At 69.4% G+C, this 40,726-nt stretch carries 38 protein-coding genes; 20 read left to right on the top strand and 18 right to left on the bottom strand.

The genetic code is table 11. The annotated features are described in order from the left end of the window. Positions 1-145 precede the first annotated feature (145 nt). Positions 146-385: a hypothetical protein gene (locus tag ACFVS6_RS20010; RefSeq protein WP_389705439.1), complete on the bottom strand. Its 240-nt coding sequence runs from the start codon at positions 383-385 to the stop codon at positions 146-148. Positions 386-395: 10 nt separating this feature from the next. Beyond that, a complete protein-coding gene (locus tag ACFVS6_RS20005; protein WP_389705437.1) occupies positions 396-1,253 on the bottom strand; it encodes a hypothetical protein in 858 nt (285 codons plus the stop codon). A 153-nt stretch (positions 1,254-1,406) separates the two neighbouring features. Between ACFVS6_RS20005 and ACFVS6_RS20000 the strand changes: the two genes are divergently transcribed. Next, positions 1,407-1,589, top strand: a complete 183-nt coding sequence (locus ACFVS6_RS20000) for a hypothetical protein (protein ID WP_389705435.1) — start codon at positions 1,407-1,409, stop codon at positions 1,587-1,589. Between the two features lie 352 nt (positions 1,590-1,941). On the opposite strand, the gene ACFVS6_RS19995 is transcribed toward ACFVS6_RS20000, so the two are convergent. The 10 genes from ACFVS6_RS19995 to ACFVS6_RS19950 all read right to left on the bottom strand — a co-directional run bounded on the left by ACFVS6_RS19995 (position 1,942) and on the right by ACFVS6_RS19950 (position 13,406). Then, positions 1,942-2,589, bottom strand: coding sequence for a hypothetical protein (locus tag ACFVS6_RS19995; RefSeq protein WP_389705433.1), 648 nt, complete (start codon positions 2,587-2,589; stop codon positions 1,942-1,944). Next, positions 2,586-3,797, bottom strand: coding sequence for a hypothetical protein (locus ACFVS6_RS19990; RefSeq protein ID WP_389705432.1), 1,212 nt, complete (start codon positions 3,795-3,797; stop codon positions 2,586-2,588). Before ACFVS6_RS19990 ends, ACFVS6_RS19995 begins: the two co-directional genes overlap by 4 nt. Then, positions 3,794-4,417: a hypothetical protein gene (locus ACFVS6_RS19985; protein ID WP_389705430.1), complete on the bottom strand. Its 624-nt coding sequence runs from the start codon at positions 4,415-4,417 to the stop codon at positions 3,794-3,796. Before ACFVS6_RS19985 ends, ACFVS6_RS19990 begins: the two co-directional genes overlap by 4 nt. A 29-nt stretch (positions 4,418-4,446) precedes the next feature. Beyond that, entirely contained in the window at positions 4,447-5,082 is a 636-nt protein-coding gene (locus ACFVS6_RS19980; protein WP_389705429.1) for a hypothetical protein, read from the bottom strand. 12 nt (positions 5,083-5,094) lie between these two features. After that, on the bottom strand, positions 5,095-7,392 hold the full coding sequence (locus tag ACFVS6_RS19975; RefSeq protein ID WP_389705427.1) for a hypothetical protein: 2,298 nt from the start codon (positions 7,390-7,392) through the stop codon (positions 5,095-5,097). Positions 7,393-7,506: 114 nt separating this feature from the next. Beyond that, positions 7,507-7,680 carry a hypothetical protein gene (locus ACFVS6_RS19970; RefSeq protein ID WP_389705426.1) on the bottom strand — a complete coding sequence of 58 codons (174 nt, stop codon included), beginning with the start codon at positions 7,678-7,680 and terminating at the stop codon, positions 7,507-7,509. After that, positions 7,677-10,670, bottom strand: a complete 2,994-nt coding sequence (locus tag ACFVS6_RS19965) for an ATP-binding protein (RefSeq protein WP_389705425.1) — start codon at positions 10,668-10,670, stop codon at positions 7,677-7,679. The genes ACFVS6_RS19970 and ACFVS6_RS19965 overlap by 4 nt, the downstream gene beginning before the upstream one ends. Before the next feature lie 7 nt (positions 10,671-10,677). Beyond that, complete coding sequence (locus tag ACFVS6_RS19960) at positions 10,678-11,262, bottom strand: hypothetical protein (protein ID WP_389705423.1); 585 nt, start codon at positions 11,260-11,262, stop codon at positions 10,678-10,680. 81 nt (positions 11,263-11,343) lie between these two features. Then, entirely contained in the window at positions 11,344-11,610 is a 267-nt protein-coding gene (locus ACFVS6_RS19955; protein WP_319194863.1) for a hypothetical protein, read from the bottom strand. Between the two features lie 47 nt (positions 11,611-11,657). Beyond that, positions 11,658-13,406, bottom strand: a complete 1,749-nt coding sequence (locus tag ACFVS6_RS19950; protein ID WP_389705421.1) for a conjugal transfer protein — start codon at positions 13,404-13,406, stop codon at positions 11,658-11,660. 285 nt (positions 13,407-13,691) lie between these two features. Here ACFVS6_RS19950 and ACFVS6_RS19945 point away from each other — a divergent pair, with 285 nt between their 5' ends. From ACFVS6_RS19945 to ACFVS6_RS19905, 9 genes are all read left to right on the top strand, one after another. Further along, on the top strand, positions 13,692-14,129 hold the full coding sequence (locus ACFVS6_RS19945; RefSeq protein WP_389705419.1) for a hypothetical protein: 438 nt from the start codon (positions 13,692-13,694) through the stop codon (positions 14,127-14,129). 51 nt (positions 14,130-14,180) lie between these two features. After that, entirely contained in the window at positions 14,181-14,804 is a 624-nt protein-coding gene (locus tag ACFVS6_RS19940; RefSeq protein WP_389705418.1) for a hypothetical protein, read from the top strand. A gap of 142 nt (positions 14,805-14,946) precedes the next feature. Next, entirely contained in the window at positions 14,947-15,615 is a 669-nt protein-coding gene (locus tag ACFVS6_RS19935; protein WP_389705417.1) for a hypothetical protein, read from the top strand. Positions 15,616-15,773: 158 nt separating this feature from the next. Beyond that, positions 15,774-16,394, top strand: a complete 621-nt coding sequence (locus ACFVS6_RS19930) for a hypothetical protein (RefSeq protein ID WP_389705415.1) — start codon at positions 15,774-15,776, stop codon at positions 16,392-16,394. A gap of 344 nt (positions 16,395-16,738) precedes the next feature. Further along, complete coding sequence (locus ACFVS6_RS19925) at positions 16,739-17,140, top strand: DUF4913 domain-containing protein (RefSeq protein WP_389705413.1); 402 nt, start codon at positions 16,739-16,741, stop codon at positions 17,138-17,140. 192 nt (positions 17,141-17,332) lie between these two features. Continuing rightward, positions 17,333-18,028: a hypothetical protein gene (locus tag ACFVS6_RS19920; RefSeq protein WP_389705411.1), complete on the top strand. Its 696-nt coding sequence runs from the start codon at positions 17,333-17,335 to the stop codon at positions 18,026-18,028. Between the two features lie 6 nt (positions 18,029-18,034). Next, on the top strand, positions 18,035-20,173 hold the full coding sequence (locus tag ACFVS6_RS19915; RefSeq protein ID WP_389705409.1) for a peptidoglycan DD-metalloendopeptidase family protein: 2,139 nt from the start codon (positions 18,035-18,037) through the stop codon (positions 20,171-20,173). Between the two features lie 15 nt (positions 20,174-20,188). Continuing rightward, the gene (locus ACFVS6_RS19910) at positions 20,189-21,592 is read left to right on the top strand and encodes a PQQ-binding-like beta-propeller repeat protein (RefSeq protein ID WP_389705408.1); all 1,404 of its coding nucleotides are present in this window, start codon (positions 20,189-20,191) and stop codon (positions 21,590-21,592) included. Between the two features lie 2 nt (positions 21,593-21,594). Then, positions 21,595-23,331 (top strand): type IV secretory system conjugative DNA transfer family protein, encoded by a 1,737-nt coding sequence (locus ACFVS6_RS19905; RefSeq protein WP_389705406.1) that lies wholly within the window; start codon positions 21,595-21,597, stop codon positions 23,329-23,331. A 91-nt stretch (positions 23,332-23,422) separates the two neighbouring features. Here ACFVS6_RS19905 and ACFVS6_RS19900 read toward each other — a convergent pair whose 3' ends face one another. After that, on the bottom strand, positions 23,423-23,827 hold the full coding sequence (locus ACFVS6_RS19900; RefSeq protein ID WP_389700807.1) for a transglycosylase SLT domain-containing protein: 405 nt from the start codon (positions 23,825-23,827) through the stop codon (positions 23,423-23,425). 486 nt (positions 23,828-24,313) lie between these two features. Here ACFVS6_RS19900 and ACFVS6_RS19895 point away from each other — a divergent pair, with 486 nt between their 5' ends. Beyond that, positions 24,314-24,670 (top strand): hypothetical protein, encoded by a 357-nt coding sequence (locus ACFVS6_RS19895; RefSeq protein WP_389705404.1) that lies wholly within the window; start codon positions 24,314-24,316, stop codon positions 24,668-24,670. A 200-nt stretch (positions 24,671-24,870) separates the two neighbouring features. Further along, positions 24,871-25,704, top strand: a complete 834-nt coding sequence (locus tag ACFVS6_RS19890) for an SDR family oxidoreductase (RefSeq protein ID WP_389705403.1) — start codon at positions 24,871-24,873, stop codon at positions 25,702-25,704. An 85-nt stretch (positions 25,705-25,789) separates the two neighbouring features. On the opposite strand, the gene ACFVS6_RS19885 is transcribed toward ACFVS6_RS19890, so the two are convergent. Next, positions 25,790-26,305, bottom strand: coding sequence for a hypothetical protein (locus ACFVS6_RS19885; RefSeq protein ID WP_389705401.1), 516 nt, complete (start codon positions 26,303-26,305; stop codon positions 25,790-25,792). 253 nt (positions 26,306-26,558) lie between these two features. Continuing rightward, positions 26,559-27,113, bottom strand: coding sequence for a hypothetical protein (locus tag ACFVS6_RS19880; RefSeq protein ID WP_389705399.1), 555 nt, complete (start codon positions 27,111-27,113; stop codon positions 26,559-26,561). A 61-nt stretch (positions 27,114-27,174) separates the two neighbouring features. On the opposite strand from ACFVS6_RS19880, the gene ACFVS6_RS19875 reads away from it, so the two are divergent. Then, on the top strand, positions 27,175-29,967 hold the full coding sequence (locus ACFVS6_RS19875) for a hypothetical protein (protein WP_389705397.1): 2,793 nt from the start codon (positions 27,175-27,177) through the stop codon (positions 29,965-29,967). Between the two features lie 28 nt (positions 29,968-29,995). Here ACFVS6_RS19875 and ACFVS6_RS19870 read toward each other — a convergent pair whose 3' ends face one another. After that, positions 29,996-30,970 (bottom strand): LuxR C-terminal-related transcriptional regulator, encoded by a 975-nt coding sequence (locus ACFVS6_RS19870; RefSeq protein WP_389705396.1) that lies wholly within the window; start codon positions 30,968-30,970, stop codon positions 29,996-29,998. Between the two features lie 249 nt (positions 30,971-31,219). Here ACFVS6_RS19870 and ACFVS6_RS19865 point away from each other — a divergent pair, with 249 nt between their 5' ends. The 6 genes from ACFVS6_RS19865 to ACFVS6_RS19840 all read left to right on the top strand — a co-directional run bounded on the left by ACFVS6_RS19865 (position 31,220) and on the right by ACFVS6_RS19840 (position 36,129). Beyond that, on the top strand, positions 31,220-31,444 hold the full coding sequence (locus ACFVS6_RS19865) for a hypothetical protein (protein ID WP_389705395.1): 225 nt from the start codon (positions 31,220-31,222) through the stop codon (positions 31,442-31,444). Positions 31,445-31,511: 67 nt separating this feature from the next. Next, positions 31,512-31,859 carry a hypothetical protein gene (locus ACFVS6_RS19860; RefSeq protein ID WP_389705393.1) on the top strand — a complete coding sequence of 116 codons (348 nt, stop codon included), beginning with the start codon at positions 31,512-31,514 and terminating at the stop codon, positions 31,857-31,859. Between the two features lie 92 nt (positions 31,860-31,951). Then, positions 31,952-33,241 (top strand): hypothetical protein, encoded by a 1,290-nt coding sequence (locus ACFVS6_RS19855; protein WP_389705392.1) that lies wholly within the window; start codon positions 31,952-31,954, stop codon positions 33,239-33,241. 36 nt (positions 33,242-33,277) lie between these two features. Beyond that, on the top strand, positions 33,278-33,556 hold the full coding sequence (locus ACFVS6_RS19850; protein ID WP_389705391.1) for a hypothetical protein: 279 nt from the start codon (positions 33,278-33,280) through the stop codon (positions 33,554-33,556). Between the two features lie 99 nt (positions 33,557-33,655). Next, positions 33,656-34,801, top strand: coding sequence for a hypothetical protein (locus ACFVS6_RS19845; RefSeq protein WP_389705390.1), 1,146 nt, complete (start codon positions 33,656-33,658; stop codon positions 34,799-34,801). Beyond that, entirely contained in the window at positions 34,798-36,129 is a 1,332-nt protein-coding gene (locus ACFVS6_RS19840; protein WP_389705388.1) for an MFS transporter, read from the top strand. Before ACFVS6_RS19845 ends, ACFVS6_RS19840 begins: the two co-directional genes overlap by 4 nt. 118 nt (positions 36,130-36,247) lie before the next feature. Here the strand turns inward: ACFVS6_RS19840 and ACFVS6_RS19835 are convergent, their stop codons facing one another. Beyond that, a complete protein-coding gene (locus tag ACFVS6_RS19835) occupies positions 36,248-36,697 on the bottom strand; it encodes a spore-associated protein (protein WP_389705386.1) in 450 nt (149 codons plus the stop codon). 616 nt (positions 36,698-37,313) lie between these two features. On the opposite strand from ACFVS6_RS19835, the gene ACFVS6_RS19830 reads away from it, so the two are divergent. Next, a complete protein-coding gene (locus tag ACFVS6_RS19830; RefSeq protein WP_389705384.1) occupies positions 37,314-38,459 on the top strand; it encodes an SMI1/KNR4 family protein in 1,146 nt (381 codons plus the stop codon). A gap of 30 nt (positions 38,460-38,489) precedes the next feature. Here ACFVS6_RS19830 and ACFVS6_RS19825 read toward each other — a convergent pair whose 3' ends face one another. Next, the gene (locus tag ACFVS6_RS19825; RefSeq protein ID WP_389705382.1) at positions 38,490-39,110 is read right to left on the bottom strand and encodes a transposase family protein; all 621 of its coding nucleotides are present in this window, start codon (positions 39,108-39,110) and stop codon (positions 38,490-38,492) included. Between the last annotated feature and the right edge of the window lie 1,616 nt (positions 39,111-40,726).

Raw genomic sequence — 40,726 nt, 5'->3', positions numbered from 1 at the left:
CACCTGCCTACCGCGGCAATGTTCATGGACCACCTTACAAATACCCCCGGGTCCGGTGCGGGGTGGAGTCGCCCCCGCCCCGGCGCCCCCCCAAGCGGAGACGACCCGATGTGCGCCGGGTCCGGCGAATCGGTGAACGCGGTGCTCAGTCCAACGACTCGGTGCTCCCGTCCGGGTTGATCAGCAGCCGGATCGAACCGCCGTAACGGTCGTCGGCGATGGTCGCCGTCGTCGGAGCGCCCATGTCCTGGGCGCGCTGCTGGAGGATCGAGATGACGACGTCCTCGATCTCCACGAACGGCGGAGCCGTCACGGGGACGCCGTCGATCAGACCCGCGTTCTGCGAGAAGACGCGGACTTCGGTGGCCGGGTGGGTCGGGTGCATGGCACGGCCCTCAGGAGCTTGCGGCGATGGCGCCGGTGGACGGGGATGCTACGGAGTAAGTGCCGCGGGACAGGCGGAGCAGACGGCCGGACTTGGCCATCGCTGACAGGGCGTTGCTGACCGACTTCGCCGGATCCTGGTAGGTCCCCGGGGGCAGCGCCGCGAGGACGTCCCGACCGGAGAACGGCCCCGGGAAGGAGGCGACCGCCTGCTCCACGGCCTGCCGCAGACTCGGTGCGCTCCACGGGGCGGGCGCGAGCGCGCCGGCCGCGGCGGTGTCGGGCACGGACCGCAGGGGCGAGGCGCGCCGAACGGCGTCAGCCGGTCCGGTCGGAGACTGCGCCCGTGGTGGTGCGACGGCGGTGTATTCCTCTATGCGGACATCGAGTTCGCACAGCGCAACATACATGGCAGTCAGCTCACGCCCGTTCGGGAGTGAACTGTCCGGGTCGCCGCCGTCCGGGGCGTCGCTCAGCATCGCGGTGAGCACCTTGATGCGGCGAATCGATTCGGCAAGCCGGTGCAGCAGTGGCTCGAATATGTCCTGCCGCAGCGCGGCCAGCGGATCGCTGGTCGCGAGCTCGACACCGACCGACCCGGTGAGTCCACGGACCGGCGGGCGGTCCGAGAACGCGTCCCCCGCAGCCGTCCGCCAGGCCTCGACAGAGCGATGTGCCAGGCGCAGCCCGTCGAGGAGCTGGGGTGTGAGTCCACCGGCGGGTGCCCGGAGCAGCATCGCTGCGATCTGCCGGGTGGTGTCGAGGGTGGGCAGCGTCGCGTGGACCAGGGGGCCGAGCACGGCCTCCTGGATGGCGCGGGCCGGATCGTCGAGCGAGAAGGTGATCCGTTGGCTCGTCGGTGCCGCCATCGATACCTCGCGTGTGTGGGCTTCCTGTTGACCGGCCTGTGGGGGGATGCCCGCCAAGACTCGGTGTTCCCCTTGCGCCCCGGGGCCTTGCGCCGCCCACGCTCCGGTGCCGGCCGACGCCGGAGCAACCGTCCGGCTCGTCCGGCCGGCCCTGTGTTCCTGGAGCGCGTCGAACGCGTCGACCACGACGTGGACGTCCGACGAGGGGTCCTCGTACTCCTGAGCGCCCGTCAGTCGCCCCTGTGCGTCACCGAGTCCGATCCGGCGGCGAATCCACCGCCGGTCCTGTCGGGTGGTGGCCGCGGCATAGCCGCCGGGATCGGACTGGGCGACTGAATCCCACAGGCATTGAGCCCAGAGCGGGCAGGACGAGCAGAGCTGCCGGGCGGCGTGTGTGAGGGCCTGGCGCCTGCGCGTCTGGAGCGGAACTCCCGTCTTGTCCGCAGGCGGGTCCGTTAGTAGGGGCTGGCCGAAAATGTCCGGTCGCCGCTGGCAGGGTAGAGGTGTGGAAGCAGTGGCTGCCTGAACGGATGCCGACGGCATTCCGCGTATGGTCATGACCATGAAAATATCCCCCGAAGCGATCAAGCACACGGGGACTCTAGAACAGGCGTGTTGGCAACGGCAAAGTTGTCTCGGCCGCAGGCGCGTGCCGGTTGATCGCGGGCTGTGACGGTTCATCAGTCAACTAACGCCGTGTGTCGGCGGCCGACACAGCGCGTCGCGGAAATCGGCTCTTCAGCTTCGCGCCGCGCCGCCGCAGCGCGGCCGCGCCGCCCCCACGGAACGTCAGGACCAGGACCACCCCGACGAAGCCGAGCGGAACGGCGACTGCCGGGAGAACGGTTCCCACACCGGAAACCACGAGGAGGACCGCGTCGGCCAACACCACGGTCACGCCGCGGCGCCCCGGATGCTCCTTGACCATCCACGCCCCGAGCAGGGCCATGGCGGCGAGCGCCCAGTAGCCGAACACGGCCTGTCCACCGAGCATTCCACTGCTGGACCGGGTGGCGATCTCGACCGTGGCCGCGAAGAACCCGGCCACCGCGGCGGTGACGATCGTCGAGGCGAGCCCGAGCAGCAACTGTCCCCGGCGGCGCAGCAACCACAACAACCCGGCGAGCACCAGGAGGGCGCTCACCACGATGAACGACGCCATGTTGGCCGAGGCGAGGATGAAGATCGTATAGGCGGCGGCCAGTCCGAAGACGATCCGACGCAGCAGCCGTACGGCCCAGGCGTCGTCCCGCTCCTGGCGGACGAGGCGACGGACGGCGCCGACGACGGCCGCGACCGTGGTGGCGGAGTCGGTGCGCGAGGGGCGGGGGGTCATGACGGACCGTCCATTCCGGTTCCGGTGGGGCTGGATACGAGGACCGGCGCCAAGGCTGCCCCGGAAACGCCGGCCGGCCCGGCGGTCGGCCCCGGGGTCGAGGGCTGGGCGGCGGTGGGCGTGTGATCGAAGCCCACCTGCCAGAGCGGCTTGCGGACGCTCCTCTGCGGGACTTCGACCACCGGCTCCTTGACGGCCGCGGTCGCTTCGGCCGGGGGTGCTTCGACTACGGGTCCATCAGCCGCAGGGGCCTCGACGACCGGCGCTTCGACCTCGTGCGCCTCGACCGAGGGTGCTTCGACTCCCGGCCCCGTGACAGCGGGCGCTTCCACCCCGGACGCCGCCGCTGCCTCCTGGGCCGGGGCAGCGAGGGCCAGCAGACCGTCGATCTTCGCCTTGCGGACCTCCGGCTCATCGGCCGGGTAGGTGTGAGGGTCGATGTACCGGGGGAGGGCCGGATTGTCGAACTGCGCAACGGTACGGACCGCGTTCGTACCGGCCTCGCTCCGTGTGACCTCCGGCCACGTCACGGGCGCCTCGTACACGAACCGGATGTTGTCCGGACCGACCTTGTCGTTCGCGCAGAGGGCACCCAGTTCGCTCTGGTGGAGGACCGACCGGGTGTTCGCGGTGTCCGCGAAGACGAAGACCTCGCCCGCGGCGACCTCGGCGTAGGTGGCGGAGATCTTGTGCCAGCACTCATTGGCGTAGTTCGGGCCGAATCCCGCCTTCGCACCACCGAGCGCCTCGATGACCTGTTCCTCCCAAAGGAACATGTTGTCGAGTTCGCGCCCCCCTCGGCTCGTCTCCAGGGTCTGTGCGGAACCAGGCTCGCGCTCGTTCTGCTGGTGGGCCCATTCCTCCGCGATGAACCGCTGATCGAGGAACGGAACCCCGTCGTTGTTCAGCGGTGCCTCAGGATGTGGGATTCCGAACGACCAGAAGGCGCTGATCGGGTGGGCACCCGGTGGCGGTTTCAGCTTCGACTGGTCCCTGATCAGTCGGTCGATGTAGAGCCTCTCCTTCGACCGAGCGGGCACGGCGCCATCGGCGGCCCGGTCTTCCAGCCCCGCCTCGATGGCGGCGTCAGTGATGCGCTGGGTGACGGATTCCGGGTCGGCCCGTGCTTCCTCGACCGCCGCGGCACGGGCGTGCGCCCGGCGCAGGGCTCCCAGCTCTATCGCCTTCGGTATCGGTTCCGAGGTCATGGGCGCTCGAATGTCATCGGGCGCGGGTAGACCTTCAGGCTCATGTTCACCACTCCAGTGCGTGATCCATCAGCGGTGCCCATGGCGGGCGCGACGTACAGGCTGGTGAGCGCTCCTCCCGGGGCTGCCGGTTCCCAGTAGGCGATGCGGTACGGACGCTTCTGCCGGAGCCGGGTCTCCAACTTGGGGACCGCGTGGGGGCCGAGTTCAGTGGGGAAGGCGGACGAATCCCACGCGCCTTCCCATGCCGGTTCGCCGAGTGCCGAGCACACGGCGGTGACGTAGAGCGGCCAGACCCGTGCGGCCTCGGCCAGTACTTGGGGGTTGCCTTCCGGGGATTGCGCCGCACACCCCCACACCCAGTGCGAGAGACTCTGCACGGGTGCCCAGCTTCCGCCCAGGGCGTTCAGCGTCAGGACGCCGCCCGTGTCGGAGACCACGTTCAGGACGTACTCGAACTGCGTCGGCGTCCAGCCGAACTGCGCGCACCACATGTCCAGGCCCTGGCCCGGGAGGGGCGGGCCGTTCCACACGGTCTCCCAGTCCACGCCGGCCAGACCGCGCAGCTCGGTGATGAGCTCCTGTGGGGTGCGGTCCACCGGCGGTTCGAACGTGTCCATGGTGGTGTCTCTTCCTCGCGTCTCGTACGTCACAGCAGCCAGCCCGGCCCGGTCGGCGCTTCGGGGTCCGCCGGGCCGTGGCAGGTCAGGGAGATCGTCCCACTTCCCGATCCCCAACCCCGCGTGGTACCCGGCCCGCAGTGCAGGTCCAGCACGAACACGGGCGCGAGCGGGTTGGCGTAGCTCCACCGGGCCAGCCGGTACGGAGCCTGCTGCTCCCGGCGCTCCTCGGCGTCGCCCCACCGCCCGGGAGCGGGCGGCGCCGGGAAGTCGGGGCTGTCCCAGGCCCCCTGCCAGCCGGGCGGGCCCAACAGGGAACCGATGTGGGCGAGGTACGCCTCCCAGCGGTCGAGGGCGACGGCCGTGACCTCCGTGTTGTCGGACGTACCGTCGGCCCTGACCCTCCAGGCGGTGTACGAGGCGCGGCTGACCGGCCGGCCCGGGGCGGATGAGGAGGCCAGGTGCAGCCGGCCGCCCTCACCCGTACGGACCCACAGCCCCGCCTCCGCCCAGAGCGGCTGCCACCCGAAGGCCGCGCACCACTCGGCCAGCTCCCGCTCACCCTTCGGGTACCCGGGCCAAACCGCCCGCCAGTCCACGCGCAACAGCGCGGCCAGTTCGACGGCGAGCTCCTGCGGGGAGCGGTCCGTGATGACACTTGCCATGGTCAGGGCTTCCTAGCGGGGCATCCGGTCGCCGTTGCGCGGCGGCGGAGGCTGGTGGGGCGGGGTGGGCGGCTGCGGAGTGCGCGGCTCGGGGCTTCGCGGCGGGGCCCCGTCGTCCCCGCTGACGCGCCCGGATGTACGGGGCGCCGGCTGAGGTGCGGGCGCCGGAGCCGGCGCCTGCGCCGGGTGCGGTGCGGGCGAGGGCGCCGCCTGGGGTGCGGGTCGGGGCGTCTGCGCTGCCGGTGCGGGAGGTGTTCCCTGCTGCGGCACGGCGCCGCCGCCTGCGCTGACCCGGCCGCTACGGCGCGGGGACGTCGTGGCCGCGGGAGCCTCCTGGGGCGGGGTCTGTCCCTCCTGTTCCTCCTGCCCGGCCGGCTGCTGCGCCGGCGCGGAGGTCCGGTTGCGTCCCTCCTGCATGTCCTTGTACTGCTGCTGCTGGAGCTCGCCGCTCATCCGTTCGCTCTGGCGTCGCTTTCGCTTCGTGTTGCTCGGTGCGATCCAGCCGCCCTCCTGGAGCTTGCCCCCGGTGAAGACCTTGTCGGCGGTGCGGCCGACGTTCCCCCCGATGCGACCGGCGGCGCGGCCCGCGACCCTGACCGTGCCGGCGGCGGCATTGCCCGCGAGGCGCTGGCTCTGCGCACCCAACTTGCCGCTGACCGAGTTCGCCATGTCGCCCACGCCGAGACCGTCCTCCGCGCCCGCGATCTTCGGGCTGTAGGCCCCTGACAGGAGCTTCTTCAGCATCATCACGACGGCGATCGTGACCAGCAGCAGCATCAACAACTGCATGCCGAGCGAGATCTTGGACGGCAGGATCATTTGGTACAGCACGAGCAGCACCGTGAGGATGACACCAAAACCGGCGCGCAGTACGAAACTATGTATGAACGTCTCCAGCCAGCCCTTGAGCAATTTCTGCTGGGACGGATGGATGCCCAGCGTTGCGATCAGCGGCAGCATGATGATCATGATCAGGGTTACGGCGTGCCACAACAACGTCAGGGCGCTGAGGGCGATCACCATGACGGCGACGATCAGCGCGGCGATCAGCGAGTAGAAGGCGATCCCGATGCGGTCACCGGCGTTCCTTCCTGCCCACTCGTCGAAAGCGACCGGGTAGATCTCCTGGTCCGGCTTTCCGTTGTTGGTGTCGAATCCGCCCGCGATGTCGTAGCGGACCGGAATCCAGTTGTTCTTGTACTTGTCGAGATCCTTGCCGAGTTCCATGTTGGTCCTGGCCTGGGAAACCAGCTGGCGAATTCGGAGATCCTCGCAGCGCGCGCTCCCCTGCTTACCCCAGTCGCATTTTTTATCCGTGCTCGTCGGCTTGCATCTGCCGTCCTCCAGGATGCTGCCCCCGCCCTTGCGGAAGATGCAATTCGTGCCGACACTGCCGAACTGTCCCAAGGCCCACGGCCGGAACACCAGCGTGTCGTAAATGGCGCAGCTGTTGACCCGAACACCAAAGTTCTCGGCGCTCGCGGGCAGGTCGCAGGGCGGCGTCATCTCGCCGGCGACCTGTGTGAGGACCGCGCTGCTGAGTGCGCTGTTCGCCTGTGCGATGCCGGAATCCGCCGTGTCGATGAAGTTGTTGTAGTTCTTGCCGGTCAGCATGACGATCACGGCAACGGTGGAGAGCGCGGCCCAGCCGACGCCCGCCCATGCCTCTCGCATCTCGTTCTTTCGCCACTTGCCGAACACCCAGATGCCCGTCAACGTGATCATGAGGGGGACAGCGGGCTTGAAGAGCTCGTCCCTGAGCTTGTCCACGGCGGTGTCGCGTCCCGTGTACAGGCCCGAGAACGGGCTGGGGTTGGACGCGTACTCCTTGATGGAGATGGCCACGCGCGTCAGCATCTTGGTGCCGTCGAGCACCAGATCCGCGATGCCGTTGTTGACGAAGTCAATGATGGAGCATTGGTCGGCGCCGGTACCGTTGCTGATTCCCCAGCTGTTCTTGTCGGGCTGGGAGGCGTCCCCCCGACCGCGCATGGTGATGGACCAGTTCATGCCGCGCATGCCGGTGAGTTCGTACATCGTGTACGCCTCGGGCTCGCCCGCCAGCTTGGTGGGGTGGTCGACGAAGCCCGTCGTGTCGTTGACCTTCCCGCGGTCCGACTTCTCCCACTGTTTGACAGCGGGCCAGACCGACTCGATGAAGCCAGGGTTGTCCATCTGATAGTCGTCATCACCGGTGAAGGCACAAGCGAAGTCGAGTGCGCCGGCCGGCTTGGGCACGGCCATCGTCAGCGAAACGAGCGCGAACAGCACGAACGCGCAGACCCGCACCGCACGCCCGACCGCCTTCACCCGTTCACGGGGTGAGGGACGGGCGGAGAGATCTCCAGGTGACGTGGCACTACGGCGCACGGACATCAGGTTCCTTCCGGAGTACCGCATCGGACGAATGGGGGACAGGGCGGATCACGCGGGGAGGAAGTCCGTCAGGAGACAGCCTTCGACGGCGCCCATGCCCTGGGCGCACCCAGTCGGGATCTTGCTGTCGAACTTGGGATCGCAGGGTGCGAGGAGCACACCCGCGGTGGGCAGTGCGCGCGGGGCACGGCGTCGCAAGGGGTTCGGGTGTCGCTCGCTCATGCCCCTTCCCTCTCCCCGGTCTCCGCCGCCGCCTCCGCCGCCCGTCCGGCCTCCTGCATGAAGGTCCAGTCCCACACGCTGAGCGGCGGGTCGATGCCCTGCCGGGCCGGGCGCGTCGTGCCGTTGGTGTCCGTGGCCGCGAGGATCTCCTTGAAGACCAGGTCCACCGCGACCGTGCCCACCCGCTTGTCGACGTCGCGCTGCAGACAGACACCGGTACGGAGCTCCTGCAGGGCCCCGATCACCTTCGCGTCGTTCTCGGGCCGGCCGAGCAGCGGGGCCACCAGCGCGGCCTCCTGCGCCGACTTCTGCTTGAACGCGAAGACCGTGTGGATCTGGTTGGCACCACCGCTGCGGGCCTCGGAGTCCTCGATCTGTACGAGGTCGATGGCCTGCTGGGTGATCAGCACGGTGACGGCCAGGTACGAACGTCCCTGCTTCAGGGCGCGCCGCATCAGATCGCGCCCGCTCTCGGTCGCGGTGACCACGTACGCCTCGTCGACGAAGAGCGCCTTCGGACGCAGCCCGATCTCGCCCGTCACCGGGTTCTTCTCGTAGCCGACGTCGAGCATCTGGCTGCCCAGCTCGACGACGGCCATCAGCGCGGTCGCCGCGAGACGCTCCGCAGGGTTCCAGTTCCGCGGGTCCGAGGACGACGGCGACTGGAAACCGCGCAGGGTGATCACGGTGCGGCGCTTGCGCATCGCGGACAGGGGCTGCGGACGCTCGGCGAAGGCGAGGCGCGCGTACGGCAGGGTGCGCAGCTCGGTGAGGAGCATCTGGGCGAGCTTGAGTTCCTTGACGGCCTCGCGGTCCCCGGTGGACACCGCCTCGTCGTACGCCTTGACGACCTCGTCGACGACCTGCCAAAGCGTCGGCCGCGGCACCTTCTCCTCGGCCTCACGCGCGGTCAGACCCTGCTCGGTGGCCTGTCGGATCGCCGAGTTGTACCAACCGACGACCGTGGCCATGCCCTCGATGACGGGCAGCCGGACACGCTGGTAGTCCTCGTCGCCGAGGAACCCGCGGAGCATCGACTCGGCGAGGAGACGGCCCGACGGGACGTCGCGCGCCACCACCCACGGGTCCAGCACACCGGCCTGCCCCTTCAACAGGTCGACGACCTCGGTCTCCGCCCAGAACTCCGGATTGACCGGACGGAAACGGCTCTGCCCCGTACCGAGGAGACCGGAGTCCGCGTCGTGGGCGAAGTCCGGGTCGTTCACCTGCGACCCGAACGCCAGGTAGTAGCAGAGCTGCGCGAAGTCGGTCTTCGGGTCGATGACCAGGCAGCGCACGCCCGACTCCGACTCCTCGTAGAACTTCTGCAGCGCGAGCGAGGACTTGCCACCGCCGGACGCGCCGACGATGGCCAGGCCACCGCCGTCGTTGCGGGCCGGCCCGACGTGCAGGGAGTAGTGGACGGGCATCTTCCCCGCCCAGCCCACCAGGTTGCCCACCCAACCGAGCTGCTTGCCCGACCGGTGCTCGGGGTTGTCACCGAGCTCCGTCCCGGCCGTGGGCAGCCCGGCACCGAGCTGCTCGACCTCCTGCAGGCGCAGGTACGGCGCCACGGGCAGCTTGGGCGCGTCGCCCGGCAGCTGCGACTGCAGGAGCCGCCACTGCTGGCGCGTCGGCCGCAGCAGCGTGACCTTCAGGTCCTGCTTGAACTGCATCTCCAGGATGCGGCGCCGCCGCTCCAGCTCGGACAGGTCGGACGCCGAGATGGTGAAGCGGATCTGCGCCTCCATGCCCGGCATCTTGTGCTCGTCGATGTCGTCGAGGAGGTGCTGGGCGCGCGTGACCTGGTTGGCGAGCTGGGTGCCGGGCGACCTGCCGGAGTTCGCCATGTCGTTCATCTCGTCGACGAGGTTGCCGCTGATCTTCTTCGCCCGGTCCTTGAACTTCAGGTACGGGATCAGGGTGAACCGCATGTCGATCTCGACCGGGAAGTCCACGTGCTGCGACGCGTAGCGCGCCCAAGCCGTGGACTGCCGGAAACGGGTCTCCGTCGGCCAACTGGCGGCCACCAGGGTCGTCGTGTAGCTGGTGTGCTGCTCGCCGGTGACCTCGTCGTACTGGTTCAGCACGATGTGCGTCTTGTGGTTCTCGCCGGAGAAGTCGACGACGAGGTCGAACTGGTCCGGCCCCCAGGAACGGGAGCCGAGCACCGGCTCCGGCGGTACGGCCAGGTCGCCGTGGAGCGGCTTGCGGATCAGCCAGACCAGTTCCTCACGGCTCAGAGGTACGCCGTTCAGACCCTCAAGGCTCTCGTGGACCTCCCGCGCGACCTGGGACCACTGGGCCAGCAGCGCGGGCGACAGGTACTCGTCGTGGACGCCGGTCGCGACCGCGGCCGCCTTGTCCGCGGTCCCGCGCATGGCCGCCGTCAGGCTCGGGTCCTCGACCGGGTCGTCGCCGCCGGGCAGGACCCCGGTGCTGTTCGAACCGCGCTTCAGCGAACCCAGCTTCACCAGCAGGATGTTGCGTTCGCGGGTGGCGCCGATGCGCTCCTGGTAGTCCGCCTTGCGGAGGTTGTACGCCTTGTAGTTCTCCGTGGGGTCCCACGCCAGGGTGTTGAGCTGATCGGCCCATTCGACGGCGGTGATCGGCCGGTACACCTTGCGGTAGTGGCACTCGACGTTGCGGTCACCACGGGCCAGGTTGAGCAGCCCGCGGGCGGGGCCCTCGGCCATCGCCTGGAGCTCGGTGGCGTTGAGGTACTCGTCGATGGCGGTGGGCAGCACGAGACCGGTCCACACCGACTCGCCGTGCACGAAGATCATGTCGTCGGCGAACCGGTAGGGCAGCCGCATGTCCTCGCGGCGCGGGGAGCGGCCCGCCGGATCGCGTGAGGAACCACCCTGTTGCTGTCGCTGAGTACCGCCGGAACCCTGTCCGGCCTTGGCCTTCTTGGCACCGGCGGAGGCGATGATCATGGCGATCACGAAGAAGGCGACCGCCCCGCCCAAAAGGATCATCAAGATCATGAAGGAGTCATCCTGCGGTCTCGGAGTGTGCGTGCGCGGAGTGCGCGGAGTGCGTGTTCTGAGGGTGGACGGCAGCCCGGCCCGCCCGCAGGGCGTTCTCGTCCGGCGTTGCCGCGAACGAGGAGCCGTGCCTGGCAGCCGTCGCGAGAGCCTCCGCGTACTGCCGTTGCCAGCGCTGCGAACCCGGCTGCCACAGGACGACCTGCCAGTGCAGGACCTCCGGCTCCCGGTCGGCGGACAGTCCCTGCAGACGCTTCGGCTGGAGCCAGAAATCGGCCCAGACCACCAACTGCTGGCTGAGGGTCAGGGCGGACGGCAACGGCCGACCCCAGATGAAGTAGATGCCGACCGGAGGCCCGATGTAGAGCACCGACGTCACGATCGAGAGGCCGAGGAACGGCAGGAAGGCGGAGAGCGAGAGCAGTGCCACCAGCCAGATGACACCGAACCCGAGAGCCGCGCCCAGTGCCGGCAGCAGTAGGCCGGGCAGCGGGATGTTGCCCCAGTTCCAGATGCGCTTTGGCCTGTTGAGCAGGTCCGTGTGGTCGTAGGCGACCATCGGCTCGGGTGCGCTCGGTGTGTCCTGTGCCATCAGCCAGTCCCCCTTCGTGACGTGATCGCGGGCCGCGAGGTGCGGGTGCGGACCGGACGGAGGATCCGACCGGTCCCCGGATCAGCCCTTGCCGCCGGCGTTGCCGATCTGGCCGCCGAGCTGGATCAGCAGACCGGCGATACCGGTCGCACCACCGATGATCAGAGCGGCCAGCGCGATCATGCCGAAGCCCTGGAAGGCCTCGCGCATGCCGTCACCACGCTTCATCGAAAGCAGCATCCGAATGCCGAGGATGAGCAGGGCGCAGATCGCCACGGTGGTGCCGATGCCCACCAGGATCGACTGGACCTCTTTGAACATGCCGTCGAGGGTTGCAGCCAGGATCATGACCTGGTCCTTCCGTTGTGGTGTGAGAAACGCATGGGTGATCGAGGTCAGGGAGTTTTGGTCGCGCCGGAGGCGCCACCAGGGGTCGGGCTGTTCTGCCCGGCGGGCGTGCTCTGGCCGGGTGCGGGCGTGCTCTGGCCGGGGGCCGGAGCGCTCGGCGCGGGAGCGGGACCGCTCTCCTCGGGTGCCGGGCTCGCCGACGGGGTCGCCCCGGCGTCCGCGGCTCCGCCCGTAGGGTCGAGCGCCCCGCCGCGGATGTCCTTGATGAACCAGCCCTGGGCGGTGTTCACCACCGTCACCCGGTAGGACCGCTTCACCGTGGGAGCGGGGGTCCCCTTGGCCGGGGCGGCACCGGCGCCCCAGGTGACCGTCACCCGGGCCGACACCGTCTGGCCCGTCCCATAGCTGATGGTCGCGCCGGGCTCGCTGTCGGCCGGAGCGAGTGCCACGACCTCCGCGATCTCCGGCGTCGCCAACGCGCCGGCCAGGCCCGTCGTCGCCGCCGGCGTCGCGTCCGTGGTGGTGAAGCGGGTCAGGCCGGTCGTGTCCGAAGAGGCCCACGCCTTGAAGTACCCGGGCAGGACCTGCGTCTTCAGCTGGTTCGAGAGCGCTTGGTCGACGACCTCTTCGTCCCTCTTGACCGGCGGTACCTCGCCGCGCGTGGGCAGCGGCATCTCGCCGATGTCACCCGCGATGCGCAGTCCCGACGCGGTGGCCAGGTCCTTCACGTACACCGGCACCGACACGGTGGTGGTGCGCCCGGTCGACAGCTTCACCTGGACACCCAGGTAGCGGCCGTTCTGCCCGTACTCGGGAAGCTCCTCCAGGGTTCCGTCCCACTGGGCTTCCCGGACCTCCTGGCTGCCCGCGCCGCTGAGGCCGCAGTCCCGGTCCACACCCGCCGAGGCGTAGCGCGTCAGAGCAGCGCGGCGCTTGTCGGAGTCCTGCGGGGAGTACGTCATGCAGAGCGTCACGTACTCCTCCGCGAACGTCGCCGCGGCCTGGACCGGGAACTCGGTCAGCCGGTACTTCCGCAGATCGCCCTCGTCCAGCGAACCGTTCTGCACCGCGACGGACGACTTGCCGATGACCAGCCCGGCGACCCCGCACGAACCAAGGGCGAAGACACACGTGGTGATCAGGAGCGTCGCGCGGACCGCCACGTGCGTACGCCGCCCCTGAGTGGGCAACCGCCCGCCAGGACGCGGTACGTCGAACGAGGCGCCGGCGGCAGCCGCCGACTTGGGCCGTACGGCCGTGGTGGGCGTAGCGGCTACGGGCGTACCCGCCGAGGGAGTGGCGGCCGAGGGAGTGGCGGCCGAGGGTGCGGCGGCCGAGGGTGCGGCCGCGTCGGCCACCGGCACGGAGGCTTTGCCGGTCCGACCCTGCTTGCGAGCCTCGCGCTCGGCCTTCTTGTTCTCGTACGCCGCCTTGCGCTCGGCCCGCTTCGCTTCCTGGGCGGCCTTGGCCTTCTCCCGCTTGTCCTTCTTCGCATCACCGGACGACTGCGTCGCGCGCGGCGGCAGGATCGGCACGGAGGCCTCGCCCGGCGGCACGTTGGCCGGCCGTGCGGTGCGTACCCACGCGGCGGCCACCTGGGCGCGCGCCGCGTCCGAGAACGGTTGCGACGCAACGGCTGCAGCGTCGGGCTCGCCGTGCGGCCCGGTCGCCGGCTGCTGGGGCCGTGCTGACGGCACCTGCCGGGCGTCGGCGTGACCAGCCTGACCGAACTGCGGCTGCTGCCCGGAAGTCTGGCCTCCGTCGACCCCGCCAGCAGAGCTGTTGTGGTCCGTCATCGAGTCCGTTTCTCCCACACGTGTGATCCCCCTCCACCGGGGAGTGCCCGGCGGCCCCCTGGTGAGGCCAGGTGCGGAACGGCAGTGTGGCAAATGAACACGACAACGCAGCCCCCCTTTTCCCCGGTCGGGAAAGTGTGGGGAAAGCCGGGGAAAGCCGAGGAATCCTCGGGTGGGTGTCCCGCCTCCCCGGGACGGACCGGTCCGTTCCGCGCTCCGACAGAATGAGCGGCCGTGCCCGGCGGCGGACGCCGAGCCGGCCCCACTACCCGCGAAGGACGAGAGTTGAGCGACGAGTACGCCCTCCCCCAAGCCCCTGCCGACGCGGAAACCGGCCCCGTGACGGAGGCCCAACAGGCCTGGATCGACGGCTACGAGCCGGGAAACCCCTGGGTGTCGAAGCTCTGCCTGCGCACCCCGCACGGCACCGTCTCCTACCCCCTCACCCCGCACACGTTGCCGGACCTGCTGGAGGGCCTGGTCGTCGTGGCCCAGGCCCAGCAGGGCGTGACAGGACCACCGGCGGAGGACCAGGACGAGGCCGAGGAGCAGCACGTCCACCAGGACACCGGCCGGGGGCGCAGCATCCACGAAGGGGGCGCGGCCCGCGTGACAGGCTGGGCACTGGTGCACGACCTGTGGGAGAAGGGGGACTCGAAGGTCCGCTTCATCATGGGCGCGATCGTGGTGGCACTGCTGGTCCTCGGAATCTTCCTGTCCTGACCGTGGGTCGTCGTGCCCCACGCGTATGCCGAGTGCGAGGAGTCGCAAGGAATGCTGACGGAGACTTCGGGGCGGGGCGCCGAGGACCTGGCTGTCGAGCTGGAGGGTCTGGGCGGGGTCGACTGGGCGTCGGTTTGGGAGGGCCCGCCGCAGGGCGGCTCGTCCGAGTGCCGCGCATGGTGCGGGCGCTACGGCTGGGAGCCGCAGACGTCCGACCGCAACCTCGTGGTGCGGAGCAAGGCCGGGGGTAGGTGGACTTTCGAGGCCAACGGCAACTGGGACCCGGTCTTCCGTCTGACCCACTGGGCTTGGCGGGTCAAGGCTGCCGACGCATCCGAGAATCCCGCCCTGCTGACCCACGCGGCCGCGGAATGGCCGGAGTTCCTGAGGTCGGCCGAGAGCGTGATGGGGCCAGCGGCCTGGAACGGCAGCTGGGACGCACAGGACTTCCCGGAACCGCCGGAACAGGGCTTCTGGCTGGACCGGGCTTACCGCACCGAGACCCGTACGCCCTACCGGATGGCCCACTGGATGCCGGTGGGAGAACACTCCGGGCAGGCATTCGTCATCCTGAGGCAGTCCGTTTCCTTCACGACCTGGGCCGCCGACGCACCGGGCACCTCGCAGATCAGACTGACCGTGCACGCCCCTGAGGGCTCGCGGGGGCACCCGTGAGACCGGATGCTCCGATCACCCTCGAAGAGATGGCCAGGCCGATTGGGGCGCGGTGGTGGCGATGCTGGTCCTGGGGATCTTCCTGTCCTGACCGTGGGTCGTCGTGCCCCACACGTATGCCGAGTGCGAGGAGTTGCGGGGAATGCTGACGGAGACTTCGGGGCGGGGCGCCGAGGACCTGGCTGCCGAGCTGGAGGGTCTGCGCGGGGTCGACTGGGCGTCGGTTTGGGAGGGCCCGCCGCAGGGCGGCTCGTCCGAGTGCCGCGCATGGTGCGGGCGCTACGGCTGGGAGCCGCAGACGGCCGACCGCAACCTCGCGGTTCACAGCCGTGCCGGAGGCGATTGGACACTCGAAGCAGGTGGCAACTGGCATCCGGTCAGGCGCCTGACCCACTGGGCGTGGCGCCTCAGCGCTGACGAGGCTTCCGAGAACCCCGGTCTTTTGACCCGGGCGGCCGACGAGTGGCCGGAGTTCCTCAAGGCGACCGAGAATGTGCTGGGGCCGGCCGCCTGGAGTGGTCCGTGGGACGCACCGGACTTCCCGGAACCGCCCGAGGACGGCTTCTGGGAGGACCGCGAGTTCCGCCTTGAGACTCGCACCCCGTACCGGATGGCGTACTGGACGCCCGTGGGTGAGCATCCCGGACAGGCAGTGATCGTGCTGGCGCAGTCGGTGTCGTTCGCGGCTTGGACCTCCGCCATGCCGGGCACCTCGGTCCTGCAGTTGACCGTGCACGCCCCTGAGGGCTCACGGAGGACCCGAACGCCGATCGGGGGCCGGGCCTCCACGGTGGGCGTGCCGCCCGCCTGACAGTTGGGGCGCCGGACCGCGAACTGGGGGAAGAAGGGGGCGCGATGGTCTGCTTCATCATGGGCGCGGTGGTGGCGATGCTGGTCCTGGGGATCTTCCTGCTCTGACCGTGGGTCGTCGTGCCCCACACGTATGCCGAGTGCGAGGAGTCGCAAGGAATGCTGACGGAGACTTCGGGGCGCAATGCCCAGGACCTGGCCGCCGAGCTGGAGGGTCTGCGCGGGGTCGACTGGGCGTCGGTATGGGAGGGCCCGCCGCAGGGCGGCTCGTCCGAGTGCCGCGCATGGTGTGAACGCTACGGCTGGGAGCCCCAGACGGCCGACCGCAAGCTCGTGGTGGTCAGCCGCGTCGAGGGTAGGTGGTCGTTGGAGTCGAATGAGCTGTGGGCCCCGGTGGACTCTCTTTCGCACTGGGCTTGGCGCGTAGAGGCCGCTGACGCGGTTGAGAACCCCGCTTTGCTGGCTCACGCTGCCGAGCAGTGGCCCGAATTCCTGCGGTCGGCTGAGAGCGTGCTGGGGCAGCCGGCGTGGAGCGGACCTTGGGATGCGGCGGACTTCCCGGAGCCGCCGGAAAGGGGGTTCTGGCCGGATCGGGATTACCGGATCCAGACGCGGACGCCCTACAGGATGGCGTACTGGACGGTAGGCGCACACCCCGGCCAGGCAGTCGTCATCCAGGAGCAGGCCGTTTCCTTCATGACATGGACCGACGACGGACCGGGCACCTCCAACCTCCAGCTGACCGTGACCGCACCCGAAGGCTCGCGGAGGCGACGGTGAGACCCGACGCTCCCCCCACCCGTGAGGAGACCAAAGCAGACAAGGAAGCCATCCGGTTCGCGGTCCCGCTGCCCGAGCGGCAGCACAGGCCTGCGGACATCCCCGCATTCATGTCCAACGATGCCGTCCGCTGCCAAGCGCGCCAAGGCTTTCATGCCCGGCCTATCCATGGACAACGGCATCCCGTCGGCGGCACCTTCCCGTGGGCCCCACCGTCCACGGTGTGATGAATCCCGTGGCCGCCGGTCTGGCGCCCTGGCCGGCCGGTATCGAGCACTGAACCACGCGGCGGCGGGGCCACCCCGCCGTCCATCGATCGACAAGAACCTGAGGAAGGCTTCCGCATGAGCACGAACGCCGAGACGCAGCAAACAACCGACGAGAAGGTGGAGTTCTACTTCGCCGACGTCTTCGTCTTCGTCTCCACGTACCTGTCGCAGATGGTGCGGCGTCGCGTGAACGGCTCCACCGCCACCTGGTGTCCCCGCTGGTGGGAGCACCCCGAGGCGGGAGCCAGGTTGTCCGCGCTCTGGCTGGCGTGGGAGCACCTGCGGCACGACCCCGCCCTCGGTATGTCCACCTGGTGGCTCCACCACGCCGATCCGCACCTGAGGGTGCTGATGGACGCGGACATGGGTCCGTTCGCGGCCTGTTCCCCCAAGGACGGCCACACCGCGTATCCCTTCGATCCGCTGCCCGTCGACCCCTACGACCCCGACGACGAATCGGGCGCGTCCGCCAAGTGAGCGGGTCCGGTGACGCTTCCGAGAAGAATCCTCACCGCACCTCCGCACGGAATCCCGATCCGTCGACCACATCGCACTTCCCGACCTTTCCTCACCCTTTCCCCGTCTTTCCTCGCGGGGAAAGGCCCTGCGTCATCCGCCTTCCCTCCCCCTACCGTGTCCGGGCGACCTGACTGATGGAGGCCCGGGACGGTGGAATCACCTGCCGAGAACAAGCGAAGCGCGGCACTTGCCCTGGCGGTACTGGGTGTATTGCTGGTCGGCTCCCTGCTGACGTTCACCTTCCTGAGCGGTGACGACGACGCCGGCGGCTCATCCGACGCCAAAGCCCCCGCAGCACCCTCTCAGGGCAAGGACGCCGGTACCGGCACCGCCGGCGGTTCCGGCAGCGCGGGGCAACAGGCCGGCGGGGGCGGCTCCGCCGACGGCGTACCGCCCATGGTTCCCCCGGCGGAACTGGCCGAGGCGCACCGGGCCATGGCCGCGTACATGGCCGGCCTGAGCACCTACACGTACGCCGACCAGGGCGCCGCATGGGCCAAGCCCCTGCTGGAGCTGACGGTCGGCGACAACCAGATGAAGGCGCACACGGTCCTGCCCACCGGCAAGGACTGGGCGACCTGCCAGGCCAACCGCTGTTCGTCCGTGGGGAAGGCGGCCGTGGTCCGCGACGGGATGATCGCCGAGGACCTCGTCAACGGCAGCGGCACCCTCGTGTCCAGTGTGGTCTCGCTGACCACGACCCGCTCCGAGAACGGCAAGCAGACGCAGACGGAGACCAACGCCTGGCTCGTCAGTTCCCGCAAGGAAGCCGGCGCCTGGAAGGTGTCGGCGTTCAACCTTCAGGGCCTGGGCAACGTGGGCGCGTCACAGCAAGCGGGGGAGTGAGACCGGATGGTGGCTCCTGCCGTACTGGCAGCCGCGTCGAAGGCCGTCAAAGTGGCCAAGACAGCAAAAATGGCCGCCCAGTTGGCCGGCGGACAGGGCGGGGGCGGCGCCGGAGGCCCCGGTGGTGACAAGAAGAAGGGCAAGGGGAAGGTCCTCCTGCTTGCCGGCGCGGGCGGCCTCCTGCCGATCGGCGGAGTCGGCTTCATCGTCGTCATGCTGGCCATGGCCATGGTCGGAGGTCTCGGCGGCGGTTCCGCCAAGGCGGCCTGCGGCAACTACAACGAGAACGCGCGCAACGGCAACACCAGCGACCAGGCGGCCACCAACCCGATCATGCCCGCGGGCAAGATCTACCTGCCCAGCGACACCGCCCGCAACGAGATACCCCCGCGCATGATGCTCGCCGCGATGCGCGCCGCCGCCCGCTACGAGGGCCTCGACTGGACGATCATCGCCGGGCAGATGTACCAGGAGACCAAGTACGGCCAGGACCCCTCCGCGGCGCCCGGCGGCAAGAACAGCGCCGGCTACATGGGCCTGCTCCAGTTCGGCGACCCCGCGTGGAAGGACTACGGGGCCGACGGCAACGGCGACGGCAAGAAGGACCTGTACAACATCGACGACGCGGCGTTCGCCGCCGCCAACTTCATCCACGCGCTCAAGGCCGAGACGAAGCCGTGGAACGCCCTGCTGCGCTACTCCGGCTCCCGGGACGACAACACCGTCTACCCCCGCGTCGTCCTCACCCAGGCGGCCCGCTACCGCGGCAACCTCACCGGCGAGAAGAGCCTGATCGAGGGCTGGTACGCGCACCTGAAGTCGACCGTCGAGAAGAACCCGGGCTTCCCCACCCTCGGCCAGAAGGCCGACATCCCCGCGCCCGTCGGCAACGACGCCCAGCCCAACGAGGCACTCAGCATCCAGTCGGCCTCGCCGCGCTCCTGGTCCACCCCGCCCTACGGCGGCGACACGGGCGGCACCACCGACCAGGCCGCGGCCCCCCGGAACGATCGGGGCGGTCGCGGAAACCTGGCGAGCGCCAACCTCGGCGACCGGATGCAGCCCGTCGCCCTCTCCCTCCCCCTCATCAAGCCCGCCGCCCCGCCCGCCGAGGACGGCAAGAACTGGCAGTGGCCGCTGAAGGAGGGCACCTACACCGTCGGAACCCCGTACCACCAGAACGGTTCCGCCTGGAGCCTCGGCTACCACACCGGCCTGGACCTGCGGGCTTCCGGCGGTACGCCGATCTACGCACCCGCGGACGGCAAGGTCATCAAGGTGGCCAGCGGCGGCTCGTACGGCAACGAGACGCACATCGAGCACGCCAACGGCGTCGTCACCCTGTACGCGCACCAGACGACCGTCATGGTGTCCCAGGGCGCCACCGTCAAGCGCGGCGACCAGATCGGCACGGTCGGCAACACGGGCAACTCCTTCGGTGCGCACCTGCACTGGGAGGTCCGCCTCCCCGGCGTCGACAACCCCTTCGTCGCCGGCCAGGACAGGGGCCCCGGCATGGTCGACCCGAAGGGCTGGATGGAGGGCAGGGTCTCGGCCAACCCCGACTACGGCACCGTGCCCGGCGGTGACGCCGGCCAGGGCAAGGACGCCGAATACGCCGGCTGTGCCAAGGGCGGCAAGGGCACCGCGGTGCCCCCGGACGGCGCGGGCTCCACCGGGGTCCTGCCGGGCGCCGACGATCCCGTGGTGCGGGCCGCGCTCCGCTGGGCGCAGCGCGGCATCGGCAAGCCGTACGTCTGGGGCGCCGCACGCCTCCAGGGCGACAACCCCGTCTCCTTCGACTGCTCCAGCTTCACGCAGTGGATTTACTACCAGGCCAGCGGCGGCAAGATCGACATCGGTACGGTCACCTACACGCAGGAGGACAACCTCAGCGCCTCCAAGGTCGACCTGAGCAAGGCCCAACCCGGCGACATCATCTTCTTCCAGCCCGGGCCGGACGGCCCCGAGCACGTCGCCGTCATCTGGGACCCGGCCGGCAAGAAGATCCTGCACGCCCCCCGCCCGGGCAAGAACGTCGAGTTCAGCACCTGGGACGTACAGGGCCAGATCATGGGCGTCTACCGCGTACCGATCCCGGCAGGCACCCACCCCGACGGCGGCGCCGGCGGCGACCATGCGTAGAAGAAGGAACGGAACATGACGAAGGACAAGCACGTGCTGCTCGTGATCGCGAGCGGCACGGTGCTGGCCCTGGGACTGACCACGGGCTGCGGGCCCGCGGAGAAGACCGCCTCCGGGCCCGCACCCGCGACGGCACAGCCCTCCACCTCCGCCAAGGGCCCGGTCTACGCGGGCCTGCCGGACCCGGGACTCCAAGGCCGGCCCGTCTGGGCCCGTGCCATCAGCGGCGCCCCCCGAACGGTCTGCCCCGGCCCCGCGGAGGACACGAAGACCACCGCGACCCGTTGCGTCCTCGGTGACGCCGTGGTGCTCACGGAGGAGGTACCGGGCTCCGGCGCGGGCGGCGAAGGCGAACCGCAACGGTTCATCACCCGCCTCCTCGACGCCGCCACGGGCAAGCAGCGCGCGGAGTACGAGAGCGTCATGTCCGTCGTGCCGTCCAGCGGTCTCCGCACGGGCTTCAACGAAGGGTCCTCCTCACCCTCGGCCGTCGGCCGCTGGAAGGACGGCTCCCCGGCCCTGCTGATCCGTTCCCAACCCGTACCTGCGGGGGCGTCGGCGGGTCAGGACTCGTCCAGCGCCGTTTACACCATGTACAGCCCGGCCGGAGAGAAGCTGGGTAGCTCCGAGGTGAAGAACGAGCACCCCCTGGCCCTCCCCGTCGTGGACGGCTTCGTCCAGCTCGATGAGGAATCGGAGAAGCTGACGTACCGCCCGATCGGAGGCGGCGCGGACATCCCGGTGACGAGGATCCCGGGGGGCGATCAGCCCATCGGCCCCGGCTTCGGCCACTACGCCGAGAAGAAGGACGACCATGACGGCAAGGGCAGGTACCTCGCCGTCATCGACCGCCTGACCGGCAAGGAGACATGGACGACTCGGGAGATGACACCGCCGCCGTCCGTCGCTGCCGAGGGCCGGTCGGGCAAGCACGCCGACACCGAGCTGCGCCCGCTGAGCGGCAACAGGGCCATCCTCCTGTGGCACGCACAGGCATCGGACGCGACGGTGATGACCACCGTTGACCTGGCCACCGGACGACGAGTCGCCGACGGCCCTTCGATCGACCTCGCTCTGACGCTCACGAGGACGGACGACAGGACGGTCGTGTCCCCGGACGGAAGGACCGCGGTCAGCCAGTTCGGCGGCAAGGTCGTCGCCTGGGAGCCGGAAACCGGCCGCGAACTGTGGCGCCCGCAGGCCGGCCAGGACCTGCGGCCCATGGCGCAGTCGCCCGGCGGAGTGCTCTACGCGGAGCAGAGCCCTGACACCAAGGGGTTCAACGCCCTGACCGGCGCGCCCCTCTCCCCGTACAGGGAGATCCCGGAGTTCACCAGCAACGGCTACGGCACGGTCCAGGACGACGGCAACCTGTTCGTCTTCCGTACCGCGCCGTCCCCGGCCGAAGGAAAGTCCTGACCATGGCCTCACCCCAACAGAAGAAGCCCCGCTCCGACGGCGACTGGACGATCGAGATCGCCTGCCTCGTCGGGGCGATCCTGGTGCTCCTCGGCGGCGCCTGGCTCGCCGCCCGCCTCGGCGCGTCCTTCTCGGACGCACCCGCACCCCCGTCCAACCCGCTCTCCTTCGCCGTGTCCCTGGCGACGGGCGACTACGCGTGGCCGCACGGCGCGGCCAACGCCGTCGCGGCCGCCGAGGTGGTCCTGCTCGTCGGAGCCGCGACCGCCGTGTACCGGATCCGTCAGCGGATGCGCAACAAGCCGGACGTCGACGGCGCCGCCCGCCACCTCGCCCAGGGCGAGAAGCTCGGCAAGCTCACGATGAAGGGCGCCTCCGCCACCGCCGAGCGTCTGGGCGTGGACAGCACCTCGCCCGGCGTCTTCATCGGCCGTTCGCTGCGCGGCCGCCAGCCCCTGTACGGGTCCTTCGAGGACATGCACGTCGACATCTGGGGCCCCCGCACCGGCAAGACGACCCGCCGCGCGATCCCCGCGATCCTCGACGCCCCGGGCGCCGTCCTCGTCACCTCCAACAAGCGCGACATCGTCGACGCCACCCGCGGCCCGCGCCAGGCCCGCGGCCAGGTCTGGGTGTTCGACCCGCAGCAGGTGGCGCAGGAACCGCCCGCCTGGTGGTGGAACCCCCTGTCGTACGTCACCGACGTGGCCAAGGCCCGCAAGATGGCCGACCACTTCGCGTCGGGCTCCCGCGACGCCGACGCCTCCACGGACGCCTTCTTCGACCCCGCCGGACAGGACCTGCTCGCCAACCTCCTGCTCGCGGCGGCGACCTCCAAGTCCTCGATCACCCAGATCTACACCTGGCTGGCCAACCCCAAGGACGACACCCCGGAGCGCATCCTGCGCGGCGCCGGACACCTCATGGCGGCCGACTCCCTGTCCGGCGTGATCACCGCCCCGGACAAGCAGCGCAGCGGCATCTACGGCGTCGCCCAGCAGATGGCGTCCTGCCTGATCAACCCCGCGGTCAACCAGTGGGTGACACCTGCCTCCGCCGCCGACGACCGCCCCGAGTTCGACCCCCACGAGTTCGTCCGCGGCGACTCCACCCTCTTCTCGCTCTCCCGCGAAGGCAGCGACTCGGCGGGCCCGCTGGTCACCGCCCTGACCGTGGCCGTCGTCGAGGCAGCCGAGGAGTACGCCACCACCCAGCGCGGCGGCCGACTGTCCCGCCCGCTCGTCGGAGTCCTGGACGAGGCGGCGAACGTCTGCCGCTGGCGCGCCCTGCCCGACCTGTACTCGCACTACGGCTCGCGCGGCATCATCCTGATGACCATCCTCCAGTCCTGGGCCCAGGGCATCGAGGTGTGGGGCGAGCGCGGCATGGAGAAGCTCTGGTCAGCCGCCAACGTCCGGGTCTACGGCGGTGGCGTCTCCGACACCCGCTTCCTCGGCGACCTGTCCGAGCTGGCCGGCGAGTACGAGACGCGCGAGTACAGCACGACCCGTGAGACGGAGACCGGTGGTTGGACCGGCAACCGCACCATGAACGAGTCCGTCCGCCGCGACCGCGTCCTGAAGGTCTCCGACCTCGGCGCGATGCCCCCCGGCCGGGCACTCGTCCTGGCCTCCGGCACCCAGCCGGTCCTGGTCGAGACGATCCCGTGGTGGGAGGGCCCCTACGCCCGCGAGGTCAAGGCCTCCCTGTCCAAGCACGACCCGGGCGCCCGCGCCTGACCCCCGGGCCCGGGCCTTCGGCCCAATGCCCGGGAACAACGCGAGAACGCCCGGCAGGTATCCCTGCCGGGCGTTCTCGCGTCGGTACGGCTCAGTACCAGTGGTGGGTCTGCCAGAAGTTCCAGGCGCCGACGGGGCTGCCGTAGCGGGAGTTCATGTAGTCCAGGCCCCACTTGATCTGGGTGGCGGGGTTGGTCTTCCAGTCGGAGCCGGCCGAGGACATCTTCGAGGCCGGGAGGGCCTGGACCAGGCCGTAGGCGCCCGAGGAGGAGTTCGTCGCGGTGTGGTTCCAGCCGCTCTCACGCGAGACGATGTTGTTGAACGCCGCGAACTGTGCCGGGTCCTTGATCATCTGCTGGGCGACCGCCTTGGCGCTCATCGGTGCGGCCTGGGCGGGGACCGTGGCGAGCATGGAGCCGGCGACGCCGAGGGCGACGACGGTGCCCGCGAGGGCCTTCTTCGAGGCGGCGATGCGGCGGATGACGGTGTTCGACACGGGAGGGCCTTCCACAGGGGACGAGGGCGGTCGCTGCACGTCGAGGACGTGCGTGAGCCACTCAGGTGATGCGGAGGGCTTCGTCAGCGGCGGGTGAAACACCCGGGCCGCTCGGCGACTCATCCAGTTCTACAGACGGCCCACCGGCCTGGCAACGAACCCACTTACTACCCGCCCTCGCAGCCAGGGACCCACGACCCCCGGCACGCCCCCGGCCCTCCGCACGCCGGGTGCCCCGCACGGACGACCGCCCCGTCCCTCGGGGCCTACTACCCCGGCTCGTATGTGACGTGGGTCCTATGGTCCGGCTCACCCCGAGCCGGCCCGAAAATTACCAAAAGTAACCGTTCGCACACCCCCGGAGCGCGAGCCCGGTCATCCCCAGTTCCGACGGGAGAGGCCATTCAAGTCTTTGATCCACTCTTCTGGCATCTGTTCCTCATGCCTTTGATGTAACGAATCTGCTCACGACGAGAGGAACAGAACATGCGAAAGATTGCCTGCGCGGTCGCCGGAGCCGTACTGACCGGTGTCGCGCTCCTCGGCGCGGCCCCCGCCGGCGCCGCCCCGCAGGGGGAGCAGGCCGTGGCCGCGGTGGGTGCACCGGCGCCGAGCTGCGTCCAGTCGACCTTCTGGGCCACGACCTTCTTCGGAGTCCTCCACACCGAGATGACCAACACCTGTACGGACGTCCAGCGCGTCAGGTCGTCCTTCGCCCCGGCGTTCACACCGGACCCCACCTGCTACACACTCAGCCCCGGCCAGCAGACCGTGTACAACAAGCAGGTCTTCCCGTATTCCTCAGCCGCCAACTACAAGTTCCTCGGCCTCATCACCTGCTGACGCCCACCCCTCGATTCCCCTCCGCCCGACCCGTCGGAGGGGAACCGAGGTTCCCGCCCGTCGCGATCACCGGACCCTCGATGCCGACGCACGTGCCCAACCACGCACAGGGCCAAGGTGTTTCCTTGACCTCAAGCGCGATCGAGGTCATAGCGTTCCACTCGTGTCACCCCCGTGATCATCCGACGAAGGGAACCACCGTGATCCTCGTGACCGGAGCAACCGGGAACATAGGCAGCACCCTGCTGAAGGAACTGCACGAGCACGCGACCGGGCCACTGAGAGCACTCACCCGGGATGCCGCACGAGCCGTCCTGCCCGAAGGGGTCGAGGTCGTGGAGGGCGACTTCGCGGACCCGGCATCGTGGAAGCCCGCGCTGGAGGGCGTGCGCTCGCTGTTCCTCCTCTCGCGCCTCGGCCCTGACGCAGACATCCTCGAAGCCGCCCGCACGGCAGGCGTGGAGCACGTCGTCCTGGTGTCCTCCATCACCGTCCACACCCACCCGCACCTCGGCCCGGCCCGCGAGAACCTTGAGGTGGAACAACTGCTCAAGGCGAGCGGAATGGCCTGGACGATCCTGCGGCCGACACAGTTCGCCTCGAACGCGCTGATGTGGGCGGACACCATCCGTGCCGACGCCACCGTGCACGCCCCGTTCGCCGCGACCGCACTGCCGACCATCCATCCCGCGGACATCGCGGCCGTGGCACGGATCGCGCTGACCGAACCCGGCCACCACGGGCACACCTACGCCTTGACCGGACCGGAACCGGTCACCGCCCGCCAACAGGTCGAGGCCATCGCGGCAGCCCTGGGCCGGGAGGTGCCCTTCGCCGAGGTCAGCCGCGAACAGGCCCACGCACGGATGGCCGCCGTCTTCGGGGCCGATGCCGCGGACACCGTGCTCGACGTCACCGGCGGAGACGTGAACGACGAGCTGCTGACGGTCCGTGACACGGTCGCCCGCATCACCGGGACACCGGCCCGCCCCTTCCAGCAGTGGGCTTCGGAGAACGTCGACGCCTTCCGCTGAACCCATGCACCTCAGCACGTTCGTAGCCCCGCGGACATCGCGGCCGGGCTGACCCGTCCCCGGCCAATACGCCCTCCGGACCGGTTCAGTCACGTGGAGGAATCGTCTTGTCGATGTTGGCGAGCACCCGGCGCGCACTGTCGATGTGCATCTGGATGAGGTCCCGCCGGAATTTCACCGGTTCATTTCGATAGCGGGCCTTGCCCGCTTCGGAGGTGAAGGCGTCCGCCGGGATGGCGTCCTGTCCACTCGGAACGAATTTGAGGACTTCTTCGAAGGCGGCGAGGGCGTAGGCCATCGCCGCGCGGTGCTTGTGGTGCTCGGACTCGGGCCGGTTGAGCATTTCCATCCCGGCAGAGCCGGAAAACCGGTAACCGACGTCCACGAACTCGCCGGGGTCGATGATCCGGGACGGTTCGGGGCCGCCGAAGGCGGGCGCGGGCGGCGGAACCTCCTCCGCCATCCGGAACTCGAAGTGACGACTCACGCCACACCGCCGACAAATGCCCTCGTACACCGCCGCAAGGTCGTCGCCCCGCAACTCCAAACGGTGCTGCCGGTCGAAGTCGAAGCTGCCGCACTCGCATGCGTGCAGGTCCATGTAGAGGTGTGCTTCGGACGAGGACCGGGCTATCAACATGGTGCGACCCCAAGGTCAGGTGGCGCCGGGGAGACCCCGCGGCGGAGGGTCGTGCTCGGCGGCGGCGCGAGCCTGGGCGGACGCGACTCCTGGGCGTGATCGATCCATGGACCCGGGCGCCCGAGCGTGACCTCCGTCCCAGCGCCCCCACGGCGCCGGGACGGAGAACCGGCCCGGATGAACCGGGCCACCGGCTGCGGCCTCCTGGGCCGGTTCAGTCGCGCGGAGGAATCGTCTTGTCGATATCGGCGAGCACCTGACGCGTGCTGTCGATGTCCATCTCAATGAGGGTCCGCCGGAACTTCCCCGGCCCGTTCCGGTAGCGAGTCCTGCCCGCTTCGGAGGTGAAGGCGTCCGCCGGGATGGCGTCCTGGTCCGGCGGAACGAATTTCAGCACTTCTTCGAAGGCTGCGAGGGCGTAGGCCATTGCAGCGCGGTACTTGTGGTGCTCGGACTCGGGCCGGTTGAGCAGCTCAAGGCTGGCGGCCCGGGAAACCCGGTAGGCGACGGCGACGTACTCGCCGGGGTCGATGATTCGGGAAGGTTCGGGGCCGCCGAAGGCGGGCGCGGGCGGCGGGATCTCTTCCGTCATCCGGAACTCGAAGTGACGGGTTCGGCCGCACTGCCGGCAAGCCCCCTCGTACACCGCCACGAGGTCGTCGCCCCGCAACTCCAACCGGTGCTGCCGGTCGAAGTCGAAGCTGCCGCACTCGCATGCGTGCAGGTCCATGTACAGGTGCGCTTCGGACGAGGATCGAGCTATCAACATGGCATGATCCTAAGGTTCATTGCGCGGTGACGTCGCTACGGCGGCGTGAGAGGGGCATCACGTGGACAGGTTGACCGATCCCCGGATCCTGATGGCTACGCTGGGGCGGGCCGTAGGGCAACGATGGTCGAGCGCTCCCGATCATCAGGGCGTATTGCTGGCCGCCGCCGAGCGGGACATGGGCTTGGTGGCGCCCCTCGTCCTCGGCGATCGGTTCGGTTACCCGCTGCCCGGGACGGAGAACGGGCGTCGGTTCTTCGACCTGCCCGACAGGCGGGACAGCCAGGTCCGGCCCGCCAGGATCTGGGTGGATGCCATCCCACTGGACACGGGAACGATCGCCAGCACCGCGACGAACACGACGTCGGACCACTACGTCCTCCGGATCTCCGACCGCCTGCCGACCGAGTTCGTGGGGCGGGTGCTCGCCCACGCGGTGGGCGAAGCGTTCGCCATCCGCGAGCGCGCGGCAGCACGACTGACTCCCGTACGCGAAGATCTTTTGGGCCGGGGGACGACCCTCTCCGCGGAGGCCGAGTTGTCCGCCGCGGACATGGGACGCATCGGCGAGCTCAATTGGCTCGCCGAACAGGGTGCCACGGCACGGCTGCCCCAGGAGCAGCGCACCAGTGCCCGCACGGATTTCTCCGCGCTGCTGGACCAGTACGGAATGCGCCCCACCGCCGAGGTGAGCGATGAGCGCGCATTCCCTCCGCAAAACGCCGCGGCGAGGGCCCGACGCCTGGCAGCAGCGGAATTCCTCACGGACGAAGCCCGTCTGCTGCTTGGTCCCTTGGCTCGCCCCATAGAGCAGCTCGACCCCGCCGACGCCGCCGCCCTCCAGGCCGCCCGCGACGCCGCCATGGTCGCCGAGCGCCAGGTCGAGGCGTTCATCGGCCGCCGCGACGTCACCATGCCCATGCCCGGCTACGACCAGAACGGGCTTCCGCTGGCCCGCGACCAGCTGAAACCCGCCGCCACCGAATGGGACGCATACCGGGATCAGCTCAGCGAACGGGTCGACCAGAAGCTGTCCGACCAGTTGGCGGCGGGGGAACTCCCGCGGCGCAAGGTCGTGATCGGCGGCGGCGCGAGCCTCAGCGGACGCGACCCCGAAGCACTGCTGATCGACGGAGCCGGGCGTTGGCACCTCGATCCCGCCATCGGGATCGTGCAGTCGGCGGACCAGGACCGCGACCTGGCGCAGTGGATGGGCGTCGATCCGTATCAGGGCGTCACCAACCCCCGCCAGCGGATCCCCATCCACGCCATCCGCCTCTGGGAGGACCAGCTGGCGACGCAGGGCGACGTGATCAACGGCCACGCCGGTCTACGGCTCGGCGAGAACGGTGAACTCATCGCCGAAATCACCCGGTCCGCCAAGAACGGCGTCCCGAACCGCGCTCCGCTGCGGGTGGCCTGCGAAGGGGTACCGACCGTGGCGACCGGCCTGCCGCCGGAGCTGGTGCCGGGAAACATCCGCGGCAAGGACGGCGTCGAGAGCCGCAGCGAAGCCGTACGGCTGGTCGGCGAGAGACTGGCGGAGCTCGAAGGACGGAACATCGCCGGCGCGGCGGAACTGCGCACGTGGCTGACCGGAGCGGAACGGAGCGGCCTGGACGCCGGGACCGTACTCGCCGCCCTGGACGGGCATCCGCTCAAGGACGCCATCCAGACCGGTCCGGACGGCAAGCCCACTCCCCGCCTCCAGAACTGCTTCAGCGTCCTCGGCGCCACCCAGAAGTGGGAGCAGGCACGCGAGGACGCCCCGGGCAGAGTGTTGATGGGCGACGAGGTCGCCGACGGCCGCTTCGACGCACGGGACGCCCAGCACTGGATCATCGCCGGCAACGGCGGAACCGGCGTCGCGAACGCGGAGATCATCCTCCGCCAGAATCCCAACGCCCACGTCACCATCGTCGGCAGCGGAGAGGTCCCGGAAGCACTCAAGCACCAAGTGCAGTACGGGGAGATGTACGACAAATTCGGCGAGGGCGGGGAAGGGCGCCTGCACACGGTCCCCGCGCGCCTGGGCGAGATCGAGACCGTCCGAGGCGAGGACGGACGAACCGTCGTCCAGATCCAGTACCAGGACGGCGACGAGACGAAGACCCTGGTGGCCGACGGCTACGTAGCCAGCCTGGGCCGTACGAACCCCCTCCCCGCGGCGGTCCAGCAGCTCGCGGACCAGGTGCGGGACGGGGGAGGCAAGGTCAGCGGCGACCTGATGTTCGACAAGGACGATCAGTACATCGGCTATGGCCTCACGTTCGCCGTGGACGGCCGTGAGCACCGGGTGGACGTGAACGGAGCGGCCTCCTGGCAGCTACCGCGCGAGGTGTTCCCGCCCGAGTCCGGTATCCAAGCGGAACTGTTCGAGATGGGAGGCCGCGCCCTGCCGCCCGAAACCGGCAACGCCTTCCCCGGCTTCGCCCCCACCGCCCGCCAGAGCGTGCTGCGCGCACGCGCGGTGGCGGAGGCCGAGGCGGGCAACGCGGACGCCGTCCAGCGGCGCTCGACGATCCCCGAGCGGTGGAAGCGACCCGGACCCACCATGGAGACGGACGGCCCCAGCGCGGAGCCGGACGGACCCACCCCGACCCCCCGGACACCGAACGCACCCGGAAGCCACCTGTGGCAGCTGGGTACGCCAGGAGCCGACGGCCCCGACCGTACCCCCGGCAACGGGCACACCAAGTCACCCAACCCCCCAGGACCGAGCACCCCCGGAAGTCACCTCTGGCAAACAGGCGTACCCACGACGTCCGTCGGCCGCCCCGGCCACTCCCGGCCGGCCCCCGGCCCCGCCCCGGATCCCGGCCCCACGAACCCCCACAGGGGCCTCGGCGACTGACTCCTCCGGCACCGGGGGCCGCGCCCCCCTACAGCCACCCGCGCTTCGTCGCGTTCACCCCGGCCTGGAACCTGCTGGTCGCGTCCAGTCGCTCCATCAGGCTCGACATCATCCGGCTGACCGTGCGCGCCGAGATGCCGAGGTTGCGCGCTGCGGCCTCGTCGGTGTCCCCGGCGGCGACCATGTCCAGCAGTGCGCGTTCCGTCGGGGTGCACCCGTTGTCGTTGGCGGGCGGCTGTTCGCCGAAGCACGTCCCCGCCGACCAGCACAGTTCGAACAGGGCGCACAGGGCGGTGATGATGCCGAGGTTGTGCACCTCGATCGCGCCCTTGCGCGGGTCCTCCGGGTCCAGGGGCACGATCGCGGCCCGGCGATCGACAATGATCATCTGGATGGGCACGGTGGGGACAGTACGCATCTGCCCGCCGTGCTCGATGAGCCAGCGGGCGTAGGCAAGGGTGTCGGGGTCATTGCGGAAGCTGTCGCGGCAGACGGCCCGGATGGCCACGCCCCGCAGCAGGGCCTCCTCGTTGAGCGGGGTTGCGGCGTTGCGGGCGTCGGGCCGGTGCGCGCCGCCCGGGTTGAGGGACAGACATTCGAACTCGGTCGTCCGCTGGAGTTCTTCCAGCCGGCTACGGACGGCGTCCAGACCTTCGAGCCGCGTGGCACTGTCCGACACCCGTGTGCCGATGTGTTCGGCGGATATCGCCGCGATCTCGGCCCGGGTGGTCTCCACTTGGGCCAAGCGCGCCGCGAGATCGGCCTCGGCGGAGGCCAGCAGCGTGGTGAGGCCGACTTCCGGACTGACGGGACGCAGCCTTCCCCCGCGCTGATCGGACGGCTTGACCAGGGCGAGAGCGGCCAGTTCGTCCAACGCGGCGCGGATCACTCTCTCCTGAAGGCCGGTGTCCGCCATCAGATCGGTCACCCCGTGGTCGGGGTGCAGCAGGGTCGCCCGGTAAACGGTCTCGGCGTGGGGCGTGAGCCCGAGTAGCTGCAACATGTGGTCCCCCTTGGTTAGGACATGGCCAGGATCACCCACTTGAGCAACCTTCCGCATATGCCAGGACGTGTTCAAGCCCGCAGGTGGTCCGAGGTGGCGTCTACCCGCCTGGCGTCTTGACGACCGTCTGCGGCTAGTGACACGGCCGCCGACGTGGGACAGCCTTAAGCCATCGAACGCAACACCCCGCAAACGGGGTGGACGCGACAACGAAGGCAAAGAACCTGATTCTGAAGGGTGGAGTCCTCCATGTCCCGGGTCGCCGCAGTCCTGCTCGCATCCGCCGCTCTCATCGTCGCCGTCGCAACCTCCGGAGCCGTGTCCCACGGAGCACCGGACGCGGGACGTACGTCGGCCGGGGACGGGTTCGGCTGGGGGACGGGGCAGGTGGTGGCCGATGACGGGTTCGGGTGGGTGACGCCCCGGGGCGGAGCCGACACCGGTCAGGGCGCCGGCACCGGTCGGTCGGTCTGACCTCGGTCCCACCCCGACCCACCCCACCCACCCGGAGTCCGACGGTGCCAGATCACGCGAGGGCGTCATGTACATGATTTCCATGCGGTTGGTCGGTTCCCACGGAACACCTGCGGCACCCGACGACCTCAAGGAACTCCTCACCGCTCAGTTCGACCCCGTGGACCGGATCGAGCACCTCTGGACACGCGTCGACGGAGACCGGATCGACCTGGTCCTCTTCGTCCTCGCCGGTTGCGAGGCCGAGGCCCTGCTGACCGCTCGCGCGGCGTGTCTGCGGGCCGTCGCCCACACACCACGCCTCATGGCCTGGACCCTGTCGGACACCGCGCCCACCGCCAACACCGCCAACGCGGCGACCACCGCCACCGCCACCGACGCCACGAACACCGGCGGCCCCCGCGACTTCTGGTAGCGGCAGAGCACACCCACCCTCACCTCCTCCCCTCCCCCCACCCCGGGCCCGCGCGTCGGCCACCACCACGAAGGCAAGAGAGAGGATCCACCATGCTCGAAACCGCTGACGCAGGCCCGCGTACGGCGCTCGACCGCACCACCGAACGCCGCCACATCGGGACCTTCCAGGTTCCCGACGACGTCACCTCCATGGAGTTCTCCCTGCCGGGAGCGCGCCTGGAGACCACGAACGTGAGCGAGAGCGACGGCACCAACGGCGTCGTCCGGGTGACCCGCATCTCGAACGGGCCGGGCATCACCGACTACGTCACCCACGAGAAGGACTTCGCCTACTCCGCCTACGGCATCCACGTGGGCCAGGACGACCGGCTCACCTTCTTCGGCGAGGGCCAGCGCATCGCCGTGCACCTGATCGACTGCCGCGAGGACTCGCCCCAACTCGGCGACGAGATCACCATCGAGATGGCCGTCTCGCCCTACCGGGTCCTGATCATCCCCAAGGGCATCGCCCACACCCTCGACGGCCTGGGCGGCGTCGTGACCCGCGACGAACCGGTCTGGTACGCCGACCAGAACCCCGACTGGGAACCGGACAACGACCTCGTGTCCTTCCTGCGCTCCTCGCAGCAGGCTCCCGTGGTGCGCACCAACCGCCACGAGCTGCCGGTCGCCGCGCACCTGCTGCTCTCCCGGATGTCCCAGCAGACCAACGCGCAGGAACAGGGCGCCTACGCCGCCCGGTACCGCGTCTCCATCGGCGGCAACACCACCTACGCGACGCTCAGGCCGACCTGGCGGGCCGCCGAGACGGGGAGCGACATCCACGCGTGGGCCTCGCGCAACAACTTCGTGTTGACGGGCCCCGAGTCCTTCACGGTCGTGCCCTCCACCGACAGCTGCACCTCCGACGTCCTCGAAGTGGACCTGGACGCCGGCAGCGCAGACGACGGCCCCAGCAGCACCGAGGACAGCTCCAGCCCGGCCAAGGCCACCGCCGGCGGCCGCTTCGTCCGCCACGAATACTCCCGCCGCCGCCTCACGTGGCTGGCGGGCAGCACGGACGCGCAGATCGAGGTGGTGAGCGCGGAGGGAGAACGCTCCGTGATCCGCCTCGGTGACCCCACCATCGGGGTCCGCGTACCCCCCGGTACCTGGTACCGGCTCACCGGAACGGGCCGTGTGTGGCTCCGCTCCGAGATGGAACTCCTGGACCTCGAACCCTGGGCCCTGGACCACCCTCTCGGCCGCGACGTCAGCACCGCCGATCCGTCCGGAGCCGGCGCCAGTAGGCCCGAGCAGGACAGCGACCGCTACCTGCCCGGACCGGCTCTCCACGCGCTGGCGCGCATGGAAGCCAAGGCAATATCGCTCACCCGCTGAACCCCGACCTGAAGAACCCAACGAAGGGAACACATCATGTCGATCACCAGTGTCGAGACCACCGCCTGGAAGACCGAGCTCGCCGCCATGTCCGGTGACGTCGCGGACCCCGCCGCCCGCGCCGCGCTGGAGAGCCTGAGCTCGGCCCTGGAGCCCTACTTCGAGACCCCGGAGTACTTCCGCAGCATCCTCGGCAAGATCGCGTCGCGGATGATCGACGCCGACACGGAGGAGCAGATCACCTCGCGCTCCTTCGGTGACCTGGACGAGTTCAAGGCCGCCCTCCCGGAGGGCGTCGTCGTCACCACCGTCTGATCACCGCGGTAGTCGTTGGGGGCGGGTACACCGGTTCGGTGTACCCGCCCCAGGCACTTGCGACCACTCCGAATCCCAGCACCGCAGAGAGGAACGTCCATGTCCGCCTTCCCCAAGCCGCACCTGATCATGACCAGGACCCGCACCATGGGTGCGGACTCCGGCCTCCCGGGAGCGCGGCACATCCGGTCCTCCCGCAACGACCGGCCGTACCACTACATGGTGCACAGCCCGCACTTCGCGTACGAGGAGTACGCGGTGCACCTCGGCCAGTACGACCGGCTCTCCTTCTACGGCCCGGCCGGCGCCGGACCCGTCACCGTCCACATGTACGACTGCCGGGCGGACTCACCCGAGTACGACCGCAAGCTGGAGATCGACGTCCCGGCCGACGGATCGTGCGTACTGGCCATCCCCCCGGGCTACGCGCACTGGTTCGAGCAACTCGGCACCGTGACCACCCGCAACGACTATTCCCTCCACGCGCCGCAGGACCCCGCCTCGAAGTGGTCCCCGCTCGACGACAACGCCACCTACTCCGTCGCCGACATGGACCGCGCACGCCCCCGGACCGTCGCCAACACCGTCGAGCTCCCCACGGCCGCACAGTTCCTGATCTCCAAGGTGGTCTCCCGCAGCTGGCTCGGCGGCGCGACCGAACAGGGCGTCGTAGCCTCCGCCGAGATCGGCGGCGAACTCCACCGCTACTTCATCGACCGGGACCTCGGCGGGCAGCAACCCGTACTGCCCACGTCGGAACTCGCCACCGTCACCACCGGGGTCGGCTCCTACCAGTCGATCCGCGATGACTCGTACGGCATCGGCTCCAACGTCGAGAACGGGATGGCCGACACCATGGTTTACGACATTCCGACATCGTGGCCGCAATATTTCAGCTCACATCCACATCTCACTCTCAAGCTGTCCCCATTGCTGTACGACAATCCCGAGATGGACCTCCAACTCGTCGACCGCCGCGCGGACTCACCCACCTTCGGAGCCTGTCAGACCCTTCCCTTCCCGCAGGACCCGCGGGCGGTCCTGACCATCGAACCGGGCGTGCTCATGCGGGCCCGGGGCAGGGGGACGCTCCACTACCGGGTGGAGTACGAGGTCCACGACTCCCGGGGCGCGCGCCTGCCCGAGCTCTTCGTCCCGGTACGCGCCGACGGCCCCCTGCCCACCTTCGAAGCGCCGGGCACCGCCCTCGCGGGCAACGTCGTCCGAGAGCTGGCCTACCAGTGACCGCGACCGAGCAGGAGCCGAAGACCGGCCGCACCGTGCTCCCCACCGCGTCTCGCTGGCTGACGCTGCTGCTCGTGGTCTTCGCGGTGCTCGTCATGTCCCGTTCCATGAGCGAGGGCATCTACGACATCGCGTTCGCCAACCTGGCCCTCGACCTCTCCGGCCTGGTCAGCACGGTCGGCCTGGTGTACTGCGTGGGCTACGGCGTGGAGGTCGTCGCCTCGATCGCGGCCGGCCCCCTGCTGGACCGGGGCAACCCGAAGACCGTCCTGGTCGTGGCCTACCTCGTCAAGATCGGCGTGTTCGTCCTCATCGGCATCGGCTCCACGTTCCTCTCCTCCCACCTGTGGGCGATCGTCGTGGCGGCGGCGACGGTGGACCTCGTCCACCACATCGGGGAAATGGCCCTGTTCGTGCTCCTGCCGCGGATCCTCGACGCCAAGACCCTCGTCCGGGTCCAGGGCATCGGCGGAACCATCCGCTCGGCGAGCGAACTGCTGTCCCCGGTCGTGGCGGGCCTGGTCATCGCCCTGCTCCCCGGATCCCAAGCCCTCCTCGTCGCCGCCGGCCTCCAGGTACTCGCCCTGGCCGTCTTCGCCGGCTTCATCGCCGTAGTGGCCCGACAACCGGGGGCCACACACCCGAAGCCGGCCCACACACCGACGTCCGACGCCGGCACCGCGGCCGAGGAGCAACCGGCCCCCCTCCCGTCCCGCCGCGTGGTCGCACGGACCCTCGCCACCAGCCCGGCCTGGCGCCGCTTCCTCACCTTCCACGCCCTGACCGTGCTCGCCCTCTCGACGGTCATCCTGTCCCTGCTCTCCCTCATGAGGGAGACCTTAGACATGTCCCCGGCCCGCGCCGGCTCCTTCCTGGCGTTCTCCACCATCGGAGCCATCATCGGTGGCCTCGTCGTCGCGAAGGCCGGCCCGGAGGGCATCTACTCCAGCCTCCGCTGGGCCACCGCCCTCGCGGGCGCGGGCACCCTGACGGCAGCACTGTTCGGCGGGACGCAGTGGATCCTCGCGGGCGCGCTCATCCTCTTCGGCCTCGGCTTCACCGTGTACCTCAGGTCCGCCGGACTCCTCGTCCAGCTCCGCGCCCCCGCCGCGCTCCTCGGTACCTGGCACGGACTCCTCGACGCCGTCATCCGCGTCGTCAGCGCCGGGGCGATCCTCGCCACCGGCTTCCTCTTCGACCGCTTCGGAGGCAGGCCCGTCTACCTGTTCTTCGGCGCCCTCCTCCTGCTCACCGCCGCCCTCTGGTCCACCTTCGGAACCCAGGACCGGCAAAACCTCGGCTCCACCCCCCTGCACCCCACCCCATAAGCACTCACGAGCCTGCCGGGCACCAGCCGGACGACGGCGATGACCGTGCGGTCGTCAGGTCGATGAACCTTGCTCCCGACGACCGCACGGAGCCATCACATTCGAGCCGAAGCCCGGGTCAGCGAACCTCGGTGACCCGGTGCTCCTTACGGGCGCCACAGTTGGAGTTGTACACCTGCACGTGGACGTTGCTGATGCCGCCGCCCCAGTCGACGCAGTAACCCTTGCCGTACACGTAGGCCGGGCCCGCGTAAGAGGTGTACCGGCCGAAGTCCTCGCCCCGCTCGGAGGTCGCGTTGTTCTCGATCCACAGAGCCATGTCCACGGCCGCGCCCGGGTTGTTCCGGATGGTCGCGACGCAGTTCTTGCCGTTCGAGGCGTTGTACGTCAGGTAGACGGTGCCCAGCGAGCCGACGGCAGCCGAGTTCACGGTCTTGTAGCCGCTTCCACAGACCTTCTGCGGCGTGGTGTTCGGCGCGGCACTGGCCGGCACAGCCAGCGCCGTCGTGGCCCCCAGAGCCAGAGCGGCGAATGCGGAGGTGGTCAGGATAGAACGGGTGAACTTCATGTTTCCCCCTTGCGGTCATGGGAGTTGGTCGCTCCTGCCTGCTGTGACACGCACGACGGCGCAACGGTTCCGCGTCATCCACAAAAGATGCAACCGAGCCACCCGATCGGCACCGTCCAGGCCCAAGACACTTCGAGAGCGAGCAGCGCCCCGCCCCGGAGACCCCCCGCCTGACGGCCCGCGGGCGCGATGCCATACCTCGGATGACACGATGGCGGCAAGGTCGCCCTGAGAGCCAACGAGCGCCACGGGCAGGCTCCTGCCGGAGCTGGGTGAGTCCGCCCGGCAAATTTGCATCATGTTGCCACGCTTGCGGGCGAGGAACTCCTCCGGGAACTCACGGGCGTGCTGCTGCGAGACCGAAAGGTCCCGAGGCACACAGTGGTAGGAGGCGGCATGAGGATTTTTAGTGTCGTCAGTCAGCGAGCTTCTTCGAGTTGGCCACCGATCACGACTGAGCGCGCTTCAGCGTCGAGTGCGCGGCTGCAGCATCCGGTGCCGGCAGATTGGTGATCCGGGACAAGGGTCCGCTTGCCGGCCTGAACGCCAACCCCGCCGGCAAGGCCGGTGAGCGACGATCAAGCTGTTGTCGGCCGCTGGTTCTAAGGTCGGCCCTATGACATCAGACCTGGTCCAGGACTCATGGACTCGCATCGACGCGTGGCTGCGCGAGCACGCACCCCGCACGTTCGCCACGCTTCGGCCGCCTGCGGGCGGCGAGGAGATCGCAGCAGCGCAACAGGAACTGGGGGTCACCTTTCATCCGGACCTGGTCGCTTCACTCCTCCGGCACAACGGGGCGCTGGAGGGACCTGAGGCTTTCCGCTTCAGTACGGGTGACCGGCTGCTCGGAGTGGGCGGAATCCTCGGGGACACCGGGTTCATGCGCGGTATCGACCAGGGCCTCGACGGGGAGACCGAGGGCTACTGGCTTCACGATTACGTAAAAATCGGTTCCTACGACGTGACGTCGGACGGTCTTCTGATGGATTGCCGTACCGGGCGGGACTCCTTCGGTGTGATCGGACGGTTCTTCGACGAGACCGGCACCAGTTTCGGGCAGGCCGACTCGCTGGGTGAGTACCTGGCCGAACTGGCCGGCACGCTTGAGCGCGGCCAGGACGCCGGTGTCGTCACCTTCAACGGCCGACTGTTCTGGGAGGCGCGTCCGCCTGCCAAGCCGCAGTACAGTGCCGACGAGCCCCTACCCGCACCGGATGAGCAGCTGCCAGAGCTGGACCTGTCCTACAGCCCCACCGACCTCCTCCACGTGAGCCACCTGGACGGGCATGAGGAACTCGGTGCGCTGATCGCAGTCCTGCCGTATGAGCAGGTGGTCGACGCCGCGCGCAAGCAGCTGCGCAGACTGGCGGTCGAAACGGGTCTGAACAACTACCCGGAGGTCAAGACAGCCCTGGACGCGTGGGAGTGCGGTATGGCTCCGCCACAGCCTGACCAGACCGGCCCGCTCGCCTTGCGACTCCGCGCGGTGCTCGCACAAGCCGACACCGGCCGAGACCACACGCGCAGGTGGGCCGCGGAGAAGATGGCCCTCGGGATCTGGGGGTCCCCGTACAGGTCCGTGTGCGAGAGCGCGGAGACCCGGAGTCACTTCACTCTCGACTGGCGTGCGGATCTGCATGCGGACCTGGGCAATCAGCCCCTGCCACCGATACCCGACGACCGATTCTGGGGGGCGCTGCGCAACCCCGCCATCGACTCCAGTTGGTACGCGGCCCAGTACAGCCAGGATCAGGACTGACCCCAGGGGTTTCGGTTGCGAGTGAGCACTTCATATGGCGGTTATCGCCAGACGAAGCGCCCACAAGGATCTTGAGCGCTGCCGCTCCAGCGTGAGGATGGCCTTGACGATTGACGTCATGCGGTTGGGGCTGCACCGGGACCTGCGGAAGATCCGCCAGCACTTCAGGCTCGCGACACCGCGTTCAACGGGCGCTCGTGCTGCGGCCAGCGCCCGGTTGAGGCTCTTTTCGTGTGTGCGGTCCGGCAGGGCGGGCGAGAGCCACAGCAGCCGGCCGCCCGGGTCGGTGACGACCTGCACGTTCACTCCGTGGCGCCGGTGTTTGTGGGAGTGGTCGGCCCGGCCGTCGCCGACCCGGTCGCACTCGGCGAGGGTTCCGTCGAGCAGGATGAAGTCGGGATCGTGCTCGCACAGCGTCTTGAGTAGACCCGGTGCTCGTTCGGCGAGCAGGTCGACGACCGCGTGGGTGTAGGCGTGGGCGGTGGACTCGCTGATCCCGAACCCGGCGGCGATCTTGGCCAGAGTGGTGTGCTCTCGCAGGTACACCAGTGCCACCATTGCCCGCCGGTAGCCCTCACGAGCGACAACCAGCATGGCAACCCACTCCACGAGCGCATGCGGCAGGTCAAGTGCGGCAGGATGGATGACCAACGAGGCCCCCGAGCAACGTGAATGAGACATCAGACATCTCGATCAACACCTCGGCGGCCTCGTTCGTTGCGCTTCACGACCACCACCCGATCGGTGGCCAACTCGAAGAATCTCAATGGTCCGGCAGCCGCGCCTGGAACTGTATTGAGAGGCCAGCACCGCGGTCGAGCCCCGGGTATGAGTGCGCCCGAGGCCTCAGGTGCCGCGCCCGCTGAGGGTGTTCCAGGGCGTTGCGGAGGATGGCGCCGGTGGTCCGGGCCTGCTCGGCGAGGCGCCTGGGGCGGGGCCGGGCCCCTTGCCGGTCGGTCCACTCCTGCAAGGCCTGTAGGTGCGGTTGGTTGGTCCAGTGGACGCCTCGGGTCAGGGGTACCCAGAGTTTGTCGGGCAGGGTGACGACCAGGCGCGCGGTGAGTCCTGCGCCCGTGTGCGGGCCGCGTCCGCCGAGGGTTTGACCCGTTGTTGGGACGCTGGCCGGGATCGGTCCCGCAGGAGTCCGAGTGTGTCCAGTTCGGTCTGGAGGGTGAGGGTGCGTGTGGGGCGCTGCTGGCCGGATCTTGGTCTGCGCATCCCGCCGCGCTGCTCCAGGTGATGGGGGGGAGACGGCAAGAACCATGGTGTGCGCCATGCGCCCATCATTCCTGACCGGCCTGTGCCGGACGCAGGTTCTGGCAGATCAGAGCGACTGTGGAAGGTTGCCCGGCAAGCCGGACTGTCTATCTATACAGATAGACAGTCACAGACGTGGGAAGTGACCGTTTCCACGGGAACTTACACAGACTTCTCCTTTTTATGCAGACTGTCGGTGCTCGCAGGCGGCCACTGTTCGCATTTGCGTTCGGGTGGTCCGATGGGTCTCCAGTCCGTGTCTGGCGAGGGCAGACTTGCTCTCGGTCCGCGAAGGTGCGGGACGTTGAGGCGACGGGAGTGGCTGGCATGGGTCTACGGAAGTGGTTGAGGGTAGGGGCCGTCATGGTTGTAGTCACGTCGGGATTGGCCGTCATGGCTCCGTCGGCCTCGGCGGCCACTCGCCGCGGTGGCATCGACCTGGGAGCCTATTGTCAGAGGACAGTTGCTCCGGGGGACGGCAGCGTCGCCCGCTTGGTTGAGAACCACGCGAGGGGTTGGCGCTGCCTGGACTCGATGTGGATTGGCGCACCCTATGGCTGGGCGACCTATAACGTGCGAGGCCTGGATCTCAACCACGCCTGCAGGTTGCAGTACGGCAATGGGGCGTATGCAGTACTTGAGCAGAACCACGCGCGGGGCTGGGCGTGCTATCGATAGCACGCGCGTACACCGAAGCGCAGCGGCAGCAACCCCCCAACCCTCGAAGCGAGTTGGGGACCACCGGGAGAGCGAAGCGCGCTCCCGGTGGCTCCGAGCGGAGCGAAGGGTCTCCGGCCGAAGGCCGGCCCGGAACCCTGTGAAACAGGGTTACTTGGCCCCGCGAGGCGGGCCGTTCGGGCGGAGCCCGAACCAGTCCGAAGCGAAGCGCAGGACACCGGCCCGAAGGGCCGGCTCGGCTCTGCTTCGCAGAGCCCGTCGAGCGTAGCGAGGCGGTGTTCTCCCCCGCGCGCAGCGCGGGGGGTCTCTGTTCTACGCGCGCAGCGCGTAGG

Source organism: Streptomyces sp. NPDC057939 (genome assembly GCF_042887545.1).
Classification (GTDB): Bacteria; Actinomycetota; Actinomycetes; order Streptomycetales; family Streptomycetaceae; genus Streptomyces.
Note: the sequence above shows the minus strand (reverse complement) of the source record. Positions and strands in the feature narration are given on the sequence as shown.

Coding starts and splice junctions, on each gene's coding strand:
- ACFVS6_RS20010 (WP_389705439.1), bottom strand. CDS start 385: ATGCACCCGACCCACCCGGCCACCGAAGTCCGCGTCTTCTCGCAGAAC.
- ACFVS6_RS19905 (WP_389705406.1), top strand. CDS start 21,595: ATGGCCTCACCCCAACAGAAGAAGCCCCGCTCCGACGGCGACTGGACG.
- ACFVS6_RS19845 (WP_389705390.1), top strand. CDS start 33,656: ATGTCCGCCTTCCCCAAGCCGCACCTGATCATGACCAGGACCCGCACC.
- ACFVS6_RS19940 (WP_389705418.1), top strand. CDS start 14,181: ATGCTGACGGAGACTTCGGGGCGGGGCGCCGAGGACCTGGCTGTCGAG.
- ACFVS6_RS19955 (WP_319194863.1), bottom strand. CDS start 11,610: ATGATCCTGGCTGCAACCCTCGACGGCATGTTCAAAGAGGTCCAGTCG.
- ACFVS6_RS19880 (WP_389705399.1), bottom strand. CDS start 27,113: ATGTTGATAGCTCGATCCTCGTCCGAAGCGCACCTGTACATGGACCTG.
- ACFVS6_RS19910 (WP_389705408.1), top strand. CDS start 20,189: ATGACGAAGGACAAGCACGTGCTGCTCGTGATCGCGAGCGGCACGGTG.
- ACFVS6_RS19990 (WP_389705432.1), bottom strand. CDS start 3,797: ATGACCTCGGAACCGATACCGAAGGCGATAGAGCTGGGAGCCCTGCGC.
- ACFVS6_RS19995 (WP_389705433.1), bottom strand. CDS start 2,589: ATGACCCCCCGCCCCTCGCGCACCGACTCCGCCACCACGGTCGCGGCC.
- ACFVS6_RS19850 (WP_389705391.1), top strand. CDS start 33,278: ATGTCGATCACCAGTGTCGAGACCACCGCCTGGAAGACCGAGCTCGCC.
- ACFVS6_RS19885 (WP_389705401.1), bottom strand. CDS start 26,305: ATGGACCTGCACGCATGCGAGTGCGGCAGCTTCGACTTCGACCGGCAG.
- ACFVS6_RS19935 (WP_389705417.1), top strand. CDS start 14,947: ATGCTGACGGAGACTTCGGGGCGGGGCGCCGAGGACCTGGCTGCCGAG.
- ACFVS6_RS19980 (WP_389705429.1), bottom strand. CDS start 5,082: ATGGCAAGTGTCATCACGGACCGCTCCCCGCAGGAGCTCGCCGTCGAA.
- ACFVS6_RS19855 (WP_389705392.1), top strand. CDS start 31,952: ATGCTCGAAACCGCTGACGCAGGCCCGCGTACGGCGCTCGACCGCACC.
- ACFVS6_RS19870 (WP_389705396.1), bottom strand. CDS start 30,970: ATGTTGCAGCTACTCGGGCTCACGCCCCACGCCGAGACCGTTTACCGG.
- ACFVS6_RS19985 (WP_389705430.1), bottom strand. CDS start 4,417: ATGGACACGTTCGAACCGCCGGTGGACCGCACCCCACAGGAGCTCATC.
- ACFVS6_RS19950 (WP_389705421.1), bottom strand. CDS start 13,406: ATGACGGACCACAACAGCTCTGCTGGCGGGGTCGACGGAGGCCAGACT.
- ACFVS6_RS19960 (WP_389705423.1), bottom strand. CDS start 11,262: ATGGCACAGGACACACCGAGCGCACCCGAGCCGATGGTCGCCTACGAC.
- ACFVS6_RS19830 (WP_389705384.1), top strand. CDS start 37,314: ATGACATCAGACCTGGTCCAGGACTCATGGACTCGCATCGACGCGTGG.
- ACFVS6_RS19925 (WP_389705413.1), top strand. CDS start 16,739: ATGAGCACGAACGCCGAGACGCAGCAAACAACCGACGAGAAGGTGGAG.
- ACFVS6_RS19865 (WP_389705395.1), top strand. CDS start 31,220: ATGTCCCGGGTCGCCGCAGTCCTGCTCGCATCCGCCGCTCTCATCGTC.
- ACFVS6_RS19970 (WP_389705426.1), bottom strand. CDS start 7,680: ATGAGCGAGCGACACCCGAACCCCTTGCGACGCCGTGCCCCGCGCGCA.
- ACFVS6_RS19965 (WP_389705425.1), bottom strand. CDS start 10,670: ATGATCTTGATGATCCTTTTGGGCGGGGCGGTCGCCTTCTTCGTGATC.
- ACFVS6_RS19895 (WP_389705404.1), top strand. CDS start 24,314: ATGCGAAAGATTGCCTGCGCGGTCGCCGGAGCCGTACTGACCGGTGTC.
- ACFVS6_RS19860 (WP_389705393.1), top strand. CDS start 31,512: ATGTACATGATTTCCATGCGGTTGGTCGGTTCCCACGGAACACCTGCG.
- ACFVS6_RS19915 (WP_389705409.1), top strand. CDS start 18,035: ATGGTGGCTCCTGCCGTACTGGCAGCCGCGTCGAAGGCCGTCAAAGTG.
- ACFVS6_RS19930 (WP_389705415.1), top strand. CDS start 15,774: ATGCTGACGGAGACTTCGGGGCGCAATGCCCAGGACCTGGCCGCCGAG.
- ACFVS6_RS19835 (WP_389705386.1), bottom strand. CDS start 36,697: ATGAAGTTCACCCGTTCTATCCTGACCACCTCCGCATTCGCCGCTCTG.
- ACFVS6_RS20005 (WP_389705437.1), bottom strand. CDS start 1,253: ATGGCGGCACCGACGAGCCAACGGATCACCTTCTCGCTCGACGATCCG.